General features: G+C 61.0%; 55 protein-coding genes (1 of these 55 running past the window's edge). 36 read left to right on the plus strand and 19 right to left on the minus strand.

The features are described 5' to 3' along the window. Positions 1 to 86: 86 nt before the first annotated feature. From B9Z47_RS16610 to B9Z47_RS16625, 4 genes are all read right to left on the minus strand, one after another. The gene (locus B9Z47_RS16610) at positions 87 to 857 is read right to left on the minus strand and encodes a restriction endonuclease subunit S (protein ID WP_108332339.1); all 771 of its coding nucleotides are present in this window, start codon (positions 855 to 857) and stop codon (positions 87 to 89) included. Further along, a complete protein-coding gene (locus B9Z47_RS16615) occupies positions 854 to 2,284 on the minus strand; it encodes an N-6 DNA methylase (RefSeq protein WP_369912540.1) in 1,431 nt (476 codons plus the stop codon). The genes B9Z47_RS16610 and B9Z47_RS16615 overlap by 4 nt, the downstream gene beginning before the upstream one ends. A gap of 101 nt (positions 2,285 to 2,385) precedes the next feature. After that, on the minus strand, positions 2,386 to 3,714 hold the full coding sequence (locus B9Z47_RS16620; protein ID WP_108332340.1) for a type II toxin-antitoxin system HipA family toxin: 1,329 nt from the start codon (positions 3,712 to 3,714) through the stop codon (positions 2,386 to 2,388). A 1-nt stretch (position 3,715) separates the two neighbouring features. After that, complete coding sequence (locus B9Z47_RS16625) at positions 3,716 to 3,985, minus strand: helix-turn-helix domain-containing protein (protein ID WP_108332341.1); 270 nt, start codon at positions 3,983 to 3,985, stop codon at positions 3,716 to 3,718. 415 nt (positions 3,986 to 4,400) lie between these two features. Between B9Z47_RS16625 and B9Z47_RS16635 the strand changes: the two genes are divergently transcribed. The 17 genes from B9Z47_RS16635 to B9Z47_RS16715 all read left to right on the plus strand — a co-directional run bounded on the left by B9Z47_RS16635 (position 4,401) and on the right by B9Z47_RS16715 (position 22,408). Next, positions 4,401 to 6,050 (plus strand): NAD(P)/FAD-dependent oxidoreductase, encoded by a 1,650-nt coding sequence (locus B9Z47_RS16635; RefSeq protein WP_108332342.1) that lies wholly within the window; start codon positions 4,401 to 4,403, stop codon positions 6,048 to 6,050. A 137-nt stretch (positions 6,051 to 6,187) separates the two neighbouring features. Then, positions 6,188 to 6,964, plus strand: a complete 777-nt coding sequence (locus B9Z47_RS16640; protein ID WP_108332343.1) for an IclR family transcriptional regulator — start codon at positions 6,188 to 6,190, stop codon at positions 6,962 to 6,964. 120 nt (positions 6,965 to 7,084) lie between these two features. Further along, the gene (locus B9Z47_RS16645) at positions 7,085 to 7,858 is read left to right on the plus strand and encodes an enoyl-CoA hydratase/isomerase family protein (protein ID WP_108332344.1); all 774 of its coding nucleotides are present in this window, start codon (positions 7,085 to 7,087) and stop codon (positions 7,856 to 7,858) included. A 75-nt stretch (positions 7,859 to 7,933) separates the two neighbouring features. Beyond that, positions 7,934 to 8,575: a TetR/AcrR family transcriptional regulator gene (locus B9Z47_RS16650; protein ID WP_158271705.1), complete on the plus strand. Its 642-nt coding sequence runs from the start codon at positions 7,934 to 7,936 to the stop codon at positions 8,573 to 8,575. Positions 8,576 to 8,857: 282 nt separating this feature from the next. After that, positions 8,858 to 9,835 (plus strand): tripartite tricarboxylate transporter substrate binding protein, encoded by a 978-nt coding sequence (locus tag B9Z47_RS16655; RefSeq protein WP_108332346.1) that lies wholly within the window; start codon positions 8,858 to 8,860, stop codon positions 9,833 to 9,835. Positions 9,836 to 9,863: 28 nt separating this feature from the next. Then, positions 9,864 to 11,075 carry an acyl-CoA dehydrogenase family protein gene (locus B9Z47_RS16660; RefSeq protein WP_108332347.1) on the plus strand — a complete coding sequence of 404 codons (1,212 nt, stop codon included), beginning with the start codon at positions 9,864 to 9,866 and terminating at the stop codon, positions 11,073 to 11,075. A 2-nt stretch (positions 11,076 to 11,077) separates the two neighbouring features. After that, on the plus strand, positions 11,078 to 12,193 hold the full coding sequence (locus B9Z47_RS16665; protein WP_108332348.1) for an acyl-CoA dehydrogenase family protein: 1,116 nt from the start codon (positions 11,078 to 11,080) through the stop codon (positions 12,191 to 12,193). 19 nt (positions 12,194 to 12,212) lie between these two features. Then, positions 12,213 to 14,297 (plus strand): acetate--CoA ligase family protein, encoded by a 2,085-nt coding sequence (locus B9Z47_RS16670; RefSeq protein WP_108332349.1) that lies wholly within the window; start codon positions 12,213 to 12,215, stop codon positions 14,295 to 14,297. Positions 14,298 to 14,322: 25 nt separating this feature from the next. After that, the gene (locus B9Z47_RS16675; protein WP_108332398.1) at positions 14,323 to 14,865 is read left to right on the plus strand and encodes a nuclear transport factor 2 family protein; all 543 of its coding nucleotides are present in this window, start codon (positions 14,323 to 14,325) and stop codon (positions 14,863 to 14,865) included. Continuing rightward, positions 14,862 to 16,514, plus strand: coding sequence for a long-chain-fatty-acid--CoA ligase (locus B9Z47_RS16680; RefSeq protein WP_108332350.1), 1,653 nt, complete (start codon positions 14,862 to 14,864; stop codon positions 16,512 to 16,514). Before B9Z47_RS16675 ends, B9Z47_RS16680 begins: the two co-directional genes overlap by 4 nt. A 17-nt stretch (positions 16,515 to 16,531) precedes the next feature. Then, positions 16,532 to 17,416 carry an SMP-30/gluconolactonase/LRE family protein gene (locus B9Z47_RS16685; protein WP_108332351.1) on the plus strand — a complete coding sequence of 295 codons (885 nt, stop codon included), beginning with the start codon at positions 16,532 to 16,534 and terminating at the stop codon, positions 17,414 to 17,416. A 51-nt stretch (positions 17,417 to 17,467) separates the two neighbouring features. Continuing rightward, positions 17,468 to 18,220, plus strand: coding sequence for an SDR family NAD(P)-dependent oxidoreductase (locus tag B9Z47_RS16690; RefSeq protein WP_108332399.1), 753 nt, complete (start codon positions 17,468 to 17,470; stop codon positions 18,218 to 18,220). A 27-nt stretch (positions 18,221 to 18,247) separates the two neighbouring features. Continuing rightward, complete coding sequence (locus tag B9Z47_RS16695; protein ID WP_108332352.1) at positions 18,248 to 19,003, plus strand: ABC transporter ATP-binding protein; 756 nt, start codon at positions 18,248 to 18,250, stop codon at positions 19,001 to 19,003. Then, a complete protein-coding gene (locus B9Z47_RS16700) occupies positions 18,996 to 19,712 on the plus strand; it encodes an ABC transporter ATP-binding protein (protein WP_108332353.1) in 717 nt (238 codons plus the stop codon). Before B9Z47_RS16695 ends, B9Z47_RS16700 begins: the two co-directional genes overlap by 8 nt. A gap of 36 nt (positions 19,713 to 19,748) precedes the next feature. Next, positions 19,749 to 20,630 (plus strand): branched-chain amino acid ABC transporter permease, encoded by an 882-nt coding sequence (locus B9Z47_RS16705; protein WP_108332354.1) that lies wholly within the window; start codon positions 19,749 to 19,751, stop codon positions 20,628 to 20,630. Between the two features lie 11 nt (positions 20,631 to 20,641). Then, positions 20,642 to 21,607, plus strand: coding sequence for a branched-chain amino acid ABC transporter permease (locus B9Z47_RS16710; RefSeq protein ID WP_233253854.1), 966 nt, complete (start codon positions 20,642 to 20,644; stop codon positions 21,605 to 21,607). A gap of 45 nt (positions 21,608 to 21,652) precedes the next feature. Then, complete coding sequence (locus tag B9Z47_RS16715; protein WP_108332356.1) at positions 21,653 to 22,408, plus strand: SDR family NAD(P)-dependent oxidoreductase; 756 nt, start codon at positions 21,653 to 21,655, stop codon at positions 22,406 to 22,408. Positions 22,409 to 22,504: 96 nt separating this feature from the next. Here B9Z47_RS16715 and B9Z47_RS16720 read toward each other — a convergent pair whose 3' ends face one another. The 6 genes from B9Z47_RS16720 to B9Z47_RS16745 all read right to left on the minus strand — a co-directional run bounded on the left by B9Z47_RS16720 (position 22,505) and on the right by B9Z47_RS16745 (position 29,449). Then, complete coding sequence (locus B9Z47_RS16720) at positions 22,505 to 23,713, minus strand: ABC transporter substrate-binding protein (protein ID WP_108332357.1); 1,209 nt, start codon at positions 23,711 to 23,713, stop codon at positions 22,505 to 22,507. A gap of 292 nt (positions 23,714 to 24,005) precedes the next feature. Then, positions 24,006 to 25,907 (minus strand): alkyl/aryl-sulfatase, encoded by a 1,902-nt coding sequence (locus B9Z47_RS16725; protein ID WP_108332358.1) that lies wholly within the window; start codon positions 25,905 to 25,907, stop codon positions 24,006 to 24,008. A gap of 59 nt (positions 25,908 to 25,966) precedes the next feature. After that, the gene (locus B9Z47_RS16730) at positions 25,967 to 26,950 is read right to left on the minus strand and encodes a tripartite tricarboxylate transporter substrate binding protein (RefSeq protein ID WP_108332359.1); all 984 of its coding nucleotides are present in this window, start codon (positions 26,948 to 26,950) and stop codon (positions 25,967 to 25,969) included. 331 nt (positions 26,951 to 27,281) lie between these two features. Next, entirely contained in the window at positions 27,282 to 27,719 is a 438-nt protein-coding gene (locus tag B9Z47_RS16735; RefSeq protein ID WP_108332360.1) for a hemerythrin domain-containing protein, read from the minus strand. Positions 27,720 to 27,725: 6 nt separating this feature from the next. Next, positions 27,726 to 28,478, minus strand: coding sequence for a sulfite exporter TauE/SafE family protein (locus B9Z47_RS16740; protein ID WP_108332361.1), 753 nt, complete (start codon positions 28,476 to 28,478; stop codon positions 27,726 to 27,728). After that, entirely contained in the window at positions 28,478 to 29,449 is a 972-nt protein-coding gene (locus B9Z47_RS16745) for a tripartite tricarboxylate transporter substrate binding protein (RefSeq protein ID WP_108332362.1), read from the minus strand. The genes B9Z47_RS16740 and B9Z47_RS16745 overlap by 1 nt, the downstream gene beginning before the upstream one ends. A gap of 148 nt (positions 29,450 to 29,597) precedes the next feature. On the opposite strand from B9Z47_RS16745, the gene B9Z47_RS16750 reads away from it, so the two are divergent. The 3 genes from B9Z47_RS16750 to B9Z47_RS16760 are packed head-to-tail and all read left to right on the plus strand — an operon-like array spanning position 29,598 to position 32,290. Then, positions 29,598 to 30,560, plus strand: a complete 963-nt coding sequence (locus tag B9Z47_RS16750; RefSeq protein ID WP_108332363.1) for a PDR/VanB family oxidoreductase — start codon at positions 29,598 to 29,600, stop codon at positions 30,558 to 30,560. Between the two features lie 5 nt (positions 30,561 to 30,565). After that, the gene (locus B9Z47_RS16755; RefSeq protein ID WP_108332400.1) at positions 30,566 to 31,759 is read left to right on the plus strand and encodes a Gfo/Idh/MocA family protein; all 1,194 of its coding nucleotides are present in this window, start codon (positions 30,566 to 30,568) and stop codon (positions 31,757 to 31,759) included. 3 nt (positions 31,760 to 31,762) lie between these two features. Continuing rightward, the gene (locus B9Z47_RS16760; protein WP_108332364.1) at positions 31,763 to 32,290 is read left to right on the plus strand and encodes a MarR family winged helix-turn-helix transcriptional regulator; all 528 of its coding nucleotides are present in this window, start codon (positions 31,763 to 31,765) and stop codon (positions 32,288 to 32,290) included. On the opposite strand, the gene B9Z47_RS16765 is transcribed toward B9Z47_RS16760, so the two are convergent. From B9Z47_RS16765 to B9Z47_RS16795, 7 genes are all read right to left on the minus strand, one after another. After that, entirely contained in the window at positions 32,276 to 33,265 is a 990-nt protein-coding gene (locus B9Z47_RS16765) for a 4,5-dihydroxyphthalate decarboxylase (protein ID WP_108332365.1), read from the minus strand. The two genes, B9Z47_RS16760 and B9Z47_RS16765, sit on opposite strands and share 15 nt — an antisense overlap. 5 nt (positions 33,266 to 33,270) lie before the next feature. Continuing rightward, complete coding sequence (locus B9Z47_RS16770) at positions 33,271 to 34,590, minus strand: Rieske 2Fe-2S domain-containing protein (RefSeq protein WP_108332366.1); 1,320 nt, start codon at positions 34,588 to 34,590, stop codon at positions 33,271 to 33,273. Between the two features lie 166 nt (positions 34,591 to 34,756). Continuing rightward, positions 34,757 to 35,719: a DMT family transporter gene (locus B9Z47_RS16775; RefSeq protein ID WP_108332367.1), complete on the minus strand. Its 963-nt coding sequence runs from the start codon at positions 35,717 to 35,719 to the stop codon at positions 34,757 to 34,759. A 21-nt stretch (positions 35,720 to 35,740) separates the two neighbouring features. Next, positions 35,741 to 36,379 carry a trimeric intracellular cation channel family protein gene (locus tag B9Z47_RS16780; protein ID WP_108332368.1) on the minus strand — a complete coding sequence of 213 codons (639 nt, stop codon included), beginning with the start codon at positions 36,377 to 36,379 and terminating at the stop codon, positions 35,741 to 35,743. A gap of 8 nt (positions 36,380 to 36,387) precedes the next feature. Next, complete coding sequence (locus tag B9Z47_RS16785) at positions 36,388 to 37,710, minus strand: DASH family cryptochrome (RefSeq protein ID WP_108332369.1); 1,323 nt, start codon at positions 37,708 to 37,710, stop codon at positions 36,388 to 36,390. A gap of 3 nt (positions 37,711 to 37,713) precedes the next feature. After that, positions 37,714 to 39,312 (minus strand): cryptochrome/deoxyribodipyrimidine photo-lyase family protein, encoded by a 1,599-nt coding sequence (locus B9Z47_RS16790; RefSeq protein WP_108332370.1) that lies wholly within the window; start codon positions 39,310 to 39,312, stop codon positions 37,714 to 37,716. Beyond that, positions 39,309 to 39,887, minus strand: a complete 579-nt coding sequence (locus B9Z47_RS16795; RefSeq protein WP_108332371.1) for a hypothetical protein — start codon at positions 39,885 to 39,887, stop codon at positions 39,309 to 39,311. The genes B9Z47_RS16790 and B9Z47_RS16795 overlap by 4 nt, the downstream gene beginning before the upstream one ends. A 258-nt stretch (positions 39,888 to 40,145) precedes the next feature. Between B9Z47_RS16795 and B9Z47_RS16800 the strand changes: the two genes are divergently transcribed. Then, a complete protein-coding gene (locus B9Z47_RS16800; protein ID WP_233253855.1) occupies positions 40,146 to 40,640 on the plus strand; it encodes an Rrf2 family transcriptional regulator in 495 nt (164 codons plus the stop codon). A gap of 29 nt (positions 40,641 to 40,669) precedes the next feature. On the opposite strand, the gene B9Z47_RS16805 is transcribed toward B9Z47_RS16800, so the two are convergent. Then, the gene (locus B9Z47_RS16805; RefSeq protein ID WP_108332373.1) at positions 40,670 to 41,044 is read right to left on the minus strand and encodes a DUF2237 family protein; all 375 of its coding nucleotides are present in this window, start codon (positions 41,042 to 41,044) and stop codon (positions 40,670 to 40,672) included. A 177-nt stretch (positions 41,045 to 41,221) separates the two neighbouring features. On the opposite strand from B9Z47_RS16805, the gene B9Z47_RS16810 reads away from it, so the two are divergent. The 5 genes from B9Z47_RS16810 to B9Z47_RS16830 all read left to right on the plus strand — a co-directional run bounded on the left by B9Z47_RS16810 (position 41,222) and on the right by B9Z47_RS16830 (position 47,075). After that, positions 41,222 to 42,973, plus strand: a complete 1,752-nt coding sequence (locus B9Z47_RS16810) for an alpha/beta hydrolase (protein WP_108332374.1) — start codon at positions 41,222 to 41,224, stop codon at positions 42,971 to 42,973. Positions 42,974 to 42,983: 10 nt separating this feature from the next. Beyond that, a complete protein-coding gene (locus B9Z47_RS16815; protein WP_108332375.1) occupies positions 42,984 to 43,220 on the plus strand; it encodes a DUF2789 family protein in 237 nt (78 codons plus the stop codon). 163 nt (positions 43,221 to 43,383) lie between these two features. Further along, positions 43,384 to 44,139 carry a sulfite exporter TauE/SafE family protein gene (locus B9Z47_RS16820; RefSeq protein ID WP_108332376.1) on the plus strand — a complete coding sequence of 252 codons (756 nt, stop codon included), beginning with the start codon at positions 43,384 to 43,386 and terminating at the stop codon, positions 44,137 to 44,139. Positions 44,140 to 44,179: 40 nt separating this feature from the next. Continuing rightward, on the plus strand, positions 44,180 to 45,166 hold the full coding sequence (locus B9Z47_RS16825) for an NADPH:quinone reductase (RefSeq protein WP_108332377.1): 987 nt from the start codon (positions 44,180 to 44,182) through the stop codon (positions 45,164 to 45,166). Between the two features lie 154 nt (positions 45,167 to 45,320). Then, positions 45,321 to 47,075, plus strand: coding sequence for an ABC transporter transmembrane domain-containing protein (locus B9Z47_RS16830; RefSeq protein WP_108332401.1), 1,755 nt, complete (start codon positions 45,321 to 45,323; stop codon positions 47,073 to 47,075). 101 nt (positions 47,076 to 47,176) lie between these two features. Here B9Z47_RS16830 and B9Z47_RS16835 read toward each other — a convergent pair whose 3' ends face one another. Then, positions 47,177 to 47,365 (minus strand): hypothetical protein, encoded by a 189-nt coding sequence (locus B9Z47_RS16835; RefSeq protein ID WP_108332378.1) that lies wholly within the window; start codon positions 47,363 to 47,365, stop codon positions 47,177 to 47,179. Positions 47,366 to 47,573: 208 nt separating this feature from the next. On the opposite strand from B9Z47_RS16835, the gene B9Z47_RS16840 reads away from it, so the two are divergent. The 10 genes from B9Z47_RS16840 to pufL all read left to right on the plus strand — a co-directional run. Further along, positions 47,574 to 48,488: a polyprenyl synthetase family protein gene (locus B9Z47_RS16840; protein WP_108332379.1), complete on the plus strand. Its 915-nt coding sequence runs from the start codon at positions 47,574 to 47,576 to the stop codon at positions 48,486 to 48,488. A 32-nt stretch (positions 48,489 to 48,520) separates the two neighbouring features. Then, positions 48,521 to 49,732 carry a methyltransferase gene (locus B9Z47_RS16845; protein ID WP_108332380.1) on the plus strand — a complete coding sequence of 404 codons (1,212 nt, stop codon included), beginning with the start codon at positions 48,521 to 48,523 and terminating at the stop codon, positions 49,730 to 49,732. 37 nt (positions 49,733 to 49,769) lie between these two features. Next, positions 49,770 to 50,723 (plus strand): chlorophyll synthesis pathway protein BchC, encoded by a 954-nt coding sequence (bchC, locus tag B9Z47_RS16850; RefSeq protein WP_108332381.1) that lies wholly within the window; start codon positions 49,770 to 49,772, stop codon positions 50,721 to 50,723. Next, the gene (locus B9Z47_RS16855) at positions 50,720 to 51,736 is read left to right on the plus strand and encodes a chlorophyllide a reductase iron protein subunit X (protein ID WP_108332382.1); all 1,017 of its coding nucleotides are present in this window, start codon (positions 50,720 to 50,722) and stop codon (positions 51,734 to 51,736) included. Before bchC ends, B9Z47_RS16855 begins: the two co-directional genes overlap by 4 nt. A gap of 32 nt (positions 51,737 to 51,768) precedes the next feature. Beyond that, on the plus strand, positions 51,769 to 53,322 hold the full coding sequence (bchY, locus tag B9Z47_RS16860; protein WP_108332383.1) for a chlorophyllide a reductase subunit Y: 1,554 nt from the start codon (positions 51,769 to 51,771) through the stop codon (positions 53,320 to 53,322). Beyond that, on the plus strand, positions 53,319 to 54,845 hold the full coding sequence (gene bchZ / locus B9Z47_RS16865) for a chlorophyllide a reductase subunit Z (RefSeq protein ID WP_108332384.1): 1,527 nt from the start codon (positions 53,319 to 53,321) through the stop codon (positions 54,843 to 54,845). The genes bchY and bchZ overlap by 4 nt, the downstream gene beginning before the upstream one ends. A 140-nt stretch (positions 54,846 to 54,985) precedes the next feature. Further along, positions 54,986 to 55,129: a light-harvesting antenna LH1, beta subunit gene (pufB, locus tag B9Z47_RS16870; protein WP_019425952.1), complete on the plus strand. Its 144-nt coding sequence runs from the start codon at positions 54,986 to 54,988 to the stop codon at positions 55,127 to 55,129. A gap of 44 nt (positions 55,130 to 55,173) precedes the next feature. Further along, the gene (locus tag B9Z47_RS16875; RefSeq protein ID WP_100120009.1) at positions 55,174 to 55,398 is read left to right on the plus strand and encodes a hypothetical protein; all 225 of its coding nucleotides are present in this window, start codon (positions 55,174 to 55,176) and stop codon (positions 55,396 to 55,398) included. A gap of 10 nt (positions 55,399 to 55,408) precedes the next feature. Next, the gene (gene pufA, locus B9Z47_RS16880; protein ID WP_108332385.1) at positions 55,409 to 55,618 is read left to right on the plus strand and encodes a light-harvesting antenna LH1, alpha subunit; all 210 of its coding nucleotides are present in this window, start codon (positions 55,409 to 55,411) and stop codon (positions 55,616 to 55,618) included. An 83-nt stretch (positions 55,619 to 55,701) separates the two neighbouring features. Next, on the plus strand, positions 55,702 to 55,874 hold the 5' portion of the coding sequence (gene pufL, locus B9Z47_RS16885; protein WP_108332402.1) for a photosynthetic reaction center subunit L. It continues 664 nt past the right edge of the window; only the first 173 of its 837 coding nucleotides appear in the window; its start codon is at positions 55,702 to 55,704; its stop codon lies off the right edge, out of view.

Raw genomic sequence — 55,874 nt, forward strand, 5'->3', positions numbered from 1 at the left:
CGTGCCAAGTTAGCTATCGGGGTTGTGGTCCCCAAAAAAGTTTCTCGGCATCTACCCTTGGCTCCTCCACCCTCAAGTTTCTTTCATCATTCGGGGCGTCGCTCTGGATTCATGACAGTTAGCTTCACGTCATCAAAGCTCAAACCTTCTCGTTTCAAGTTTTTTGAGGTGATGAGCGGATACCCTTCAGCCTGATACTTTGGCGAGTCATGGGTTCCGTCTCTCACATCGTAGGTCTGACCTAGCGTGCTGCTGCTCCAGCTGTTCGAGCCTGATTCAAATATCGCTTGCAATTGCCCGTAGAAAAAATCGCGGGCGTTTTGGAGGTTCTTTTCGGCGTTGGCTTTGGCGGTGGCGATGTCGGCAAAGGCTTCGTCGAGGAGGGTGACGATGCGGCGTTGCTCTTCCATCGTTGGCACGGGTACAGATAGCCCTTTGATGAACGGCAATTTGACGCCTTGAACAGTGGCCCCAGTGCCTTCGGCAATGATCTGTTCTGAAATGCTTTTGAACCACGCAAAAAGGAAGGCGATGTCAATTTCTTTGTTTGACTTTGGGACGATGCCACGAAGGTCTTGATTGACAGCCGTGTCCTGCGCAAGCAAGCACACCTTGCCAAGCCCAACCCGAGTCGCAATGACGACGTTTCCCGCAGGGATGATGTTAGTCGCGCTGGCTTTGACAGCTTCCGAAGTAATTGAATGCTCCGTGCTGGTGATGATGTCGGCACGCATGTCTCTGACCGTGGCCCAAGGAATATCACCCCCGTAATAGTCGGGGCGATCTTTTGGAGGTGTTCCGCCTCCAATAACGTCGCAGAGTTCGCCTAGCGGCTTGATTTGCCACCCCGCCTTCACGCCAACAACCCCCGAATATTCCCCAACACCTCCGCCGCTTCGGCATCCAGCGCCGCGATCTCGTCGAGGATGTCTACCGGGCTGCGGTGCACCACTGCTTCGCCGCCGTTCGGGTTTTTCACCGACAGGTCAAACGTGTCCAGGTTCACGCTGTCGGCGGCCACGCTCCAGCTTTTTGCTGAGTCGGCAAAGGTTTTTTGCAGCTGCACAAACTCCACCAGGTCCGCGTCGCTCAATGGGTTGGTTTTGCCCATGTTGCGGCCGGGGTCCAATTGGTAGAACCAGGTCTGGCGGGTGGGCTCGCCTTTGGTGAAGAACAGCACCACTGTTTTGACGCCCGCGCCCTGAAAGGTGCCGCCGGGGCAGTCCAGCACTGTGTGCAGGTTGCAATCCGTCAGCAGTTGTTTGCGCAGGGCCACGCTGGCGTTGTCGGTGTTGCTGAGAAACGTGTTTTTGATGACCACCGCCGCACGGCCCCCGGCACGCAGGCTCTTGATGAAGTGCTGCATGAACAAGAAGGCGGTTTCCCCGGTTTTGATGGGGAAGTTTTGCTGCACTTCTTTGCGCTCTTTGCCGCCAAAGGGCGGGTTGGCCAGGATCACGTCGTAGCGGTCGCGTTCCTGGATGTCGTTGATGTTTTCGCCCAGCGTGTTGGTGTGCACGATGTTGGGCGCCTCGATGCCGTGCAGGATCATGTTCATGATGCCAATCACGTACGCAAGGCTTTTTTTCTCTTTGCCGTAGAAGGTGCGCTTTTGCAGCGTCTCCAGGTCGTCGGCCTTGGTGGCTTTGGGGCTCAGATACGCAAATGCTTCGCACAAAAAGCCGGCCGAACCGCATGCCGCGTCGTAGATGCGTTCGCCAATTTGCGGTTGCATCACCTCGATCATGGCGCGGATCAGCGGGCGCGGTGTGTAGTATTCGCCGCCGTTGCGCCCGGCGTTGCCCATGTTTTTGATCTTGGCTTCGTAGAGGTGCGACAGCTCGTGTTTTTGCGCTTGGCTGCCAAAGCGCAACTCATCAATGCGGTCGATCACGTCGCGCAGGTTGTAGCCGCTTTGGATTTTGTTGGTGATCTCGCCAAAGACTTCACCGATTTTGTATTCGATGGTCTGCGGCCCGCTGGCGCGTTGCTTGAAGCCCGCCAGATACGGAAACAGTTTGGCGTTGACAAAGCCTTTGAGGTCGTCGCCTGTCATGGCGGCGTTGTGGTCGATCTTGCCGTCGGCACCTTTGGGGGCGGCCCATGCGGCCCAGCGGTAGGGTTCGCTCAAAATGAACTGGTAGTCACGCCCCTCCAGCACCGCCTCGGTGGCTTTGTCGGCTTCGAGGGCGTCGAGGTACTTCAAAAACAGCAGCCAACTGGATTGCTCGGTGTAGTCCAGCTCGCTGGTGCAACCCGCGTCTTTGTGCAGGATGTCATCGATATTTTAAAGGTTTGTTCGAACATAGGTTTGCATTTTAGGGGGAGGGTCTCAAGCCGGTGCAGGTCATATTTGCTTGCGGCCAGCAGAGCAGATGTGGTCCTTCACCCGAGCCTGGCCAAAGTGGCTTGCAAGCCCGCCAGGGTTTTGTCGAGTACGGCTGCCTTGAACCCGTGTGGCAGTTGGGCTTGGGTGTTGGCGATGGCTTGTGGTGCTTGGGTCACGATGTCTTCGATCATGGATGCCACATCGGCTTTGAGGCCGCAGATTTTGGCGGTGCTGACCAGGTGGCGTTGCAGCACTTCTTTGTGTAGGTAATGCTTGTTCTTGCCCCAAAAAGCCATGGCCAATTTGAGCTTGTGAATCGACCATTGGTTGGGGCCGGGTCCTTCAATGGGCCAGATCGACATGACGTCGTACAGCGGGGCCAGCTTGAATTGGCCTTGCGGCAAGATCTGGATGCTGAAGTTTTTGGCGTGGCCATCGGGTGCGGCCAGCAGCCAGAACAAAATTTGGCTTTTCATGAAGTGGCGCAGATCGGTCTGGGCCTGGGTTGAGCGCATCAACACTTGGGCAATGTCGCGCACGCCGGGGCCACCATCGGCTTCGTATTTGAGGTGCGATGACAGGCCCAAGGCCTGACAAAAATCTTCCTGTGGCAACCGCATCCACCATTGGCCGGATGAATGCAGTTGGCGGTCAAAGCGCTCCACAGCCAACACGCGTTGCGTACCAAAGGTGAGCACAGCGCATCGCGCTACCGGCAGACCGAATTCACGCAGCAGCGTCAGGCACAGCCATTCGTTGTCGACCGAGCTGCTCAGGTCCACTTTCTGGTTGCCCACCAAGCCCAGCGGCATTTTGAGGATGTGTGTGGTGGGCGTGGCACCTTGGGGCCGCATCCATTGGCCTTGATGCCAGAGCAGCGCTGTTTTTTCCTGTGCGCCAGCCAAAGAGATGCGCAGGTCGTCATCGGTGTCCTGGTTGCCTAGTACGCTGGTGGGGTTGACCACGCGCAGCAGGTGTTGTTCGACGTCGGACTCGCTCATGTGGGTGCCTTCGATTTGGGTCACGTTGTGTGGCGCTTCGTCTTCGCCCAGCAATTGCACAGCCCCTACGCAGTCGCGGCCGATGGCGCGCAGCAAATCAAACGCATCGGTCGAACCGGTTTTGAAACGCGTAGCCAGTCGACGGCGGATGGCGTCGTTGTCGGGCAGCAGGTTGTCAAAGAAATGCGCGACTGCTGGTCCTTTGAGCGGGCTGTCGTTCAGGCCAAAGGGGAGCGACAGTGAAAGCGGCCTGCCTGCAGGGGCTCGCATCCAGTCGGGGTCGTATTGCAGCGACATGCCGCTGCGGCCACCCATGCGCCAGGTGCCGACGCGCTCACCGTTCGTCCAGATGGACAGCGCTTGGGTGTGTGCAGGGCGGCCCATGTCACCACTCCGGTGCGTCGCTGTCCCGCGCCTGCAGGGCTTGCGACGCGGTGGTTTGGCGTGCTTGAACGGTCAACTCCAGACCCAGCGCATTGAGCACGGACAGCAGTTGCCCCAGACCGATGTTCTCGGGTTGTTGTTCAAAAGCCGAAATGCGGCTTTGGCTGAGCCCCACCCGCGACGCCAGCTCGGTTTGGCTGAGCTGGCTGGTTTTGCGGGCTGTTTTGAGAATTTGCCCCATTTGTGTGGGGGTGACTAGGTTGTGCAGCATGGTTCTTTTATCCGTAAAACGAATAAATGCACTATACCCGTGAATCGAATAAATGCCAAATATTCGGATAACGAATCAAACCGCCTTGACCCGCACCCCACCGATCACACCCGCCACCAGCAGTGCAATGCCTGCCAGCGTGAGTTGTTCGGGCTACTGGCCACGCAGCCAGAAGGCGTAGGCCAGCGCCGCCTTCATGAGACCCATGAATTCGAGGAGCTATGCCGCCTCGTTTCTTTTTGGAAAATACATATGTGATATTGATTTGTATGGTTGAATAAATATTGATAACTTGCCGAACGGTAAGGCATGATTTGCGCATGGGCTTCACCGTCGTTTGACGGCTATTCCGAATGGCGTGTTTGGCGCTTGAAGCGATCACAGCGGTACTGCCGCGCAATCCAGGAGACTCGGTATGACTTCAATTTCTCAGAACTCCAGTACGGCCACCCGTCGGCTCGATGTGGTCATCGTGGGGGCCGGTTTTGGCGGCATGTATGCCGTGCATAAATTCAATGCCATGGGTCTGAAGATTCAGGGCTATGAGGCGGGCAGCGATGTCGGCGGCGTCTGGTACTGGAACCGTTACCCTGGTGCACGCGTTGATTTGCCCAGCATCGATTACAGCTTTGGGTTCTCGCCTGAGGTCGAGCAGGAATGGACCTGGTCTGAGCAGTTTGCTGCCCAGCCCGAATTGCTGCGGTACATCAATTTTGTGGCCGACAGACTTGATCTGCGTCGGCATATCCAGTTCAACACCCGCGTGACGAGTGCCGAATGGGACGATGCGCGTCAGGTCTGGGTGGTCAAGACCGACCAGGGCGATGTCGTTGAAGCGACCTATTGCATCATGGCCACGGGCCCGCTGTCGATTCCAAAAGATCCTGAGATTCCCGGGATTGGGCGCTTCAAGGGAGAGCTCTTGCGCGCTGGCCGTTGGCCTCATCAGCCTGTCAGTTATGCGGGCAAACGGGTGGGGGTGATCGGCACGGGCTCCACAGGCATTCAGATCGTGCAAGAGGTGGGGCCGCAGGCGGGGGAGCTGTTCGTTTTTCAGCGCACGCCCAGCTTCACCATGCCGATGCGCAACGTCCCTCTGGAGCCCGATTACGTGGCCGAGGTCAAGCGCAATTACGCCGGTTTGCGTGAGTCGGCGCGCAACAGTCCGGCAGGCGGCATCCGTCCGGCCAGCACACGTGCGTTCTTCAGTGTCACGCCGGCACAGCGCTTGTCGCTGATGGAAGATGCCTGGAAGCAGGGCGGCCTGGCCATGCTGGGGACGTTCTCGGACTTGCTGGTGAACGAAGAGGCCAACGAGCATGTGGCTGAATTTGTGCGCGGCAAGATCGGTGAGATGGTCAAAGACCCGGTGACAGCCGAAAAACTCAAACCCCGCGGATACCCTATTTTTGCGCGCCGCCCCTGTCTGGACAGCAGTTACTACGAGACCTTCAATTTGCCCACAGTGCACTTGATGGATTGCAACGAGGACCCTATTTTGGAGATCACCGACAAAGGGGTGCGGACTCAGAGCGGTGAGGTTGAACTGGACATGCTGATTTTTGCGACCGGCTACGACGGTCTCACGGGGGCCATGCTGGCGGTGGATGTGCAGGGTCGTGACGGATTGCGCGTCAGCAGGAAATGGTCAGAGGGTGCGCGTTCGTATTTGGGCATCATGATGGCGGGTTTCCCGAATTTGTTCATGACGACGGGACCGAACGGTCCGGCTGCGCTGGCCAACATCATCCGCATCAGTGAAAACGATGTGGACTGGATTGCGGATGCGATGCGGCACATGTCGGCCACAGGCCAGACGGCGATGGAGCCCACCGCCGAGGCCGAGGACGGCTGGATGAAAACCGTGGCGGCGCTGAGTCAGCGATCCCTTTTGAACAAGGCCAAAACCTGGTACCTGGGGGCCAACGTCAAGGACAAGCCACAGGGCTTGAGCATGTTCACGGGTGGGTTCCCGAAATACCGCGAGTACTGCGCCCTGGCCACCCAGGACGGCTATCGTGCCCATTTCACTTTTGATCCGGTCACGGGCTCTGCATCGTCCTGATGCCTGCGGCGATGCAACGGTGCTTCTGAGCTCGTCAGCCCTGCTGAAATGATCCTGTTTGCCCCGCAACCGTCTGCCGTGGCCCGTCATGCCCGTGACAAAATCACAGCCCTTTGAGAAGTCAACCGGAGACTCGCATGAGTGTGACCCCCGTGAAGTCGGCTGTCCGGGTTCTGGAGGTGCTGGATTTTTTCCGTTGCCATCAGCGCCCTGCGGTTCTGAAAGACATTTGCGAAGCATTGGATTACCCGCAGTCCAGCGGGACGGTGCTGCTCAAAAATCTCACCCAGCTGGGCTATCTCAGCTACGACCGTGCGTCGCGGCTGTACTTCCCGACGTTGCGCGTGTCTGCTCTGGGTGACTGGATCAGCCACGCCCTGTTTGGTCAGGGCAAGGTGTTTGAGGTCATGCAGGATTTGCACAGTGCCACGGGCGAAGCCGTCTCGATTGCATTGCAAAACGATGTTTACATGCAGTACATCCGCGTGATCCAGTCCACGCATCCTTTGCGTTTTGTGACGGAAGAAGGGAGCATGCGGCCATTGACCCAGTCAGCAACAGGCTGGATGCTCATGGCCACGCACCCGGACAAAGAGGTAGAACGTCTGGTGCGTAGGGCCAATATTGCGACGCCAGCCGACCAGGTCCGTCAGCCTCTGGAACTCATGATGCAGCGTGTGCGCGAAGTCCGAACTCAGGGCTGGGCCCTGGCAGAGAACATTCCATTGTTGGGCGGTGCAACGGTCTGCGTGCTGCTGCCGATTGCTGCGCAGGGAAGACCTGTGGTCTTGGGTTTGGGGGGCACGCTGGAGCGCATCATGCCGCAGAGAGAAAAGTTGTTGGCCTTGATGAAAGAACTTGCGGGTCAGCTTCTCGTCACGTCGCAGGGGCACCCAGGCGACAGCGTGGCCTGATTTTTTCTTGACAGGTAACTTGCCGACCGGTAATCTAAATTTATCTTTATGGACATCCTTCGGGGCAGCCCGATGGTGTCGTTGTCAATGAGTTTCGTACACACACATTTTGGAGACACCATGGAATACAACACCCTCAAGGTCGAGATTGCCGACCACATTGCAACCGTGACGCTGAACCGCCCGCCGGTGAACGCTCAGAACGCAGAACTTCGCGCTGAAATCACAGAGGCGTTCGACATCCTGTCTGATCGAGAGGATGTGCGGGTCATTGTTTTAACGGGCTCTGGCAAGGTGTTTTCTGCTGGTGCGGATATTCGCGAAAGGCCCAATCTCGGTGAAAATCCGGGCGCTTATGGTCGCCACAACCGGCTGGTGCGCGAGAGCTATTACGCCGTGGCGGAATGCAGCAAGCCGATCATTGTGGCCATCAACGGGCCTGCGATGGGGGCGGGTTTTGGACTGGTCATGGCTTCGGACATCTGGGTAGCTTCGGAAGATGCTTACGTGTCCATGCCTGAAATCAACGTCGGTCTGGCGGGTGGCATGACCTTTGTCCGCAAGTACTTCAGCCAGTCCACGGCGCGACGCATGTTTTATACGGGCATGAAAGTTTCGGGCCAGGAGTTGTACCGTCTGGGCCTTGTCGAAGCCTGTGTGCCGGCTGATCAGCTCATGCCTTATTGCATGGATCTGGCGCGTGAAATTGCCAGCAAGAGTCCAGTGGCCCTGCGCCTGGCCAAAGAGGCTGCCAAAATGACCGAGGTCATGCCCACGCGCGATGCTTACCGTTACGAGCAGGGCAATACCGTGGCCTTGTCCAAAACCGAAGACACACGCGAAGCCCAGCGGGCGTTCCTGGAAAAGCGTGCGCCACGGTTTGTGGGGCGTTGACCGCTCATGGGTTAACCTACGGCTCACTGCGGGGCCGTTATTTCTGCCCTTACACACTGTCAGACAGGAATGAACATGGCGACCAGGACCGTGCGGAAAACAGAGCTCAAGATCCCTTTGCAAACATCGGCTGCAACGTCCCGAGGGGGGGATCGCCAACTTCAGTTGCTGGAGATTGCCTGCCGACTGTTCTCTGAGCGCGGCTTCAATGGCACTTCGCTGCGGGACATTGCCGAAGAGGCCAAGGTGACCAAGGCGGCGCTGTACTACCACTTTCCCAACAAAGAAGCGCTGTTCGCCAAAATTGTGCTGGAGTCACTGGAGGCCTTGCTGAACCGTGTGCGTGAGTCCTGCGCCCAGGTCGACAGTCCGGAGGACAAAGTGCGTGTGTTCATGCTGACCACCGCTGACAATTACCAGCAAAACCGTGAGGCCTGGATTGCCTCGTCCAATGCTTTTCGAACCCACGAAGAGTCAGAGTCCAAGGCCAAAGCGCTGGAACTGCGAGACCAGTATGAAAAATTGTTGCGCGGCTTCATTCAGGAAGGCATTCGCGCAGGGCATTTCAGAGCCGTTGATCCGTCCATGGCCGGCCGCGTCTTGCTGGCCAGCATCAACAGCATGAGCCGTTGGCACAAGCCACAAGGCAAGCTGTCTGCATCGGGTGTGGTGGAGCAGTTTGTGGACATTGTGCTAGGCGGTTTGCGTCACCACTGATTGGCACAACGGCGTCGGCCGTGCTTGGCCGCAGGCGTTTTAACGTCAACGGCCATGCGCGAAGGGCGGTACGCCGCTTTGGCCGGCAAGGCGGTGTTGCGGCATCGCTTGCATGTCTGAACGCCTTTGGCGTCATGCTTGGCATCGTGCAAGTTTTTTCCTGAAAAAACATTTTGATTCCTGTTTTCAGAGGAAAACAAGGGTTATCCCGGGGTTGGAAACTTACCGGTCGTAAAGTAAATTAACACACCTTCAGCGATCTTGAATTTTCAAACTGAATTTATGAAACGTCGTCTTTTTACCTTGTTGGGATGCTTGTCCATCGCTTGTTCACAAGCCGTGCTGGCGCAACCGCTGACCCCATTTCCGACGAAGCCTGTGACCCTGGTGGTGCCCTATGTGGCTGGCGGTCTGACCGATGTGCTGGCGCGTGTGCTGGCCCCGCGCCTTGCAGAAAAGTGGGGGCAAAGCGTGGTGGTGGACAACCGCGCAGGGGGCGGAACCACCATCGGCACGGCCGCAGTGGCCCGTGCACCGGCTGACGGGCACACCTTGCTCATGACGGCATTTGGTTACATCGGCAATCAGATCATGGTGCCCAACTTGCCCTACGACCCCAAGGCGCTGGCACCGTTGATCATGGTGGCCGACAGCCCAAGTGTTTTGTACGTGTCGGCCAGTTTGCCCGTCAACAATTTGACCGAGCTGATCGCTTACGGCAAAGCCCACCCCGGCAAGCTCACATTCGCGTCTTCAGGCAACGCCTCCAGTCCGCACATTGCAGCAGAGCAGTTCGCGGACATGGCCGGTCTGAAAATTCTGCATGTGCCTTACCGTGGCAATGGTCCGGCCATCAACGATTTGCTGGGCGGGCAGGTGGATGCCTTGTTCGATTCCCCCGCCACGATGGCGCATGTGGCAACGGGCAAACTCAAAGTGTTGGGTCATGGTTATGACCGGCCCAACCCGCGTCTTCCCAAAGTGCCGGCCATCAGTCAGGCCGGTCTGCCTGCACTTCAGAATTTCATGGCCGGTGGCTGGTTTGGCCTGTTCATTCCCAGTGCGACGCCAGAGCCGTTGCAGCAGCGGATTTACAGCGACATCCGAAGTGTTCTTGAAACCCGTGATGTGCGTGAAGCGCTCGCACGTACGGGTGTGGATGTGCGCCCCATGACACGCACAGAATTTTCGACTTACCTGCAAGGCGAACTGGATCGCTGGGGGCCCGTGATCCGTGCCCGCAACATCCGTCCGGACTGAGCCCACTCTTTGAATTGACTGCCTACCCATGAATGCAATTGAATCTGTCTCACAAGACCGTGCCGACATCGACTACGAGGCATTTCGCCAGGAATTGGTGGAATTCATGCAAACCCATTGCCCCGGGGCTTTGCGCGAGAAGGTGCGAAGCAACCAGAAGCTTGGGCGAGCCGAGTTCTCGCAATGGCAGCAAATTCTTCACCGTCGGGGCTGGTCGGCACCGGGCTGGCCCGTTGAGCGTGGCGGAACGGGCTGGGATTTGCAGCAGCGGTATTTGTTTGAGCAAGTGAGTGCAGAACTGGACTGCCCGCCGCTGTACCACCATGGGTTGGGACACATCGGGCCCGTGATCATGCATTTTGGAACCCCCGAACAGCAAGCGCGGTTTTTGCCCCGCATTGTGGATGGATCGGAATGGTGGTGTCAGGGCTATTCGGAGCCAGGGGCAGGTTCCGATCTGGCATCGCTGAGGACTTCGGCTGTGCTCCAAGGTGACGAATACGTGATCAATGGCCAAAAGACTTGGACGTCGCACGCCCACGAAGCGGACATCATGTACACCCTGGTGCGCACCTCCAATGAAGGGCGCAAGCAAGCCGGCATCACGCTGCTGCTGGTTCCTCTGAATACGCCTGGCATTGAGATCCGGCCGATTCACACCATTGACCAGTGGCACCATGTGAACGAGGTTTTTCTCAACGATGTACGTGTGCCGGTCTCGCATCGCATCGGTGAAGACGGCGGGGGGTGGGCGTGCGCCAAATTTTTGCTGGACCGTGAGCGTTTGTCCCCTGCCACGGTGCCGCGCCTGTTGCGTCAGTTAGAGCAGGTTGAAGATCTGATCCGCGAACGCATCCGACAGCAAGGTGCCACGCCCAGCCTGCATGCCGCGATGGGGCGCTTGTTTTTGGCTCAGGCGTCTGCGCAGGGTGCCAAGGAAATGCTGCTCAGTGCCATCCATGAAGAAATGAATGGAACGCTGCGCTCATCCAAATCATCGGCCCTCAAGCTCCATTGCAGTGAATTGTCCCAACAGATTTCCAGTCTGGCGTATGACCTGGCCGCGCCGCACTATGCCCCACGTTTGTTGCCGCAGCCGCCGACAGCGGATGGCTCGGATGAGCTGGACATAGAGCGCCAGTTGGTGCACACCTATTTGTTCTACCGTTCGCGCACCATTGCTGGCGGCACCAGCGAAGTGCAGAAGAACGTGATTGCCCGTGATCTTTTTGGAGCCTGAAGATGTCGTTTCGCTCAAGTCCGCTTTTTTCAGGTGATCTTTATGACTCGGCACTCCGGCTGGCCGCCAGCCCGGATGTCCCCCGTCAGCAGGGTCAGGGTCATGCTCAGGCCGGCGATAAATGGCAACACATGCTGGCTTTGGGCTGGCAAGGTGTGCTGGTTGCTGAGGAGGACGGTGGCGTTGGTGCCCGTTTGCAGGAGGTGGCGGCCATCGTCGAAGCGGCAGCCCGTCAGGGCCAGGCGGTGCCGTTGGCGGACCGCTGCGCCGTGTCACCGATTTTGTTGACCGCTGCGCGCGCGCACCCAGAGGCCGCCGATTTGTTGTCTGCCATCACGATGGGCGAAGCATCGGTCTGCCCGGCATGGGGGAGCAGTGAGGTGGGTTCGGGCCACGAGCACGGACCGGTCCTGGGTGCAGATGGTGTCCTGATGGGGACTTTGTCCGCACTGGACATGTCGGAGCCTGCCACGCACATCTTGCTGCACGCACATGATGTGACCACGCAGGAGTCCGTGCTGGTGTTGCTGCAGTGGGCGCAAGTGGCTGCGGCAGCACGCCACCATGTGGGTGTGGACGAGCGCCAGTACACCGACCTGGCTTTGGATGGCTTGCAGGTGACCGATCAGCAGGTTTTGCTGCGGGGCGCAGCGGCGGCAGATGCGGTCACGCGTGCACGCCATGCCGGCAGCTTGCTGACCTGCGTTGAGGCGGTCGGTGCTGCGGCTGCCATGATTGAACTCACCATTGACTACCTCAACACCCGGGTGCAGTTTGGCGTGGCCTTGTCCACTTTCCAGGCCTTGCGGCACCGCACCGTTGAGATGTATGTGGCTTATGAAAACATCAGCGGTCTGGTGAGCCGGCTCATCCGGCAGGCTCATGACAACATGCATGCATTGACTGCCCGCGATGTGGTCCTGGCGAAGTTTTATGCGGCCGATGTGGCGCGCATGGTGTCGGAGTCGTCCATCCAGCTGCATGGCGGCATGGGCATGACCTGGGAGATGCTGGCAGCCCGTCTGGCCGTGCAGACCATGACGGGCAGTTTGCGTTATGGTGACCGGGCCGAGTGTCTGGACTGGCTCACCGCACAAACATTGGCTGAGGCCGCCTGAGATTTACTTTGAGTTGAATATGCACAGTCTTGAATCTGTTTTTGTTCCGCAGTCGGTGGCCGTGATCGGCGCTTCTTCTGATCCCGACCGCATTGGCGGACGGCTCTTGCGCTTTTTGCTGGAGGCCAAATTCGAAGGCCGAATCTATCCCGTCAACAAAAGCGGGGTAGCTGAGATTCAGGGCCTGCCCGCCTGGGCCAGCGTGCTGGATGTGCCGGACAGCATTGATCAGGCGGTCATTGTGGTGCCTGTTGCCGGTGTGGAAACGGCAGTGCGTGAAAGTATCGCCAAAGGCGTTCAATGCGTGGTGGTGCTGACCTCCGGATTTGCCGAGCTGGGGCCAGAAGGCCGGGCTCAGCAGGACCGACTGACGGCGATGTGCCGTGAAGCGGGCGTGCGCATGCTGGGCCCCAATTCCCTGGGGTTGCTGAATGTCGATACCCGTTATTTCGCCACCTTCTCCACCGTGCTGTATGGCTTGCAGCCGCGCAGCGGGACGATCTCGCTGGCCACGCAAAGTGGTGCGTTTGGATCTTGTGCCTACGGCATGGCGACTTTGCGTGGGTTGGGCCTGAGCAAAATCATCGCCACCGGCAACGAAGCCGACATCGACGTTGCCGAGTGCATCGACTACCTGGCGGAAGATCCTCAAACCCACGTCATTTGTGCCGCCCTGGAGTCGTGCCGCGACGGGCAACGCCTGCGTGCCGCACTGCTCAAGGCCGCTGCGGCCGGCAAACCGGTTCTGGTGATGAAGGTGGGGCGCACCGAGTTGGGTGCGGCAGCGGCCAGCACACACACAGGCTCACTGGCGGGCAATGATGCGGTTTTTGATGCCGTGTTCTCAGAGTGTGGCGCGTACCGTCCGCAGTCGATTGAAGAGATGCTGGACATCGCTTATTACTGCACGGTCACGGGTCGTTTGCCGCCCAATGATGCGTTGGGCATCATCACCGGCTCGGGCGGTATCGGCGTGCTGATGGCCGACCATGCGGGTGACCTGGGGCTGCACATGCCGGCATTGCCTGCCGCTGGGGTGGCTGCTGCCCAGGCCTTGTTACCGTTTGCTGTTGCGGCCAATCCACTGGACATGACGGCGCAAGTCACATCGGTGCCCGATGGTGTGCCGAGCACCATTGAAGTCATGCTCGCCCACGGGGATTACGGCACGGTCTTCGCGTATCTGGCGCACTCGGGCCTGGCCCCTGCACGTTTTGCAGCCACGGCAGACCGTCTGGGGCAACTGCGCCTAAAGTACCCGCACAAAGATTTGGTGCTGGTCATGCTGTCAGCCCCTGAATCAACTGAAAAGCTCGAAGCCCTGGGCATCCCGGTGTTTGCAGACCCCAGCCGTGCCATGCTGGCCATGGGAGCCGCTGCCCGCATGGCGCGACAGCGCCGCACCTTGTATGCCTTGCCGCAGCAGCGCCCGGCAGTGCCGCCTTTGGGCGATGTTTCCACCGAACAATCGGCCAAACAGGTGTTGTCAGCGGCCGGTCTGCCCGTGCTGCCCGAGCAGGTCTGCCAAACGGCCCATGACGCAGCGCAAGCGGCTTGCCGCATGGGCTTTCCGGTGGTGGCCAAGATTGCATCGCCGGATATTTTGCACAAGACCGAGATCGGCGGTGTCTTGCTGCGTTTGCAGGATGAGGCGGCGGTGCGCGCGGCGTTTGACACCTTGATGGATCGGGCCAGAACGCATGCGCCCCAGGCCCGCCTGGACGGGGTGTTGATCACGCCGATGGCGCAAAGTGGCGTTGAGACCATTTTGGGCGTGCAGAACGACCCGACCTTTGGGCCGATGATTTTGTACGGGGCTGGCGGTACGGCGGTCGAACTTTACCGGGATGTGGCGCTGGCCTCGGCACCGCTCACCCTGGCACGTGCCCAGGCCCTGGTGGACCGCGTGCGCTCGACCGCGCTGTTGCGCGGCTGGCGCGGCACGCCGGTGTGCGATGAGGCGGCTGTGGTGGATGCCCTGTGCCGTTTGTCCGACTTCGCCATGGACCATGCGAACCAAGTGCAGAGTGTGGACATCAACCCGCTGCTGGTGCGCACGCAAGGGGCGGTTTGCCTGGATGCTGTGATCACTTTACAGGCTTGAATTGCCGCTGCAAGAGGAGTCTTGGATGAACGCATACACGCTACAGAGCTTGCTGGATCGGGAAGCGATCCGCGATGCGCTTTACCGTTACTGCCGCGGCATTGACCGTCTGGATGAGGCGGCCCTGCGATCGGCGTATTGGCCGGATGCGACCGACAACCACGGTGCTTACAAGGGGTCGGCCGCTGGGTTCATCGACATGGCACTCGTGAAGCTGCAAAAAGCCGGTCGGATGATTCATCAGATCAGCAACATTTTGATCGAGTTGCATGGGGACGTGGCCGCCGTAGAAAGCTACTTCATGGCTTACCAGGAAGAGATGGATGCGCAAAGCAAGCCACTGGAGACGCTGTTGTGCGGCCGCTATGTGGACCGTTTTGAGTGTCGGGGTGGTGAGTGGCGCGTTGCCGCCCGCACCGTGGTGTATGACTGGATGCGCCAGACACCGCTGACCCAGGGTTTGCGTGCCGTCGATTTCGGTTTGCGCCAGCCCACTGGAGACCGTTGTCCTGCAGACCCCGTTTATGAATTGCTCGCCAGTGTGCTGGGTGATAAGGAGACTTCATGAGCCTTGCTGGCCTGATGCAGCGCCAATCGTTGCTGATTTCTGATTTGCTGGCCCATGCCGCCACTTACCACGGCGATGTCGAAATTGTTTCGCACCTGCATGCAGGCGAGGTGCGTCGCAGCAACTGGCGTACCGTGGCACACCGTGCGGCGCAACTGGCCCATGCCTTGCCGACACTGGGGGTCGCTCAGGGCGATCGTGTGGCCACGCTGGCCTGGAACAGCGATCGCCACCTGGAGTTGTACTACGCGGTGGCGGGCACGGGTGCGGTTTTGCACACGGTCAACCCGCGCTTGTTCCCGGAGCAGATCGCTTACATCCTCGGCCATGCCGCAGATGGGGTTGTTTTCTTTGACCTCGATTTCGCCGACTTGCTGGTCAAAATGGCACCGCAGCTCACCGGCGTGAAGCGTTTTGTGGCCTTGTGCCGGGCCGATCAGTTGCCCACCCTTGATTTGCCCCATTTGGTGAGCTATGAATCACTGATCGAGGGCTTGCCGCAACAGTACGACTGGCCGGATCTGGATGAGGCAACGGCTTCTTCGATGTGCTACACCTCGGGCACTACTGGCAATCCCAAGGGCGTGCTTTACAGCCATCGCTCCACCGTGTTGCATTCATTTGCACTGTGCGCCGCCGATGGCATGGCCCTCAGTGCGCGCGACAGTGTGTTGCTGGCGGTGCCGATGTTCCATGTCAATGCATGGGGCGTTCCCTATGCTGCAGCGATGTGCGGTGCCAAGCTGGTGCTGCCGGGTTCGGGTTTGTCGGGTGAACGTTTGTACGCCCACATGGTCAATGAAGCTTGCACATTTTCCCTCGGTGTGCCCACGGTCTGGCTGGGCTTTTTCCAGTACATCGACCAGCAGGGCGTTGCGCTGGATCTTCGCGCCTTGCGCTTGCAGCGGGTGGTGGTTGGCGGCTCGGCTGCACCGCGTGCCTTGATTGAAAAGTTTGAAGAAAAACTGGGTGTGTTCGTGATCCAGTCCTGGGGCATGACCGAAACCAGCCCCGTGTCCACGGTGGTCAGCCTGCTGCCCAAGCACGCCGGTCAAGCCTTGTCGGACCGCTTTGCGGTGCAGTCGCGTCAGGGCCGGGCGATCTTTGGGGTCGAAGTGGCGGTTTTTGGGGCCGATGGCCAGCGTTTGCCGCACGACGGCAAGTCTGTCGGAGAAATCCGTGTGCGCGGCCCCTGGGTGCTGTGTGCTTATTACGGCAACGCGCCCGATTCGGCGCTCGATGCGCAGGGCTGGTTCAGCACGGGTGATGTGGCCTACATCGATCCCGATGGTTTTGTGCAGATCACGGACCGCTCCAAGGACGTGATCAAGTCGGGTGGGGAATGGATTTCTTCCATCGACCTGGAAAACGCGGCCGTGGGTCACCCCAGCGTGCGCGAGGCGGCGGTGATTGGCGTGCCGCACAGCAAATGGCAGGAGCGTCCGCTGCTGATTGTGGTGCTCAAGCCCGGTGAAACGCTGACGGGGCCTCAGATGATGGAATTTCTGACAGACCGCGTGGTGCGCTGGTGGTTGCCTGACGATGTGGTGTTTGTCGACGAATTGCCCCACACCGCGACCGGCAAATTGCTCAAGACCCGGCTGCGTGAGCAGTTCAGGGACCATCGCTTGCCCACCGATGTGGCCTGAGATCAACCGGTGCAGCCATGAAGATTGACATCGTTTCTTCGCAGCGCGACGAGCTGGGTGAATCCCCAGTCTGGGACGGGCGCACGCAAACCCTGTACTGGATCGATTCCCGACGCCATCGGGTGCAAAGTCTGCAGCCCTCGACCGGAGTGGCCCGCGATTGGACGATGCCGCATGAAATCGGCTCGATCGCCTTGTGTGAAAGCGGCCGTCTGCTGGTGGCGTTGCAGACCGATGTGCATTTTCTGGACCTGAGCAGCGGCCAACTCACGCCGCTGGTGCACATTACACACCCGGCCGATCGCATGCGGCTCAACGATGGCCGAACGGACCGTGCCGGGCGATTCTGTCTGGGTTCTCTGGTTCTGGGCCGTCATGAACCCCATGGCGTGCTGTATCAACTGGATGCCGCAGGCCGGGTGAAGGAACTTGACCGTGGCATCTGTGTGTCCAATGCCACGTGTTTCAGCCCGGACGGCCGCTGGATGTATTTTGCCGACAGCCTGGCGCGTCAAATCTGGCGTTACCGGTATGACCCGGTCACCGGTGAGGCCGGGCCACGCGAAGCTTTCATTGACACCTCGGGGTTGGGTTCCGGTCCCGATGGTGCCACGGTGGACGAGCAGGGGCGGCTTTGGGTGGCGTTGGTGCTGACCGGGCAGCTGGGCTGTTTCAGACCGGATGGCCAACTCGAGCGCACTGTCCAGTTGCCGGTGCCTTACCCGACGTGCCCGTGTTTTGGCGGGCCGGATTTGCAGACGCTTTATGTGACCAGCATCCGTGACAGCGGCAACTTGCTGCGCAGCGATCATCCCGACAGTGGCGCGTTGCTGGCCATTTCGGGACTCGATGCGGCAGGCTTGCCCGAAGTGTTGTTCGCAGATTCGAACGGGCTGGTCTGATGCCTGCGGACCCAAATTTTGAATGCATTGACTGACATGAAAGACAACACGATGAACAAACGTTTTGAGGGCCGCGTGGCCTTGGTGACGGGGGGGGCTCGCGGTATTGGGCGAGGCGTGGTCAACCAGCTGGCGCGCGAAGGTGCTGTGGTTGGCATTCTGGATCTCAAGCTTGACCTGGCCGAGGCGGCTGCCCGCGAGGTCATTGCGGCGGGTGGTCAGGCCATGGCCTTTGGCGGGGACGTGGCTCAGCGTGCCACGCTGGCCGATGCGGCGGCGGCCCTCAAGGCGCGTCATGGCCGACTGGACGTGCTGGTCAACAATGCCATGTGGGTGCGCTATGGGGCCATCTCGGACATCAGCGCCGAGGCCTTGCAGCGCATGGTGGGCACGGGGTTTTTCTCGGTGGTTTGGGGCATACAGGTGGCGGCCGAACACATGACCGAGGGCGGCAGCGTGGTCAACGTCGCTTCAGCGGCGGCGTTTCTGGGCATTCCGCAGGCCATGATTTATTGCGGCGTCAAGTCCGGTGTTCTGGGTCTGACGCGTTCTGCGGCGGTGGATCTCGGACCCAAGGGCATCCGTGTCAATGCCGTGGCACCGGGCTCAGTGCCCACGGAAGGCGTCAGCATCAATGTGGATGCCAGCATGGTGGAAAAGCGCATCGCCAAAACGCCGATGCGACGCCTGGGCACCGTGCAAGACATCGCCTCTGCCGTATGCTACTTGGCGTCGTCTGAAAGTGACTGGGTCACGGGCGAATGCATCAAAGTCGACGGGGGCGTGACGCATGCCTTTCTATGATGACATTTTTTCCTGAAGGAGCGCCTGATGAGTGATGACTTCATCCTGGAAGCACGGGGCCTGAGCAAGCAGTTCAGTGGGTTTTATGCGGTCCGTGATGTGGATTTGCGCGTGCGCAGGCACAGCATCCATGCCTTGATTGGCCCCAACGGTGCGGGCAAGACCACTTGCTTCAATTTGCTGACCACGTTTCTCAAGCCCACCGCGGGCAGCATCCGCTTCAATGGCCATCAGATCGAGGGCAGTGACCCTGCGACGGTGGCGCACATGGGGCTGGTGCGTTCGTTTCAGATTTCGGCCGTGTTTGGTCAGATGAGCGTGCTGGAGAATGTGCGGGTGGCCCTGCAGCGCAAAACGCGCTGGCACTACACCTTCTGGCGCAGCCGCAAGGTGCTGGACGATCTGAATGCCCGTGCGCATGAACTCATCCAGATGGTGGGCCTGGAGCGGTGGACGGATGTGCCCGCTGCAGACCTTTCTTATGGCCGCAAGCGCGTGCTGGAACTCATCACCACCATCGCCCTGGAGCCAGAACTCATCTTGTTGGATGAACCCATGGCGGGGCTGGGCCATGAGGACATCGGGCCGGTCATGCAACTGATCCGCCAGGTGGCAAAGGGGCGCACCGTGCTGATGGTCGAGCACAACATGAAGGTGATCTCGGAGCTTTGCGATCAGGTCACCGTGCTGCAGTCCGGTCAGGTGCTGGCCGAAGGCGACTACGGACAAGTCTCGCGCGATCCGCGGGTGATGGATGCTTACATGGGAGGTGCGCATGACTGAATCGGCATCCGCGATGGTGTTGCAGTTGCAACATCTGTCGGGTCATTACGGCGAGACCCAGGCGCTCCATGACATCAGCATTGAAGTGCGTGAGGGCGAAATCGTCTGCTTGCTCGGGCGCAACGGTGCGGGTAAAACCACGACGCTGCGCGCGATTGTGGGCTTGCTGGCGCGTTGCCAGGGCAAGATTGAAATCCACGGCCAATCCACGATCGGCTTGCCGCCGGAGGCGATTGCGCACCTCGGTGTGGCCTATTGCCCCGAAGAGCGCGGGATTTTCGCCAGTCTGAGCACCGAAGAAAACCTGCTGCTGCCACCGGTGCTCAAGCCTGGCGGCATGACGGTCGAAGAAATTTACGAACTCTTTCCTAACCTGCTGGCCCGCCGCAGCAGTCAAGGCACCAAGCTGTCGGGGGGGGAGCAGCAGATGCTGGCCATCGCACGCATCTTGCGCACAGGCGCCAAGCTGCTGCTGCTCGATGAGTGCACCGAGGGGCTGGCGCCGGTGATCGTGGAAAAGATCGGACAGGTCATCCGCTTGTTGCGTGAGCGCGGTTTTACCGTGCTGATGGTCGAGCAGAACTTCCGCTTCGCCTCACGCCTGGCTGACCGGTTCTATGTCATTGAAGAAGGCACCGTGGTGGACAGCTTCCGTCAGGATGAAATCACCCCGAACCTTGAGCGCATTGAGCGCCTGCTGGGCCTTTGAGGCCCCGACCCTCTGCGAGCACACTGGAGCATACCCATGGATACCCTTTTTGGCGTTCCCGTCGCGGCCTTGATCGGGCAGGTCCTGATCGGCCTGATCAACGGGTCCTTTTATTCCCTGATGAGTCTGGGTCTGGCGATCATCTTCGGCCTGTTGCATGTGGTCAATTTTGCCCACGGCGTGCAGTACATGCTGGGTGCGCTGGTGGCCTGGGTGTTGCTGGACACCTGGGGCATCAATTATTGGTGGGCACTGTTGATTGCCCCTGTGGTGGTGGGGCTGTCGGGTCTGGCCATCGAGCGGTTTTTCCTGCGCCATCTGTACCACCTTGACCATGTCTATGCCTTGTTGCTCACCGTGGGCATGGGCATCCTCATTGAGGGTCTGGTCAAGTTCAAATTCGGCATCGGCGGACAGCCTTATCCGAACCCCATGAGCGGCGGTGTGGACCTGTCGGTGACCTTTGTGCCGTGGTACCGGCTGTGGGTCATCGGGGTGGCGCTGGTCGTCTCGCTGGGCACCTGGTATTTCATTGACCGCACCAAGTTGGGCGCTTACCTGCGCGCAGCCAACGAAAACCCGAATCTGGTGCGCACTTTTGGCGTCAACGTACCGCGCATGCTCATGCTCACCTATGCCTTTGCCGTGGCGCTGGCGGGTTTCAGTGGTGTGATGGCGGCCCCGATTTACCAGGTCAGTCCCTACATGGGCAGCAACCTGATCATCGTGGTGTTCGCCGTGGTGGTGATCGGTGGCATGGGCTCGATCCTGGGCTCCATCCTCACGGGCTTTGGTCTGGGGGTCATTGAAGGCCTGACCAAAGTGTTTTATCCGGAAGGTGCCAGTGTCGTGATCTTTGTGGTCATGATCCTGATGCTCGCTGTGCGTCCGAGTGGCCTGTTCGGCCGTCAACCTTGAAGGGGTTCCCCATGTCGTCCATGTCGTACAAGTACCTGTGGTGGCTCCTGGTCGGGCTGGCCCTGTTGGTGGCCCCGTTGGTGGTTTATCCCCTGTTCATGATCAAAATCTTGTGTGCCGCCTTGTTGGCTGCATCGGTCAATTTTCTGGTGGGCTATGCCGGTCTGCTGTCGTTTGGTCATGCCATGTTCTTTGGGTCGGCCGGTTACATCACCGGCTATGTGTTGAAAACCTGGACAGGCGACGGTCTGATCGGCATTCTGGCCGGGGTGCTGGTGTCCGCCGCCATCGGCTGGGTCACGGGTTTGCTGGCGATCCGTCGCCAGGGCGTGTATTTCTCGATGATCACCCTGGCCTTTGCGCAAGTGATTTACTTTCTGGCGCTGCGGCTGCCTTTCACCGGCGGGGAGGATGGTTTGCAGAATGTGCCCCGTCCCAGCTTTTTGGGTCTGGTCGAAACCACTGACCATCAATCGCTTTATTTTGTCGTACTGGCCATCGTGGGTCTGGGCTTCTGGTTCATCTGGCGCATTGTCAATTCACCTTTCGGACAGGTGTTGACCGCGATACGTGACAACGAACCCCGTGCCATGTCGCTGGGCTACCGTGTCAACCGCTACAAACTCATTGCGTTCACCTTGTCGGCGGCGATTGCGGGCCTAGCCGGCAGTGTCAAGGTCATTGCCTTTGGATTGGCCACGCTGACCGATGTGGGTTGGGGCACCTCGGGTGATGCCTTGCTGATTTGCATTGTGGGTGGCATGCAGACCCTGTGGGGTCCGCTGATCGGTGCCGTCCTGGTGATTGCCCTGGAGCACATGCTGGTGTCGGTCCCTGAGCTGGTGCAAATTGTGCAGGGCTTGGTCTTTGTGCTGGTGGTGATGTTGTTTCGCAAGGGCATTGTGGGGCAGTGGCTGGCCTGGTGGAAGTCCCGTCAGCCGCCGGCTCACTTGCCGTCTGCCACCTCTGAACATTGACCCTCCGCATGGGAGGGGTCTGAGTCCATCTTCAAGGAAGCTTCCATGAGCCATTTACTCAAGGACAAACTCGCACTGGTCACCGGTGCGGGCAGCGGTATCGGTCAGGCCATCGCCTGTGCTTATGCCCGAGAGGGGGCGCGTGTGATCGTCACGGACGTGGATGCCGAAGGCTGTGCCGAGACGATGCGCCAGATCACTGCCCTGCAAGGGCAGGCCTGGGTTTTTCCGCTCGATGTGACCGATGTGGCGGCGGTGCAGGCGCTGGCACAGCAGGTGCAGGCAGAGATCGGCCCGATCGACATCCTGGTCAACAATGCGGGTGTGATTTTGCGTGAGGGCATGGACAGCCCCAACGCCCATGCGGTGGTTCGCAAAGTCATGGATGTCAATCTGTTCGGTGTCTTCAACACCATCCACGCTTGGTTGCCTGCATTGCGTGCCACACGGGGTTGCATCATCAATATTTCGTCGGGTGCGGCTTTTCTCGGGCAGCCCCGAGCTTTGGGCTACTCGGCTTCCAAGGGGGCCGTCAAGATGCTCACCCAATCCATGGCCGCCGATTTGGGGTCCGATGGCATCCGCGTCAATGCCATCGCTCCAGGGGTCATCGTGACCCCCATGACGGATGCCACCCGGGCCGACCCGCAGCGGCTGGAGCGGTTCATGGTGCGCATTCCTTCAGGCCGGCTTGGCGAGCCCCGTGAAATCGCCGGGGCCGCTGTTTTCTTGGCGTCCGATCTGGCCAGTTATGTCAATGGCGTCACCTTGCCGGTAGATGGCGGGACGCTCGCCGTCTGAACGGCGCGATCCTCGTCCATGAAAAAAGCGCCAGCATGCTGGCGCTTTTTTCATGCAGCACGATCAGGAACCGTGCTGCGCGGGTCTTTACCAGACTCACTTCTTGACGAAGTCGCAGCCGCCTTCGGCCAGGGGGCGGAAGACTTGTTCGCCGGGGATTTCAGCCTTGATGGTGTAGTAGTCGTACTTGCCTTTGGACTCGCCGGGGGTTTTGACCGTGGCGGCGTACACCGGACGCATGGTCTGACCATCTTCGCGGATGCGCACGTTCTTCATGGAGAAGTCGTTGATCGGCGTGGCTTTCATCTTGCCCATGACGGCCGTGCCTTCGTCGGTGCCAGCGGCCTGCACGGCTTTCAGGTAGTGCAGCGTGGCGCTGTAGGCGCTGGCCATGATGTAAGTGGGGGCCACGCCGTTGTTGCGATCCATGAAGCGCTTGGACCACGCACGGGTCTCGTTGGTGTGGTCCCAGTACATGGGATCAGTGAACTGCAGGCCCTGGGCCACTTCCAGGCCCATGGCGTTCACGGCATTGATGGTCATGCCAAAAACCGAAACGGCCTGACCGTTGCGGGCGATGCGGAACTCGGCCGCCTGCTTGAGGGCGTTGGTCTGGTCCTGACCCGCGTTCAGCATCACGATGGCCTGGGCTTTGCTGGCCTGGGCTTGCATCAGATAGGACGAAAAGTCGGTGGTGCCCAGGGGGTGTTTGACCGAACCCACCACTTTGCCGCCAGCGGCTTCGATGAATTTGGTGGCTTCAGCCTGGAAGGCTGCCCCGAAAGCGTAGTCCACCGAGACGAAGAAAAACGACTTGATGCCCTGACCCATCAGGCTTTGCACGCCGGCTTTGGGCATGGAATAGGTGTCGACTGCGAACTGGATGTTCATCGGCGAGCAGGCCTTGCCGGTGAGGTCGGAGGCCACAGTGCCGGCAATCAGGTAAGGCTTCTTGGCCGCCTTCATCATGTTGCTCACGGACAAGGCAATGGACGACGCGGAACCCCCGACGATGGCGTCGGTCTTTTGCTCCAGCCACTGGCGGGCGATGTTGGTGCCGACGTCTGGTTTGTTCATGTCGTCAGCGACCAGCAATTCGACGGGCTTGCCCAGCACCTTGCCGCCAAAGTCTTCGATGGCCATGCGCACGGCCAGTGTGGAGCCAGGGCCACCGTTGCTGGCGTAAGGACCGTTCATGTCGGCCATCACGCCCAGACGAACGACATCGTCAGAAATTTGGGCCTGAGCCGCGGTGGTCAGCAACACGGCGAGGGCCGTAGAGGTCATGAGGGGAAAGCGTTTCATGGTGTCTCCAATCAAAAGAATCGTGGGGTGGAAATGAATTCAAACCTGAGGCAAGCGGGGCAGCAAATTCAGCATGGTTTTGGGGTTCCATCTGGATCTTGTGACGTGTTCTACATGCCGGCCGGTAGGTTTTTAAATGCTAGCACCGACATCCCCGCTTCACAAGTCAGTCTTTGAACATTAGGCTCAGGGTTTACCTTGATCCTTGCGGGATGTCAGGCCGATTCGCGTTCGTGGACATGCCTGGGTGTGTCCTGAGGGGTGGTCGGATGCCGTCCTCCTGCCGTGGTGTTCAGGGTTCCACCACGTTGAACATCGGGTCAAACTGCTCGAGTGTTTGCAGAAATTGCCGGAACAAGTCGCGATTGCCCTGCAGCTCCAGCGTGCCCGCATCCAGGGCGGTCACCAAGGCTGCAGGATCACCGAGCCATAGCGGCAGTTGTGCGCGCTGAATCCGGACAACAGCATCGGCACTGCTGCCGTGGCTGCCGGGCAAATGGTGCAGTGCGCCATGGGAGAGTGTGACTTTTTGCGCTTCAGTGGTGCTGTGCCCATCGGTCAACTGCCAGTCAAAACGGGCCTGCAAGGACTGGGCTTGCAGCCCGTTGATGCGGATGGCCAGGAATTCCAGGAAGCGGTTCAGTGGCAACAGCCCCACCATGTCGGACCCGATGGGAAGACTCGCCGGTGTCGAGGCCGCGCGCCCGTTGCGCAGTTCACGTGCCGCCAGCAAATAGGCGTTGCGCCAGGTGGCCGACTCCGACTGGTAGCCCAGTTGCTCCATGGCGTCAGCCGCCAGTTCTCGCGCCGGGCGGTGCGTCGGATCGGCAAAGATCACATGCTGTAAGACTTCAACCACCCAGCGAAACTCGCCCGCCTCGAAGTCGTGTTGCGCACGCTGAACCACCGCGTCGGCGCCACCCATGTACTGCAGGTAGCGCACAGCCGCCGCATCGGGCGGCAGGGGGTGCAGATGCGCCGGGTTGCCGTCATAAGGACCCATGTAATGCGCGTAAATGGCGGCCACATTGTGGGCCACCGCGCCGTAATAACCCCGGGCAAACCATTGACGCGACAAGTCATTGGGCATCAACAATGTTTCACCGATTTCGGCAGGCGTCAGACCATGGCTCATGAGCCTGAGTGTCTGGTCGTGCAGGTAGCGGTACAGATCGCGTTGCCCGGCGACAAACTCGCGCATCCGCGGCTGTCCCCAGACCGGCCAGTGGTGCTGGGCGTAGACCACATCCACTTGAGGCACGTAAGAGTCCAAGGCCTCATCGAGGTAACGCGACCAGACCAGCGCATCGCGTGTCTTGGCACCGCGCAGCGGACACAGGTTGTGCATGGTGTGGCAGGCGTTCTCGGCCAGATTGAGTGCGCGCAGACCCGGCAGAAAGAGGTTCATTTCAGCCGGCGCTTCGGTGCCCGGGGTGAGCTGAAACACCACGTCGATGCCGTCGATCACATGCCGCTCTTCGGGCTGGCTGATCAGCCAGTTGGGCGGGATGAAGCCGTCGCTGCCGCGTCCCACCGCCTTGCCCAGCCCGCTGTCCACATGGCCCATCGGGCCAGCAGCCAGTGTGGTGCCGAACTGGAAAAGCGAGCGGCGGCGCATGGGCACGCCGGCCAGGATGGTTTCAGAGAAGGCCTCTTCGGTGAAGCCCGCAGGTGCGATCACCGGAATCTTTTCGTTGTGCACTTGGGCCAGCGTGGCCACGCCGCGTGCACCCCCGTAATGGTCGCGGTGGCTGTGCGTGTAGACGATGGCGCGCACGGGGCGATCACCGCGGTGCGCCTTGTAAAGCGCCAGGGCTGCTTGTGCGTGCTCTACGAAAGTCAGCGGATCGATCACGATCAGGCCGGTGTCGCCTTCGATGAAGGTGATGTTGGCCAGGCAGAAGCCGCGGACCTGATAAATGCGATCGGTGACCCTGAACAGACCATGGATGGCATTGAGCCGTGACATGCGCCACAGGCTGGGGTGTACCGTCGCAGGTGGGGCATCCTGCTGCAAAAAAGCATGCTCGCGCAGGGTCCAGGCCACCTGGCCGCTGGCGGTCTCAAAGTGTGCGTCGGGCAGTGTGCCGATGAAGCCGCGTTGCGCGTCATCGAAGTCACGCGTGTCGGCCATGTTCAACTCATCAAGCGCGCGCAGTTGCGCTGCCTGGGTCTGGGCGTGGGCAGGTTTCATGGTGTTCGGAAATGAGCCTGCAGTCTGTGACTGCAGGCGGTGTCAGCGTTGTGACGGGTTCAATCGATCTTCAGGTTGGCTTTGCGCGCCAGGCCTTGCCACAACTCGATGTCGGAGCGGACAGTGCCCGTGAATTGTTGGACATTTTTGTGCGGGGGGATGCCCATGTTGGCTTGGGAAAATCGCTGCCGGGTGTCTTCGGCAGCGAGAATTTTTCCGATTTCCTGATTCAGCCGTGTCACGATGGCAGGCGGTGTGCCTGCCGGGGCAAAAATGCCGTACCAGCCATCCGCGTCGAATTTATAGCCTTGCTCGGTGAGTGTGGGCAACTCGGGCAGGGCCGGGCCCCGGGCTGAGCCGGTCGCGCCCAGCGCCACCAGTTTGCCCGATCGGATGTGTGGAACGGGGGAGGCAATGTCGGTGAAAGAAACGCTGATGTTGTTGGCTAACAGGTCCACCACGGCTTGCGCGGTGCCCTTGTAGGGCACATGCGGCATGTCCAGGCCGTAATGCGCTTTGATGCCTTCCATCACCAGATGCCCCGTGGAGCCATTGCCCCAGGACCCGTAAGGCAGCTTGCCGGGATTGGCTTTGGCGTAGTTCACCATGTCCTGCAGGTTTTTGAAGCCGCTTTGTGGCGATGCCATCAGCAAAATGCCCGCTGCACCGACCTGCGCGACCGGGATCAGGTCTTTTTGTACGTTGAAAGGCAGTTTGGGCTGGATCACCGGGTTGATGGCAATCGCGGAAGACGGGGCAATCAGGATGGTGTAACCGTCGGGTGCCGACTTGGCCGTGGTGTCGATGCCAATGATGCTGTTGGCCCCCGGCTTGTACTCCATGATGATCGACTGGTTCAGCGCCTGTTGCAGCGGCACCTGGATCATGCGGGCGAAAAGGTCCATGCCAGCCCCGGCAGGGCCAGGCACGATGAAACGGATGGGTTGTTTGGCAGGCCAGTCAGTGCTTTGAGCGAAGCTGCTCAGACTGGCCAACAGGCCCAGGCAGGCCAAAGCTGTGCGGCGTCGGATGGGGTGGTTCATGCTTGTCTCTCTGTAAAAATTAGGGGCACATGTAAATTTAAACGGCCGGCAGGGAAGTTGTCAAGTCGAGCCGCATGACTCTGGATCAAGGTGTGAAGATGATTTGGGGAAAAAGCGGGCTGTGAAGTGAACCGCCAGGCACGCCGCGTGGTGTGCGCTTGAGGCCGCAGCGGCGTTGGGAATTGGCTGCACCCTGCCCCGTGTCGTGGGTGGCCAACTTGGGATGCATTGGGGCCTTAGCGCCGCAATGCCTGGCATCGAATGGGCGCGGGTTTCAACCGGCCTGGATCAGCGGGTTGTGTCCCACACCTTGGCTGGCTGTAGCCGCTTTTTACCGGATGCTGCGTTTGAAGACCAGGGGCTTGGCGTTGTATTTGATTTTGCACATCCAGTGGGACAAGGCCGAGTCCAGGTGGTCGGCGTGGGATGGGAACCAGCGCGCCAGCTCGTTGGCCAGGTGCAGGCATTTCTCGGGGGCACCTTGCAGGGCCAGCTCCCGCACGCCCGTGATGGAGGCCAGCACGGCCGCGTGCTCGTCCATGTGGCAGCCACGGGGCGGAAAATCGGTGGCCACCATCCAATCGTCTTCCTGTTTGAAATGCGCGGTGGCGTGTTCAAGCAGTTGGTCCATCAAGCCGGGGCAGTCTTCGGGCGATGCGTCCTGCAATGCGCCGATGCAGTTGACAAATTCCTGATGCGTTTCGTCCATGGGCCCATAGCCCAGGAGAAAGTCATCGGTCCATTGGATGCTGGTGCTTGTTTTTTCCATGGTGGTTCATTTCAAAGCCAGCACGAGGGCCAGCACAAAAAGGTAAGCGAGCAGTATTTTCCGGAAGGTTTCCTCAGACAGGCGGTGGCGCACGGTTTTGCCCATTTGAAGGCCCACGAACATCGGAAGCAGGCCCAATGCCGACAAACCAACTTCGGTCCAGCCAAAGCGCTCGTACCAGAGCATGGCGCCGTACATGGGCAGACTGCCGGCCAGATAAATGATGCTGATGCTGCCAATGAATTGTTCGCGCGTGAGTTTGAGCGCCATCAGCAAGGTGATGATGAAGGGGCCGGTGAGCGAAGACACGCCGCCCATGAAGCCAGCCAGCGCACCGACCAGAATGCACGCCGCGAGTTCGTATTGCGGCGGAACACGCAAGTTGGGCTTGAAGCCCATCCAGAGCACCGCGACCAGCAAACTGAACGCGATCAGCAGGTTCAGACTGGCCACCGACAAACCACTGCTGTATTTGACCGTGAGCAAGGTGACCACCAGTTGGACGCCGGCCAAGCTGCCAAAGCGTTTGAGGCTGTAACGGATGTTGCCGCCTTCCATGGCTTGCCAGAGGTTGGAGATCAGCACGGGCATGACCAGCAAGCCCATGGCCTGCGGTGCGGGTATCAAAAGACTGAGCGTGGGCACGACTACCAGGGGCAGGCCGACGCCCATGGTGCCTTTGACGAACCCGCCCATGACGAAAAAAAATGCGCAGGCGGCCCACAAAGCCACCTGCGCAGCACCGATGTCCAAGCCCATCAGTCGGCTTTGAGGTCGGCCGCTTTACCGGCTTTGGCCATGGCGGTGTTTTCTTGTTCAATCACTTTGGCGTAAGCCTCGGGCGAGGAGCCCACGGCGTCAATGCCTGCGGTGGTGAATTTCTCGATCACCTCGGGTGCCTTGACGGCTTGTGCGATTTCATCGCTGAGTTTTTTGACAATGTCAGCAGGCGTGCCCGCACGGGCCAGGACACCGACCGCCACCGAGAAGTCAAATTTGGGCACCACCTCGGCAATGGCCGGCACGTCCGGGGCTTGGCTTGAGCGTTTGGCGTCGTTGCTGGCAATCAGGGTGACCTGGTTGCTTTTCACGAAACCGAGCATGGAGGGGAGTGCGGAAAACAGAAAATCCACCTGTCCCCCGACCAAAGCCGGCACGGATTGGCCCGAACCGCGGAAGGGGATATGGCGGACATCGAGTTTCAATTCGGCTTTCAGCGCTTCCATGGTCAGGTGGTGTGAGCTGCCAATCCCGGATGAGCCATAGGTGTACAGGCCCGGCTTGTCCTTGACCTTGGCGATGAAGTCCTGCAAATTTTTTACGCCGCTTTTGGGGTGGGCCACCAGAAACAGCGGTGAGCGTGCAATCAGGGAAACCGCTGTCAGCTCCTTGCCAACGGCGTACTGCGCGCTTTTGTTGATCTGCGGTGTGATGGACAGCATGGAGCCGTCTGAAACAATGAAGGTGTAGCCGTCGTTGGGGGCGCTCATCAGGGTCTGGTAGGACACCATGCCATTGCCGCCTGGCTTGTTGTCGATGACAAATGATTGGCCCAGGCGCTCGGTGAGTCTTTGCGCGACGATGCGGGCCACGGAATCTGGCAGGCCACCGGCCGCGTAGGGCACGATGAATTTCACGGGCTTGTTTGGAAAAGTGTGGCTTTGCGCTGTAGCGGCCAGGGGCGCGCATGCGATGCTCATTGCCAAAACGACCAGGTGGCGACGGTTCATGGAAATCTCCTCAAATGTCTCTTGAAAATGGACGGCTGAATGAATGTGGGCCTTGATTTTTCTTAGTGATCTAAGATAAACTGATTTTCAACAAATCATTGGATCTTTGTCAATGGTGTTTACCCCTTTTACAGGTAAGGAGTCAAAGATGAGCGAATCGCCAGCTTTCATGCAGCTGCAGATCATGTCCAAGCGCGTGATCGCCAAGGACACGCACGGGTTGGCGCTGCAGCGCCCCGATGGGGCTGATCTGCCTGCCTTCGAGGCGGGTGCGCATTTGACGGTGAAGGTGCCCAGTGGGATCACGCGGCAATATTCATTGTGTGGTGATCCGGACAATCGGGGGACTTACGAGATCGCCATCAAGCGCGAGGCGAATGGTCGGGGCGGCTCCGTGAGTCTGGTCGATGACACCGAGGTGGGGCAGTTCATCGAAGTCGGTGCACCGGTCAATGCTTTTGGCCTGGATGAGAAGGCCAAAAGTTTTTTGCTGGTGGCCGGTGGCATTGGCATCACGCCGATGCGCGCCATGATGTGGCGATTGCACAACGAGGGTTTGCGTCCGTTCAAGCTGGTGTACCTGACACGCGATGCCCAGAGCACTGCATTTCTCGATGAAATGAAATCCGAGCCTTGGGCCGGGAATGCGCGGGTCCACCATGACCACGGTGATGCCGGACAGGCGTTTGATTTGTGGAAACTGTTTGAAAAGCCGGCGCCCGGCTGTCATGTGTATTGCTGTGGCCCCAAGCGTTTGATGGACGAGGTCAAGGACATGACCGGGCATTGGGCCAGCTCTGCCATCCACTTCGAAAGTTTTGGTGCCGACACACAGGCCCGTGCCGATGACCGTGCGTTCACCGTGGCGCTGGCGCGCACCGGCAAGACCGTGCAGGTGGGGGCGCAACAAAGTTTGTTGCACGCCTTGAAAGCCGAGGGGGTGGCGGTGCCCAGTTCATGTGAGAGTGGCACTTGCGGTTCTTGCAAAGTCAGGCTGCTGGCAGGCGAGGCCGATCACCGCGATTTGGTGCTGATGGACGAGGAAAAACGCGACCACATCATGGTTTGCGTTTCGCGTGCGTGCAGCGATGACATGGTGCTGGATTTATGAACGGCATGGCGCAGCCGATTCGCTTCGGGGTGTTGGGTTTGGGCCGGGCCTTCACCCTGATGGTGCCCACATTGGCGGGTGACCCCCGCATTCGCCTGGTTGCCTGCTGTGATCCCCATGAAGAAGCTACGGTGCTTTTTCAGCAGCAGTTTGGCGCGCGGGTGCATGCCAGTGCCGAGGCCTTGTGTGCCGATCCGCAAGTGGAGTGGGTTTACGTGGCCACCCCGCACCCTTTGCATGAGGCGCATGTGGCCCTGGCCGCAGCACACGGCAAGCATGTTCTGGTGGAAAAGCCCATGGCTTTGAGTTTGGCCGCATGCGACCGCATGCTGGCGGCCACCCGACAGGCGGGTACCCATTTGGTGGTGGGGCACAGCCACAGTTTTGACAGCCCGGTGGCCTTGGCACGGGACCTGATCCGCAGCGGTCGGTATGGTCAGGTGCAATCGATCCTGGCCTTGAACTTCACCGATTTTCTGTACCGCCCGCGTCGCCCGGAGGAGCTCGACACCGCGCAGGGCGGTGGGGTGGTGTTCAGCCAGGCTGCGCACCAGGTGGATGTGGTGCGTTTGTTGGCGGGGGGCTTGGTCGAGTCGGTGTATGCCCGCACCGGGGTGTGGGATCGCGGGCGTGCGACGGAAGGTGCTTACAGCGCCATCTTGAATTTTGCATCCGGGGCGTTTGCGCAGGTGAATTACAACGGCTACGGCTTGTTTGATTCGGATGTCTGGATGGACGGCGTGGGTGAGTTGGGTCAACCCAAGACAGCGCTGACGCACCAGGTCACGCGGCAAAAGCGCTTGACATCGACCGATGAAATGGCCGAGGTCGCACAAAAGGCGGCGCGCAATTACGGGGGCGCGGCTTACAAGCCGCAAGCTTCGCACGAGCGCGCTGGTTTTCAGCACTTTGGTCCGGTCATCGTGTCGTGCCAAGGTGCGGATTTGCGACTCACGCCGCAGGGCGTAGAGGTGCACGATGTGCAGGGCGTGCAGTTGATGCGTTGTGCGCTGCAGGATGTGCCGCGTCAGGAGGTGCTGGATGAACTCTGGTCGGTGGCGCGCTCAGGTGCGCAGCCCGTGCACAGCGGGGCCTGGTCCAAAGCCACCATGGAGGTGTGCCTGGGCATTTTGGCCTCTGCGCGTGAACGCAAAGTTATGATGATGCATCACCAGATTGCCCCCGATGGGCCCACCTGAGCCATGCCTTCACGACCCAACGACACCCGAAAATTGCTGGAGCATTGGCGCGAGTCGGTGCCCAATGACCGACTGGCGCATTTGATCCGGGATGTCGGGCGGGCGCAGATGAAGGCTTTGCAATCGCGTTTGTCTTTGCATGGCGTGTCCTTTGGACACTGGACGTTTTTGCGCATCCTCTGGATCAAGGATGGACTGACCCAAAAAGAACTCAGCGACCTGGCGGGCGTGATGGAGCCCACCACGTTCAGTGCGGTCAAGGCCATGGAAAGCATGGGCCTGATCGAGCGCAGGCATTTGTCGGGTAACCGCAAGAACATGCACGTTTTCCTGACGCCCGCAGGCCGGGTGCTGGAGAAAAAGCTGGTGCCCCTGGCCGAAGAGGTCAATCACATCAGCGTGGAGGGCATCAGCGACAAGTCGATTGCGGCGCTGCGTGTCACTTTGCTGGCCATGATCGAAAATCTGGCCAGGGCAGAGGGCTTGTCGGACGCCGCCACCGCGGACGCCCGTGCCTCAGATGCTGTATGACTCGTAGGTTGACGGGTCAAACAACTCTTCGATGGCCATGCGTTTGCTGGACAGGCCTTGGGCGTGATGGTGGTGCAGGAAAGCGTCCAGCGTCTTGCGGTTGGCGTCCACACCGTAAGACCAGAAATCATGGCCCAGCGTGTCGCGTGCCGCTTTGAGCTGTTCTTCGACAAATGGCAGGGTCACTTTGGTGGCGGAGGTGTCCTCCAGCAATTCCAGCGCCTTTTGTTTGGATTGGCTGAAGGCCTTGAACACCGCGCCGGGCAGCCATCTGTGCTGCTGCGCCAATTCCTTGCGGATGCCCACCACATGCATGATCGGGAAAATGCCGGTGCGGCGGTAGTAGTCTTTGGCCACTGCGGTCGGGTCGTCAAACAACCAGCCCACGTTGGGGTTGTGCATGGCCGCGCCACTGGGCGGACGCGGCGCGATGAAACCATCGATGTCACCTTCGTTGAGCAAATCGGAAATCGTTTTGCCCTCGGGCGCGCTTTCGATCTTCACGCCGGGGGGCAGATCGAGTTTGATTTTCTCGGGGCGACCGGGCGTGTCAATGCCACCACGCACCCAGGTCACATCTTCCGGACTGATGCCGTAGTCGTCTTGCAAGATGGAGCGTGCCCAGACGATCGCCGTGAGCTGGTATTCGGGAATGCCGATGCGCTTGCCCTTGAGGTCCGAGGCCTGGCGGATGCGGTCCTTGCGCACGTAAATCGACGTGTGCCGAAAGGCCCGGGACAGAAAAACAGGCACCGCAATGTAAGGGCTCTCACCTCGGGAATGTTTGACCAGATAGCTGGAAAAGGACAGTTCGGTGATGTCAAAGTCACGGCTGCGCATGGCCCGGAAAAACATCTCCTCCGGGCTGAGCAGCATGTAAACCGGATCACAGCCGTCGATTTGCACGCGGCCGTCGTAGAGGGCGCGGTTGCGGTCGTAATCGCCCATGGCGACAGAAATTTGCAATTGGGTCATGGTCTTCAGTTCCTCACGGTGTAAGCGGTGTCGAGTTCGGGATGGGCGACGCTGGCTTGCGATATGGCGTGCGCTTCGTAGTCTCGCCAGTCGGTGGTTTTAGAAATCACGTTCTGGAAGGCGCACACCGAGGCCGGTATGTGTTGCTCTGCGGTGCCGATGGCCGTACCGCCTTGCTGGAAATCTTTCACCGCTTGCACCATCAATTTGCGGAATTCCACGATGGCCAGATCGCTGGCTCCCAAGCGGTCCTGGGTCCGGTCGGCGATGGAGCCCATCGTCAGCCACATGGCCATGTCCTGGTTGGGAATGCCCCGTATGCCGGTGAAGTTGCCCGCCTTCATGGCCTGGCGGTCTTGCCAGAAGCGGTTGTCGTAGTTGCGCAGCGGCCGGTATTGCGAGTCGAGGTCAATGCTCAGCGACAGGCCCAGAAATTTGCGCCAGGTTTCCGTTTCGGGTGTCTGCGCTGCATCACCCCAGGCGATGAAATAAAAGCAAGTGTGGGTGTCATCCACTGGCACGTTGACGTTGGCCACGTTGTACAGGTTGTTGGGTGGAATCAGCACGGTCCACGGTGCCACAAACACCGTGGCGCGCACATAGTCGTGCGTCTGGGCGTTGAAGATAGGGCGGCGGATCGCGGCATAGCGGAAACCGTAGGAGGTTTTTTGCACCTGCATGCGGGGCGCCTTGTCGGTGGACGGGCGCAACCAGCTTTTGTCGGTGGCCTCGGCACCGTGCACACGGGCAGGCACCATGTCGGAGCTGTGCAGGCTGGAGCTGTGGGCTGAATCAATGGCCCCTTCCAGAATTTGGGCCCAGTTGACGGGCAACACCGCTTTGCCCACGCTGACCCGCGTTTGCGCGGTCGGGGCCCAGCGCGGCGGTACAAACTCGGGTTGGGTTTCCTTGGGGCCCAGATAGGCCCAGACAAACCCCCCCCATTCCTGCACGGGATAGGCCTTGTGCTTGACTTTGTCAGCCATGGCGCTGCTTTGCGGCTCGGAGACCATTTCCAGGACGTTGCCGTTCACATCCATCTTCCAGCCATGGTAGAGGCAGCGCAGGCCGCCTTCTTCGTTGCGCCCAAACAGCAAGGAGGCACCGCGGTGCGGACACTTTTCATCGATCACGCCCACTTGCCCATCCGAGTCACGGAACACCACCAGGTCCTCCCCCAGAATGCGGGCTTTCACGGGCGTGCCGTCAGCCTCGCTGACTTCCTCCAGCAGGCAAATGGGAACCCAGTGGCGTCGCATCATCTGGCCAGCAGGGGCCTGTTTTTCGACCTGGCAAAGCAGCATGTTTTCTTCATGGGTGATCACTGTTCTCGTCCTCCAAGGCGTCAAGCAATGGTCGAAATATAATTCGATATCTAAGAATATGGGATCAGGGAATACCCGGGTGTGCTGATGGGCAGCCTGCCTCAGTGCCGCGCCAGTACCCGCGTGCTGTGCTCACCGGCCATCGGCGACCGGTGCACAAATCGGGTCAGATCGCCTTGACCCTGACGCCCGCGATGACCCCTGTCACCAGCAAAGCGATGCCGGTCAAGGTGAGGGGCTCGGGCCATTGGCCGCGCAGCCAAAAGGCGTAGGCCAGGGCGGCCAGGGTTTCGAACACGATGAGCTGCCCGGCCAAGGCCGTGGGCAGACGCTGGCTCGCGGCATTCCAGCACAGCGTGCCCAGCCAAGAGGCGAACAGCCCAATGGCCATCATGAGGCCGATGAATTCAAGCGGGCGTGGCCCCAGCGGCATGGGCATGGGGTCGTGGGTGGCGCTTGTCCACAGCCAAAACGCGGCATAGCCCAGCAGCGCGAGCGGCAAGGTGGCGATGCCTTGCGCCGTGGCCCACACGCGGGGGTTGCGCTCGGGGTGGCCGCGCAGCCAGTCGGCGTTTTTCAGCGGGTACCAGGTCCAGCAGACCACCGCACCCACGGCCAGCGCGGCACCGGTGATGTAGCGCGTGGTGTCGGCGTCCGGGTTTTGCACCAGCGCGGTCCACTCCACATGGTTCACGCAGGCAATGCCCAGCAGGATGAGCGCCAGGGGCGGCGCGAGTTTGAGCCACGGAAAACGCCCGTCGCGCTGATGGTTGAGCAAGTTGGCCGAGATGGCGATCACCACCGGCAAGGTGCCGATGATCATGGTGGGCAGCGCCCCGCCTGCGCGCTGGATGGCGCTGGCCAGAAACAGGTAATACAGCACATTGCCGATGGCGGCCAGCTTGAGCGCGGCCAGCCAGTCGCTTCGGGTGAGGCGCTTGATGTCGGTGCGGTCCACGAAGGCCAGTGGCAGGGCAATGAGGCCAAAGGCCAGATACCGGCCAAAGGTGTGCAGCGCAGCAGGGTAGTCGGGCAGCATCAGCGGGCCGACGAACACCAGGCCCCACATCATGCCGGCGGCCAGGGAAAAGAAGATGCCGCCCCAGAAGGCGCCTGTGTTGTTGGACATGTCTTGGGATTGAAAAAAGGTTCAGGCGCGCCAGGCGGGCAGCTGCCAGTTGCGCCACAGGGCCAAGGCACGCAGACCCACTGTGACGACCAGGCAACCCAGCAGCGCCAACCAACCGGGGGCGTCGGTGGACCACAGGCCCACATAGGTCCAGCCGCCCGCAAAGGCGCAGACCGCGTAAGGCCGGTGGTCCTTGAAGGCGGTGGGGATTTCGTTGCACACCATGTCGCGCAGCACGCCGCCAAACACGCCCGTGATTAGGCCCATGAGCACTGCAACCACCGGGGGCATGAGCGCCAGCAATGCGTGGTGCACCCCCGTGGCGGTGAACAGGCCCAAGCCCAGCGCGTCGGGCCAGAGGATGGCTTTTTCAGTGACCTCAAAATGGCGCTGGCGCATGAACAGCATGGCCGCCACGCAAAGGGCCAGCACGGCCCAGAGCATTTCGGTGTGTTGCACCCAAAAGAAGGGCCTTTGGTCGAGCAGCAAGTCGCGCAGCGTGCCGCCACCGAACGCGGCCAAGAACGCCACCACGCAAACGCCCACGGCGTCGAGCCGCTTGCGAGCAGCCTCCATCAGGCCGGACAGCGCAAAGGCCGCGGTGGCCGACAACTCGACCAGCAGGCGCAGGGTCTCACCCCAGGATTGGATTCCATACATGCCTGGGATTATCGTGCCAGCCAGACTTGCCGGTAGCGGCCCTGCGGGTCGTGGTCTTGCGTTTGTTTGGCGGGGTTGAAGCGTCGGCCCACACGCGGGTCTGTGCCGCGGCCGCTCGCGTACAGCCAGTTGCCCTGGTTGCTTTGCACATCAAAGTCCACCAGTTGCGATTCGAACCAGGCCGCGCCCGCACGCCAGTCGCAAGACAGGTCGTGCACCAGAAAGCTGGCCACGATTTGCCGCATGCGGTTGGAGGTGAAGCCCGTGGCGGCCAGCTCGCGCATGCCGGCGTCCACGATGGGCTCGCCCGTTTGGCCACTGCACCAGCGTGCAAAGTCTTTGGGAAAGTGCGAGGGTTGGGGCAGGTTCGACAAGCCCCGAGCCGCATAGAGTTGCGGGCCGTGCTGCAGGTGCAGCATGCGGAAGTTGTCGCGCCACAGCAATTCAAACCACAGCCAATAGGTGCCGTCGTTGCTGCCGTGCGCTTGTTCGTAGGCCTGCAGGTCTGCCCAAATGCGGCGGGCCGACACCGCGCCCGTGGCCAGCCAGGGTGACCAGTGGCTGCTGGTGTGTTGGCCTTGCAAGGCGTTGCGGGTTTGCTTGTAGCGGTCGGGCCAGGGCGGCGTGAGGTAGTTCTGCAGGTGGGCCAAAGCGCTGGTTTCGCCGCCCCGGCAGGTGGCCTGTGTGTACGGAAAGTTGGAGCGTGGGTGCGCGTCGCCCTCTGTATGGGCTTGCAGCAGGGCGAAGGGGTTGTTCGTCCAGCCGGGCAGGGTATTCAAGTGGTCATCCGGCGGCGCTGGCAGTTGGGTGGGCGCGGGCAGCGGTGCCAGGGGTTGGAGCCGCGCCGATTCGATGCGCTGGCGAAACACTGTGAACACTTGCGGCATGTCTTCGGCCGCAAAGGGCAGGGCGTCGGGTTCGATCAGGCTGGACTGCCACAGGGTTTTAACCGTGAGGCCCGCGTTGATCAGGGTTTGCACCTGGGCTTCTTCTTCGGGCGCGGCGATGTCTTCGCAAAACACGGTGTCTGCGCCAACATGGCTGGCGCAAGCGGGCAGCACATCGGCCACAGGCCCGTGCAGCAACACCAGGCGCTGGCCAAAAGCCTCAAGCGACTTTTGAAGGTCTTGCAGCGTGTCGGCCAGAAAGCGCCTGCGGTGCTCGCCCATGCGGCGAAAACCCCAGGCCGTGGGCGCGTCTTGCACCGGTTCGTGCACATAGACCAGCAGCAGCGCTTGCTGGTGCGCTTGGGCGTGGGCTATGGCTTGCTGGAGTGCGCGTTGGTCGTGCAAGCGCAAGTCGTTTCGGAACCAGAAGAGGGTGGTGCGCATGGTTTAAAAGTCAAAGCCCAGCTGTGTGCTGGGTGATGTGTTGGCAGAAGATGACTTGCCCGACTTTCGGCGGCTGGTTTGGGGGGTGTCGCCGTCACGGGTAAACACGTCGCGTTGGTGGCCACTGCCGTGTTTGCGCGAAGCGTGTTTCTCAACGATGGCTTTTTTGCCCGCTTTCACACCGGGTTTGGCCCGTCGGGCGTGTAGTGCGGCTTTGGCGGTGCGCGTGGCTTCGGCCAAATCCACCACGGGCAAGGGAATGTCGGCGTCGGGTCCGCTGCCCACCGTCAGGCCACAGTGGCGCTGCACCTCGGGCGGCATGAGCCAGGGCTCAAACAACCAGGTGTCGGGCACGCGGCGCATGTGCGGCAGCCAGCGTCGCACAAAAATGCCTTTGGGGTCGTGGTCTTGCGCTTGCTTGATCGGGTTGTAGACCCGCGTGGTGTTGATGCCTGTGGTGCCCGATTGCATTTGCAGCTGGCTCCAGTGGATGCCGGGTTCGTAGTCCAGAAACTGCGTGGCCAGCCAATGGCCTACGGGCCGCCAGTCCAGCCAAAGCGGGTAAGCCGCCACGGACACCAGCATGGCCCGCATGCGAAAGTTGAGCCAGCCGGTTTCATAGAGCATGACCACACAAGCGTCCACCATGGGCCAGCCGGTGCGGGCCGAAGTGAGGGCCGCAAAGTGCGCATCGTTCCAGCCGTCTTCGCGCAGGCCGTCGTAGCCCCGGTGCATGTTGCGCCACTCGATCTCGGGCTCGCTTTCGAGCTTTTGGATGAAGTGGCAATGCCAATACAAGCGGCTCATGAAGCCGGTGAGCCCCGCACGGTGGCGGCTCGCTTGCGGTGGCAGGGCTTCCAGCGTGGCGCGGGTGCTTTGCACCACTTCGCGCAGGCTGAGGCAACCATAGGCCACGTAAGCCGACAGGCGCGAACATGCGGTGGGCGAGGACAGGGGCGACGAGATGCCGCCCCGGTAGCCCAGCGCCCGCGCATCCAGAAAGCTGTGCAGGGTCTCCAGCGCGAGGCGGCGTCCGCCCCGCTGGCGCTGGCTGGGGTTGTGCTGCAGGCCGGGCGGTGGCGTCATGATTTCCGGGCCACTGTGTTCAGGCGGGTGGAAAAAGCGCAAAGGGGGCTCAACCGCTTGGGGTGCGGCCATGTGCGCTTCCCAGCGGGCTTGCCAGGTGTTGCGGCTTTTGAGGCGGCGCACCACACCAAACTGGGGCAGCTCGGTCCAGGTCAGGCCCATGCTGCGGCACCACGCGCCGACCTGCAAGTCACGTTCGTAAGTGAAGGCGTTGCCGGTTTCTTGGTGCGAGACCAGTTCGGCAAAAGGCGCTTGCGCGTGCAGCGCGGCCAGCACCTGCACCGCAGGCCCCACACGCACTTGCAGGCTGCCGCCCAGCGCGTGCAGCTCGTGGTGCAACTCGGTCAGCGATTCGCGCACGAATTCAAAGTGTTGCAGCCCCACATCGGGCTGTTGCCACAGCCCGGGCTCGACGATGTACAGGCACAGCACCGGCCCTTGTGCGGCGGCATGCACCAGTGCGGCGTGGTCCTGCAAGCGCAGGTCACGTTTGAACCAGACGAGGCGGTAAGTCATGGCGCGCCACCCTCATGCGAGGTGACATGCAAGGTGACAGGCCCCAGCCCGCCAGGGCCTGTGCCGTAACGCGCAGGCTCGACCGCCACGCAGTCCAGCAGCGCTTGCGGCAGCGCAGGTGCTTGCTGGCGCAGGTAGCGGCGCACGAAATCGGCACTGTGCCAGGGGGCGGTCGAGCCACTCCACACCGCCCGGTCCTGTACGCGCCACTGGCCAGCTTGCCGGTGCAAGACCACCAGGCTGGGGTTCAGGGTGTCAAAGTGCACTTCGGTCACGCTCCATTCACCCAGCTCCAGCACTTGCAGTGTGCGTGCGCTGCGCGAATCGGGCAGGCTGTGTTGTTGGATCACCGCCAGCACCGCGTTCGCGGTGGGGCTGTCCAGCGTTTGCGGCGTCACCGCGCTGCAATCGCGGCGCAGCTGCAGCACCTGTTCGCTGGCCCAGCCGTGCAGATCAAAGCGCTGGCCGCTGACTTCCAGCAGAAGTCTGCCATCTTGATGCACCCAGTCCAGATGGTTGTCGATCACCACCAGGCTGGTGATCAGCGCCACCACGACGGCCACATGGCGTTTCATGCGGCAGTGCCTCTCGTCATTTGCCTGGGCTGCGCCCGCGCATCAGACCCCCGGGTCGTCCATGGGCATGGCACACGCACACCAAAGCACCGCGCATGAGGCATGGGTGTGACACGCATGGGAGCCAAGGGCGGGAAATTTTGACGCGTTTGTAGTGCTATTTCAGGCATATTGGGCGAATTCCCGAATGTTTTAAAAATTATCGGTTGTTTTGTGACTGTGTGGTCATAGAATATCTCATCGTTAATGGAGAACGCCATGATCCTGAAGAAAACAGTCAAAGCACTCGACATTGCTGTGTTCATCACATCGCGTGCAGTGGTCAAGCCCGTGACCACCGAAGAGATCGCCAGTGGCCTGTCGTTGTCGTCTTCGTACACCGAATCGATCTTGAAAGAGCTGCGCGAGGCGGGCTTGATTCGGGCGCACCGTGGCCCAGGGGGTGGCTACCAGATTCGGGGCAATCCGGAAGACATCACCTTGTGGGACGTGGTGAAGCACTTTGAAGAGGTTCACAGCTTTGATGCCCTCTACCCCGACAGCGACCACCCGATGAAGGCGCTGGAATGCGATATCCAGCACAACATGCAAACCTTGCTGCAATCGCAAAGTCTGTCCGATGTGGCGGTGCCTTTCATGCCCCGTGACGCCCGCGTTAGCTCCATGCTGGGCCAGTTCCGGCTTAAGCCCCTGCCCGCGCCGGTCATGCCGCGGGCACCCAACTCGGTGTTCCAGCTCAGCATGATGATGTGAGCCTGCGCCGCAAGAGCCCCAGCAGGGGTTCAGTGCGGTGCCCAGGCGAATTCGCGCAGCTGTTCAAGCGTGACGTATTGCAGCGCTTTCTGGTGGGTGCTCTCCAACACCACATGGGGTGCCACACCGGCCTGAAAGGCTTCGAGCCAGCGCAGTGCGCACAGGCACCACCGGTCACCCGCCTTCAGGCCCGCAAAGCGGTGTTCCGGGCGTGGCGTCATCAGATCGTTGCCACGCGAAAGTGAAAAATCCAGAAAGGCTTGGGTGACTTTGGCGCAAATCACATGCGTGCCAGCGTCTTCTTCGCTGGTGTTGCAGCAACCGTCCCTGAAATAGCCCGTGAGCGGGTCGTAAGAGCAGGGGATCAATTCGCCACCGAGAACGTTCAAGTCGGAGCGATTCATGGATGTGTAGGGGTCATGTTGAAGGAGGGCGTATTGTCAGAGCCTCTGCCCGGTCGTGTGCCTGGTCTGGGCAATGGGATTGAAGTGTGCAGGGTTTTTGGCCATAGACCTTTCGATAGAGGGCAACAGACCGAATGGCCAGTAGGCAAAGGCAGCGCCGACTTCTAGCATGGGGCCGTGAACAACCCACGCCCAGACCTTCACCCTTCGGCACCCCGGCCGGGCCCCAGGCTCGACCGCTGGACCCACACCCAGTTGTCGCCTTACACGCAAGGTGTGTCCACAGCATCCCTGCGCATGGCTTTTGACGATTGGCTGACGCATCTGTCGTTCAACCCGGCGCAGCAGCTCAAGCTCTGGCAAGGCGCCATTCAAAGCGCACAGCAGTGGGCCCACTTTGCGGCGCAAGCCCACCAGCCGCACTGCAAGCCCTGCATCGAGCCCATGGTGCAGGACACCCGCTTTGCACATGCCGGCTGGGCCACCTGGCCCTTCAATGCGATCAGCCAGGCTTTTTTGCTCAGTCAGCAGTGGTGGCACGACGCGACCGTGGGCGTGCGGGGTGTGTCACCCCACCATGAGGCGGTGGTCAATTTCACGGTGCGCCAGATCCTGGACATGGTCTCGCCCGCCAATTTCTGGATGAGCAACCCCGAGGTGCTGGAGCATCTCCAGAAAACCGGCGGTGCGAATGTGCGCCAGGGCTTTCAAAACTGGCTGGAAGATGTGCAGCGCTGGCAAGCCGGTTTGCCGCCCCAAGGGGCCGAGGCCTACCAGGTGGGGCGCGATGTGGCCATGACCCCGGGCCAGGTGATTTATCGCAACCACCTGATCGAGCTGATCCAGTACAGCCCCACGACCGACCAGGTCAGGCCCGAACCGGTGCTGATCGTGCCTTCGTGGATCATGAAGTACTACATCCTGGATCTGTCTCCGCACAACTCACTCATCAAATACCTGGTTGACCAGGGGCACACCGTGTTTGCCATGTCCTGGGCCAACCCGGGGGCCGCCGACCGTGACTTGTCGATGGACGACTATTTGCACCTGGGCGTGATGGATGCGATCGATGTGGTGAGCGCGGTGCTGCCCCAGCGCCAGGTGCATGCGCTGGGCTATTGCCTGGGCGGCACGCTGCTGAGCATTGCGGCTGCGGCCATGGCGCGCGATGGCGACATGCGGCTGGCCAGCCTGACGCTGCTGGCCGCGCAAACCGATTTCAGCGAACCCGGTGAGCTGGCGCTGTTCATCGACGACAGCCAGGTGGCGCACCTGGAGGACATCATGTGGGACCGGGGTTATCTGGACAGCTCCCAGATGGCGGGGGCCTTCCAGTGGATGAACTCGAACGACCTGATCTGGTCGCGTCTGCTCAGGGATTATTGGCTGGGCGAGCGCAGTCCGGTGAGCGACCTGATGGCTTGGAATGCCGACGGCACACGGCTGCCTTACCGCATGCACACCGAGTATTTGCGACGCATGTTCCTGAACAATGACTTGGCCAGCGGCCGTTACCCGGTGCATGACAAACCGGTGGCGCTGACCGCGATCCAGTGCCCCATCTACGCGATCGGTACGGTGCGTGACCATGTGGCCCCGTGGCGCTCGGTGCACAAGCTGCATCTGCTGACGAACGTGGACACCACTTTCGTCCTGACGTCCGGGGGCCACAATGTGGGCATCGTCAACCCGCCCGGTGTCGAGGGCCGCAGTTTTCAGGTGCTGACCCGTTTGCACGATGGCCCGTACCTGGACCCCGATGCCTGGCTGCAGGCGGCCGTGCACCATGAAGGCTCGTGGTGGCCCCATTGGGTCAGCTGGTTGCGGGCCCATTCGGGCGAGCCTGGGCCTGTGCCCCGCATGGGGGCGCACGATGCGGGATGGGGGCCGATCGGCGATGCCCCAGGTCAATATGTGTTGCAAAAATGAGGAGGTTCTGATGGAACAACCCAGCCATGCCTTTCACGACTTGTTTGCCCAATTGGGGCTGCCCAACGACGCGGCCAGCATCGCGCAATTTTTGAAAAACCACGGCCCCTTGCCGGGCGACATGGCCTTGCCCGACGCCCCTTTCTGGAGTCCGGCGCAGGCGGCATTTTTGAGTGAAACGCTGCAGATCGACAACGACTGGTCCCAGCAGGTGGACCAGCTGAGCAAGGCCCTGCGGCAACGCTGAAGTGGGCGGGACGCCCTCGCGCAACATGGCCCTGCAGGCGCGCACGCCGAAGGCCATGCTGCAGATGCGCAGATGACAGGGTGACCGGTGGCTGGTCGTTAAGATGGCCTCGCATCGCGCCGTGTCCACGGTTGGCGGGCTTTTTTTCGGATCTGCTGGCCTCATGGATTTCCCCCTCATCACCGACCCCTATTTCTACGCCATTGCCTCGCCTGCTGTGGTGTTGCTGGGGCTGAGCAAAAGTGGTTTCGGTTCGGGTTTTGGTTCCCTGGCCGTGCCCATGATGGCCTTGGTGGTCACCGTGCCGCAGGCAGCGGCCATCCTGATGCCGGTGCTGTTCGTCATGGACATCCTGGGCATGGCCGCGTTTCGCAAGGATGTGGACAAGGCCTTGCTCAAATTCATGCTGCCCTTTGCCATGGTGGGCATCGTGATCGGTGCCTTGCTGTTCAAGTTGCTCGATGCCCAGGTGGTGGCAGCCATTGTGGGCGGTTTCACCTTGTTGTTTCTGGCGCAGCAATGGTTGTTCAAGCCCCGGCCCGACAGCCCGCCGCCCCCGCGCTGGTGGGGTGCTTTTTTGTTGGCCACGGCGGGCTTCACCAGTTTCATCTCGCATGCGGGCAGTCCGCCCGTCACTGCTTATGTGGTGCCCCTCAAGCTCAAACCCCTGGTGTTCACCGGCACGCTGGCGTACTTGTTTTTCTTCATCAACATGGCCAAGTGGGTGCCCTATGCCTGGCTGGGTTTGCTGGATCTGCGCAACTTCGCCACATCTGTGGTGCTGTTGCCGCTGGCCCCCATTGGCGTGTGGTTGGGCGTGCGTCTGGCGCGCCGCGTCAGCCCTGTTTTGTTTTACCGCCTGATTCACTTGGGCATGTTCCTCACTGGCTGCAAGCTTTTGTGGGACGGCCTGCGCTGAGCAGTATTCTCCATCGATTTTTACCCCAAGGAGCCCCCTCATGAAAGCAGCCTGGTACACCCAGAACGGCGAAGCCCAAGACGTGATGGTGGTGGGCGAATTGCCCACGCCCAGCCCACAGGCCGGTGAGGTGCTGGTGCGCTTGACCACATCGGGCGTGAACCCGTCTGACGTCAAGTCGCGCCGTGCCAGGCCGGTGACTGACCCGCTGATCGTGCCGCACAGCGATGGCGCGGGCGTGATCGAAGCCGTGGGCGCGGGCGTGCCGGCCACGCGGCTGGGCGAGCGGGTGTGGGTCTGGAACGGCCAGTGGCAGCGCCCTTGGGGCACTTGCGCCGAATACATCGCCTTGCCCGCAGTGCAGGCCGTGGCCTTGCCCGAGGGCACCGACTTCGCAGCCGGTGCCTGCATGGGCATTCCCGGCCTGACGGCGGTGCAGGCGGTGATCCTGGCCGAGCGGCTGAGTGGTGATTTGCGCGGGCAGACCGTGCTGGTCACCGGGGCCTCGTCGGCGGTGGGCCACTACATCACGCAAATGGTGACGATGGCCGGTGGCCGGGTCATCGGCACCGTGGGCTCCGAGCTCAAGGCCGCGCACGCTCGCGCGGCGGGCATGCAAGAGGCGATTTTTTACAAGACCGAGTCGGTGCCCGAGCGCGTCAAGTCCCTGACGAATGGCCGTGGCGCCGACGTCATCATCGACATGGATTTCTCCACCACTGCCCGCTGGGCTTGCGAGGGCGCTTTGGTGCCGCATGGCCAGGTGGTCTGCTACGGCTCGAACGCGCTGGAAGTGCCCTTGCCGTTCCGGCCGTGGCTGTACCAGTCGATGGGTGTGAAGTTTTTTCTGGTCTATGACCTGACGCCGGTCGACCGTCAGACGGCAGTGGGCCGCTTGTCGGGCATGCTGGCAAAAAACCAGTTGCAGCACAGCGTGGGCGCACGCTTGGCGCTGGACCAGGTGGCCCAGGCGCACCGCACCGTGGAGGCGGGGCAGACGGTGGGCAATGTGGTGATCGATTTGTAAGCTGATCCTGACGTGGCGTGAAGGAGAGGGCGCACATCAGGGGTCTTGGGGTCCCTGGATTGCGGATCGGGGCACAACCCCAGACCCGTGCCCGTTTGCCGTTATGCTTGATGGGCTTGTTGTGTCCTACTTTTTGCAGGGTTTCCGATCGTTCATGGCTGCATCTCCCAAATCACTCACGGGCCTGGTCCCTTTTCTGAAACCCTACCGCGTGGCCCTGGGCTTTGCGGCCTTGTTTTTGTTGCTGGCGGCGGGCACCACGTTGGCCTTTCCCTGGGTCTTGCGCCAGTTGATCGACCAGGGCTTGTCGCCCGGGGCCTCGGCTGAACAGCTGTCGGGCAACTTCCTCCAACTGTTTGGCGTGGCGGCGGCATTGGCGGTGTTTTCTTCTGGCCGTTACTACACCGTGAGTTGGTTGGGCGAGCGCATCACCGGCGACCTGCGCAATGCGGTGTACGGCCATGTGCTGAAACAAAGCCCGGCATTCTTTGAAACCACGCAATCGGGCGAAGTGCTCTCGCGCCTGACCAATGACACCACCCTGGTGCAAACCGTGGTGGGCTCGTCGTTTTCGATGGGCTTGCGCAACCTGGTCATGGGTGCGGGTGCGTTGGTGATGCTGGTGTGGACCAATCCGGTGCTCATGTTGCAGGTGGTGGTGGTGCTGGCTGCGGTGATTTTCCCCAGTGTCTACTTGGGCCGCCGTGTGCGCCGTTTGTCACGCGCCAATCAGGACCGTGTGGCCGATTCGAGCGCCATTGCCTCCGAGGTGCTGAATGCCATCAGCGTGGTGCAAAGCTACACGGCCGAGGGCCGTGAAACCCGCCGCTTCATCGACTCGACCGCCCGCGCTTTGGGCACGGCGCTGGGCCGCATCCGCGCACGGGCCGTGCTGGTGGGCTTCATCATCATGGCGTCCAGCGCAGTGTTGCTCTGGGGTCTGTACATGGGCACGCTGGCGGTGCGTGCAGGCACCAGCACGGCGGGCCAGCTGGGCGAGACGGTGTTTTATGTGATCTTGCTGGCCAGCGCCTTTGCCGTGCTGGGCGAGGTGTATGGCGATTTGCTGCGCGCAGCGGGCGCGACCGAGCGACTGATGGAGTTGCTGCACACCGAATCGAATTTGAAGATCGCGGCCCAGCCGCAACAAGCGCCTTGGCCGCAAGGCGGCTCGTCCTTGCAACTCGAAGCTGTGCGCTTTCATTACCCCTCGCGCCCCGACACCTGGGCGCTGGACCATCTGAGCGGGCACATCCATTCGGGCCAGACGGTGGCCGTGGTGGGGCCGAGCGGCGCAGGCAAAACCACGCTGTTCGATTTGCTGATGCGCTTTCACGACCCGCAGTCGGGCCGCATCGTGCTCGATGGGGTGCCGATCGATCAGATGACCCTGCATGACCTGCGCAACCGCATGGCCATCGTGCCGCAAGAGCCGGTGATTTTTTCTGGCACGGTGATCGAGAACATCCGCTACGGTCGCCCCGAAGCCAGCCTGCAAGAAGTGCATGCCGCAGCCGAAGCAGCCTATGCGCAAGAGTTCATTCGCGACTTGCCCGAGGGCTTTGACACCTATCTGGGCGATCGGGGCGTGCGCTTGTCAGGTGGGCAGCGCCAACGCATTGCGATTGCGAGGGCGATCTTGAAGAACCCGCCGCTCTTGCTGCTGGACGAAGCCACGAGCGCGCTCGATGCACAGAGCGAAAAGATGGTGCAGGCCGCGCTGGACAAAGCCATGGTGGGCCGCACCACGCTGGTCATTGCCCACCGCCTGGCCACGGTGCAACGCGCCGATGTGATCTGGGTGCTGGAGCGCGGTCGCCTGATGGAGCAGGGCAGCCACGCCGAACTGCAAGCCAAAGGCGGGCTCTATGCCAGTCTGGCAGCGCTGCAGTTCAACGCCGCCAGCTGACTGAGCCACCCAAGGTCTCAGGCGCTTCGCCGCGATTCTGTGCGGTGAGGGTGTTCGTCGACCGGGGGGGGGTCGATGGTCATCGCCGATGGCCCCGGTGGTCACGGTTTGGCAGCGTCAGGGCCTGGCGGGGTCTCTTGTTTTGATGCCATTTCATGCGCCGCTTGCGCCGCTTTTTCGCGCGCCCGTTGCTGACGTGTTTGTTCCTGTGCCTTGCGCACATCGTGCATTTGCCAAAAGGAAAACACGAACACCAGCCCGAATATTCCCAGCTCCAGCCAGATGCCCATGGCCTGTCTCCTTGAGTTTGTGCCTTGCATCCTAGCCCGTGTGGGCTGATCGCCGGGCTGTGAGGGTCAATGCGCCATGACCCCTGCGCCTTTGGAGGCGAAGTGGGAGATCTATGGTGTCAATCAGGGTTGACAGCTTCGGAAATCAATATATATTGACACTCATGTCTGTCAGCCGGGGTTGACAGGTCTTCCTTCCGGAGGTCCCATGAGTCTGTTGACACGCGCCGAGCAAGCCTTGAGCACCCATTTCGATCTGGCCGCCGGTGTGGGCGCGCCGCCCCGGCTGGTCGCCGCCATGCGGCACGCGGTGTTTTCGGGCGGTGCCCGCATCCGCCCGCAGCTGTGCATGGCCGTGGCCACCGCCTGTGGCGACGATGCCCCCCAACTGACCAATGCCGCCGCCGTGGCCCTCGAATTGATGCATTGCGCCTCTTTGGTGCACGACGACATGCCCGCATTTGACAACGCCGACACCCGGCGCGGCCTGCCCACGGTGCACAAGGCTTTCAGCGAACCGTTGGCGTTGCTGGCCGGTGACGGACTGATCGTCATGGCTTACCGCGTGCTGTTGCAAGCCGGTGCGCAGCGGCCCGAGCGCCTCATCCAATTGATGGACAACATGACCCAAGGCGTGGGTCTGCCGCACGGCATCGTGGCCGGGCAAGCCTGGGAGTGCGAGACCAGCGCCGACCTGGGCCAATACCAGCGCGCCAAAACCGGGGCCTTGTTCGTCTCGGCCACTTGTGCCGGTGCGCTCAGCTGTGGCTACGAGCCCGAACCCTGGGCACCTCTGGGCGACTATCTGGGCGAGGCCTACCAAGTGGCCGACGACATCCGCGACGTGATCGCCGATGCGGCGAGCCTGGGCAAACCGGTGGGTCAGGATGCCTTGCACGCCCGCCCGAGCTCAGCCCAGGCGCTGGGTCTGGACGGGGCCATTGCCCACTTTGACCGCCTGATCGAGCAGGCCGCCTCGTCCATCCCGGCCTGTTCGTGCCGTGACATGTTGCGCCAGCTGGTCCAGTTAGAAGCCGAGCGCCTGGTGCCCAAGGCCTTGTGCGAAGGCTACTTCAAGACCCACCCTGCGGTAGCCCCGGCCCGCATCCGTGCGCCGCATTGAGCGCACCGCCCGCAAGACACCAAGGAAGCCGCATGTCCCAACCACTGGATCTGGCCGCCATGCAGGCCCACACCTCCACTTCTTTCAAGGACGCCTGGCAGACCCGCCTGGAGCGCTGGTACGCGCACCCCGGCTTGTACCGCTGGTCGCTGCGCAACCCGCTCACACGCTGGCTCACGCGCCGCCGCACCCGCAAGTTGTTTGATTTGATGGCCGGTTTTGTGCACAGCCAGGTGCTGCTGGGCTGCGTGCGACTGGACCTGTTTCGCGCCCTGCACCAAGCACCCGCCAACCTGACCGATCTGGCACGCCGCACAGGGCTGGCCCCAGCGGTGTTGCAGCGTTTGCTGCTGTCGGCCGTGGCGCTGGGCCTGCTGGAGCACCGCAGCCAGGGCCGTTTTGGCCTCGGGCCGTTGGGCGTGCCGCTGGCGCAGCACGAGGGCATCTCGCAGATGATCGAGCACAACCACCTGCTCTACCAGGACATGCAGGACCCGCTGCAGTTTTTGCACAACGCCTGGAGCGGCGGCATGGCCGAGTACTGGCCCTATGCCCACGAAAAACCCGCTGTCCATATGCCGGCAGAGCAGGTGGACAAGTTCACCCGCTACTCGCAGCTCATGGCCGCTTCGCAAGGCTTTGTGGTGCAGGAGATCTTGTCGTCCTACTTTTTTGACGAGCACCGCTGCGTGCTCGATGTCGGGGCGGGCAAGGGCCGCTTTGTGAGCGAGTTGGCCGCGCACGCACCGCACCTGCAGTTCAAGATGTTCGATCTGCCTCCCGTGCTGGCGCTGGCCCGAGAAGGCCTGCAGGCCAAGGGTTTGACCGAGCGCGTGAGCCTGCACCCCGGTAGTTTTTTGGACGACCCGCTGCCTGAAGGGGCTGATCTGATCACCTTGGTGCGCGTGGCGCATGACCACCCCGATGCGGTGGTGCGGCAGATTTTGCAAAAAGCCCATGCCGCTTTGCCGGTGGGCGGTGTTTTGCTGTTGGCCGAGCCCATGGCCCAGCCGGACGAAGAAGCCGGCCAGCCCGATGCATCGGCGGATGCGTACTTCCACTTTTACCTGCTGGCCATGGGGGCTGGGCGGCTGCGCACGCCGCAAGAGTTGCAAAACATGATGCAGGAGGCCGGTTTCACCCATGTGGAGCAGGTGCCCAACGCCATGCCCATCCATGCGCGCATTCTTTTGGGCCGTAAATCACAGTGTTTACCCTCGGTTCCTGAGAATAGTGTCAATTAACTTTGACATATTGTGATGTAAAGCAAAGAATACAACCATGAAATCCCAAGCCGTCGTCTTCAACAGCCCCAAGCAACTGAGCTTGCAGGCGCTGGACTTGCCCGAATTGCAGGCTGGTCAGTTGGACGTGGCGGTCGAATACAGCGGCATCAGCACCGGCACCGAACGCATGCTCTGGGACGGCAGCATGCCGCCCTTCCCGGGTATGGGCTACCCGCTGGTGCCCGGTTACGAGACGGTGGGCCGTGTGGTTCGCGCCGCCTCGGACACCGGCTTGCAAGCCGGGCAACGTGTGTTTGTGCCGGGTGCCAATTGCTTCACCGGGGTCAAAAGCTTGTTTGGTGGCGCGGCTTCGCGACTGGTGGTCACTGCGCAAAAAGTCGTGCCCGTAGCCGAACACCTGGGCGCGCAATCGGTGCTGCTGGCGCTGGCCGCCACGGCCTACCACGCGGTCTCGGGCGGTGGTCAGCAAGACCCGTTTGAAGCCCCTGAGCTCATCGTGGGTCACGGCGTCATGGGTCGCTTGTTGGCGCGCCTCACAGTGGCGGCTGGCCTGCCCGCGCCCACCGTGTGGGAAACCCAGGCCGAACGCTCTGCCGGTGCCGAAGGCTACACCGTGGTGCAACCGCAAGACGACCCGCGCCGCGACTACCGCACCATTTACGACGTGAGCGGCGACGGCAGCCTGCTCAATGGCCTGATCCAGCGCCTGCGCCCCGGTGGCGAGCTGGTGCTGGCCGGTTTCTACAAACAAGACCTTTCCTTTGCCTACGCCCCGGCCTTCATGCGCGAAGCGCGCATGCGCATTGCCGCCGAGTGGAAGCGCCCCGATCTGTTGGCCGTCAACGAGCTGGTGAACACCGGCCGCTTGTCGCTCGACGGTTTGATCACCCACACCCAGCCATCGACGCATGCTGGTTCTGCCTACGAGACCGCCTTCGGAGATGCGAGCTGTCTCAAGATGATCCTTGATTGGAGTGCCTCCGCATGAACACCCCCACTGACACCGCTGCCACCACCCAGCCCATTAAATTTGTCGAAGTGCTGCGCCGCGAGGCCGACGTGGAGCCCGACGCCGTCAGCACCAGCGAAGTGACCAAAGAGACGCAAATCATTGCCATCTACGGCAAAGGTGGCATTGGCAAAAGCTTCACGCTGGCCAACCTGTCTTACATGATGGCGCAGCAGGGCAAAAAAGTGCTCCTGATCGGCTGCGACCCCAAGAGCGACACCACCAGCTTGCTGTTCGGCGGCAAAGCCTGCCCCACCATCATCGAGACCTCATCGCGCCTCAAACTCTCCGGTCAGGCCGTGAGCATTGGCGATGTCTGCTTCAAGCGCGATGGCGTGTTTGCCATGGAATTGGGTGGTCCCGAAGTCGGTCGCGGCTGCGGCGGTCGCGGCATCATCCACGGTTTTGAAACGCTCGAAAAACTCGGTTTCCACGACTGGGGTTTTGACTACGTGCTGCTCGACTTTTTGGGCGACGTGGTCTGCGGTGGCTTTGGCCTGCCCATTGCCCGCGACATGTGCCAAAAAGTGATCGTGGTCGCCAGCAACGACCTGCAGTCGCTGTATGTCGCCAACAACGTGTGCAGTGCGGTGGAGTATTTCCGCAAGCTCGGCGGCAACGTGGGCGTGGCCGGTATGGTCATCAACAAAGACGACGGCACGGGCGAAGCCCAAGCCTTTGCCGACAACGCCGGCATCCCGGTGCTGGCCGCCATTCCGGCCAACGAAGACATCCGCCGCAAGAGCGCCAGCTACGAAATCATTGGCCGCCCCGACGGCGAGTGGGGTCCGCTGTTTGCTGAGCTGGCCAAGAACGTGGCCGAAGCCCCTCCGATGCGCCCGAAACCCCAGACCCAGGACCAGTTGCTGGGCTTGTTCAGCGCCGACGTGGTCGGCCGCAATGTGGTGCTCGAGCCCGCGACCGTGTTCGACATGGTCGGCAAGCACGAAGACATCAAGCCCTCGCTGGAAGTCGTCTACGACGCGGCCTGAACCGCTGCAGACCACACCCACAGGAACAGGCCATGACACGCACCATCCCGATTCACCCCAGCACCGACGCCCCCAACCCCGCAGGCCTGCAGGGCGACGGCATGGGCTGCCACGCGGGCACCGAAGCCATGGTGGCCGCAGCCAAAGAGGCGGGCAAGTCCGAGGTGCTCGACCAATACGCCCGCGACTACCCACGCCAGCCCGATGCCGGTCCGCACGACCAGCCGCAAAGCATGTGCCCGGCCTTTGGCTCGCTGCGTGTGGGCCTGCGCATGAAGCGCACCGCCACCATCCTCTCGGGCTCGGCCTGTTGTGTGTACGGCCTCACTTTTACATCGCATTTTTACGGTGCGCGCCGCAGCGTGGGCTATGTGCCCTTCAACTCCGAGTCGCTGGTCACGGGCAAGTTGTTTGAAGACATCCGCGAAGCGGTGCATGCCGAAGCTGATCCCGACAAAGTCGACACCGTCATCATCATCAACCTGTGTGTGCCCACCGCCAGTGGTGTGCCGCTGCAGCTGCTGCCCAAAGAGATCAACGGCGTTCGCATCATCGGCATCGACGTGCCCGGTTTTGGGGTGCCCACGCATGCCGAAGCCAAAGACGTGCTGGCCGGTGCGATGCTGAAATACGCCCGCGAAGAAATCATGAGTGGCCCAGTGGCCGCGCCCCGCGCCGGTCGTGGCGACAAGCCCACGGTGGCGCTGCTCGGCGAGATGTTCCCGGCCGACCCGGTCATCATCGGCCAGATGCTCGCCCCCATGGGCCTGGCTGCAGGCCCAGTGGTGCCCACCCGCGAATGGCGCGAGCTGTATGCCGCGCTCGACTGCTCGGTGGCCGCCGCCATCCACCCGTTTTACACCGCGAGCGTGCGCGAATTCAAAGCCGCAGGTCGCCCTGTTGTGGGCTCTGCCCCTGTGGGTCTGGAAGGCACTCAAGACTGGTTGCAAAACATCGGTCAGTCTGCAGGCATTGCGCAGGCACAAATCGATGTGGCACGCAACCAGTCGCTTACTCAAATGCGTGGGCTCTTGATGCAAAAACCCATCAAGGGGCGCATCACCCTGAGCGGCTACGAAGGGTCCGAATTGCTGGTGGGTCGCTTGCTGGTCGAGTGCGGTGCCGATCTGCGCTACGTGGGCTCGGCCTGTCCTGCCACCGAATGGAACGCCCAAGACATCGCCTGGCTGCAAGCCAAAGGCGTGCAGGTGCAAATGCGCGCCTCGTTGGAGCAAGACCTCAACGCCATGTACGAATACCGGCCACAGCTGGCCATTGGCACCACCCCGGTGGTGCAGATCGCCAAGCAAAACAGCGTGCCCTCGCTGTATTTCACCAACTTGATTTCGGCACGTCCCTTGATGGGGGTGGCCGGTGCGGGTTCGCTGGTGCAGGTGGTGCAGGCGGCCATGGGCAACCAGGCGCGCTTTGACGCCATGAAGTCTTTCTTTGGCGATGTGGGTGCAGGCCACGCCGCAGGCGTGTGGGAATCGGTGCCCAAAGACCGGCCCGAGTTCAAGGCCGAAACCCGCCGTCAGATTGAAAAGCTCTTGAAAAAGCGCAAAGCCGAGGAGATGGGTTCATGAACCAGATCAATCCTCCACACAGCACCGTGGCCAAGCCCAAGTCGCCACTGATCCTCGACCACGACCGCGCAGGCGGCTACTGGGGCGCGGTGTATGTGTTCACCGCGATCAAGGGCTTGCAAGTGGTGATCGACGGCCCGGTGGGCTGCGAAAACCTGCCTGTGACTTCGGTGCTGCACTACACCGACGCACTGCCACCGCACGAATTGCCGATTGTGGTGACGGGCCTCGCCGAAGAACAACTGGGCCGCGAAGGCACCGAAGGCGCCATGAAACGCGCCCACGCCACGCTCGACCCCGAGTTGCCCGCGGTGGTGGTGACCGGCTCGATTGCCGAGATGATCGGCGGTGGCGTCACGCCCGAAGGCACCAACATCGCCCGCTTTTTGCCGCGCACGATCGACGAAGACCAGTGGCAATGCGCCAACCGCGCCATGTACTGGCTGTGGAGCGAGTACGGCCTGCGCAAAGTGCCCGCCCGCAAACCCTTTGAAGACCGCCCTGCGGGCGAAAAGCCCCGCGTCAACATCATTGGCCCTTGCTACGGCACCTTCAACAGCGCGAGTGACCTGGCCGAAATTCGCCGCCTGGTGCAAGGCATCGGCGCTGAAGTCAACATGGTCTTTCCGTTGGGCAGCCACTTGGCCGATGTCTCGCGCCTGGTCGAAGCCGATGTGAACATCTGCATGTACCGCGAGTTCGGCCGCATGCTGTGCGAGGCGCTGGAGCGCCCTTATTTGCAAGCGCCCATTGGTCTGCACAGCACCACCAATTTCTTGCGCAAATTGGGTGAGCTGCTGCACCTGGACCCGGAGCCGTTCATCGAGCGTGAAAAGCACACGACACTCAAGCCCATGTGGGACCTGTGGCGCTCGGTCACGCAAGACTTTTTTGCCACCGCCAGTTTTGCCGTGGTGGCGGGCGAGACCTATTCGCGGGGCCTGAAAAAATTCCTCGAAAACGAAATGGGTTTGCCCTGTCGCTTCAGCGTGTCACGCACGGCGGGCAACAAGACGGACAACGCCACCGTGCGCGAACTGGTCAAAACGCAAACGCCTTTGATCATGTTCGGCAGCTACAACGAGCGCATGTACCTGAGCGAGATCTCGGGCGGCAGCCCCATGCGTGCCGCTTTCATTCCCGCATCTTTTCCGGGCGCCATCATCCGCCGCCACACCGGCACCCCCTTCATGGGTTACAGCGGTGCGACCTACGTGATCCAGGAGGTGTGCAACGCGCTGTTCGATGCGCTGTTCCACATCTTGCCGCTGGGCACCGAGATGGACAAGGTGGAAGCCACCCAGGCGCGTGGCGTGGTCGCCCCCAACGCCAGCTGGCAAGACCAGGCCCAGCAGCGCCTGCGCGATGTGGTGCAAAGCCAACCGGTGCTGGTGCAGATTTCAGCGGCCAAGCGCTTGCGCGACCAGGCCGAGCAACTCTCGCAGGCCCAGGGCCAAAACGAAGTGACCGAAGCCCATGTGAACGCGGCCAGCCGCGAACTGGGTCTGGGGGTGACGGCATGAGCGCACCAGCCTTTCAAACAAACACGGGTGCTGCCCCTGGCAGTGCCTTTCACCCCATGTCGTGGCCTTTGGCTGCGGATGCCCATCTGCGCGGGCTGTGCGCAACCCGGGTCGCAAGGCCTCTTTAAAAGGAGCAAAACATGTCCACCAAGACATCAATTTCCGGACTCACCGATGAGGAAGCCCAGGAGTTCCACCATTACTGGATGCAGGGCACCGTGGGCTTTACAGCAGTTGCTGTGCTGGCCCACATCCTGGTCTGGGCGTGGCGTCCCTGGTTCTGATTCAGAGCCTGTTTTTTCATCCATAGATTGACGGAGTCACTGTCATGCAAAACACCACCCACCTCAACGAGGACCATTCGCGTGCGGATGAGTCCCCTGCGTTCTGGTCCATTTTCCTCATCGGATTCGGATGTCTGTTTGTGGTCGTCGTACTGGCCAAACTGGTCGGCGTTCACTGGCGAGATCTGCTGCCCGGTGCAGAAGATGCCAAGAGCATGAGTCAGGGTGTGAAAGCTGCGGTGTACACCTTCATGTCCCACATCATTTAGGAGATTCACCATGTGGAGAATTTGGCGACTTTACGACCCATTGCGTGCCATGGTACTGCAGGGCATTTTCTTGTTTGGCCTGGCCGCGATGATTCACCTCATCTTGCTCAGCACCAACAAATTCAACTGGCTCGACGGTGCGAAAAAACCCGTAGCAGCATCGGCGCAAAACTCGCCGCTGCCGACTTCGGTGGCATCGCTTGCCGCGCCCAAGTCCTGATCCAGGACTTGCCGTTCAGAAGCCGTCATTGACTTCGTGTCAATGCGGCATCTGTTGATCCACTGATGCAGGAGGACCCAACCATGGCCATGCTGAATTTTGAGAAAAAGTACCGTGTTCGCGGTGGTACCCTGCTGGGTGGTGATTTGTTCGACTTTTGGGTCGGACCGTTTTACGTCGGTTTTTTCGGCGTCACAACCTTGTTCTTTTCGTTCCTGGGTACAGCCCTCATCTTGTGGGGCGCCTCACAAGGGCC

Source organism: Limnohabitans sp. 2KL-1, assembly GCF_003063435.1.
Lineage (GTDB): Bacteria > Pseudomonadota > Gammaproteobacteria > Burkholderiales > Burkholderiaceae_C > Limnohabitans_A.

Coding starts and splice junctions, on each gene's coding strand:
- B9Z47_RS16790 (WP_108332370.1), bottom strand. CDS start 39,312: ATGACTTACCGCCTCGTCTGGTTCAAACGTGACCTGCGCTTGCAGGAC.
- B9Z47_RS16785 (WP_108332369.1), bottom strand. CDS start 37,710: ATGCGCACCACCCTCTTCTGGTTCCGAAACGACTTGCGCTTGCACGAC.
- B9Z47_RS16720 (WP_108332357.1), bottom strand. CDS start 23,713: ATGAAACGCTTTCCCCTCATGACCTCTACGGCCCTCGCCGTGTTGCTG.
- pufA (WP_108332385.1), top strand. CDS start 55,409: ATGTGGAGAATTTGGCGACTTTACGACCCATTGCGTGCCATGGTACTG.
- B9Z47_RS16650 (WP_158271705.1), top strand. CDS start 7,934: ATGGCGACCAGGACCGTGCGGAAAACAGAGCTCAAGATCCCTTTGCAA.
- pufB (WP_019425952.1), top strand. CDS start 54,986: ATGTCCACCAAGACATCAATTTCCGGACTCACCGATGAGGAAGCCCAG.
- B9Z47_RS16695 (WP_108332352.1), top strand. CDS start 18,248: ATGAGTGATGACTTCATCCTGGAAGCACGGGGCCTGAGCAAGCAGTTC.
- B9Z47_RS16665 (WP_108332348.1), top strand. CDS start 11,078: ATGTCGTTTCGCTCAAGTCCGCTTTTTTCAGGTGATCTTTATGACTCG.
- B9Z47_RS16765 (WP_108332365.1), bottom strand. CDS start 33,265: ATGACCCAATTGCAAATTTCTGTCGCCATGGGCGATTACGACCGCAAC.
- B9Z47_RS16705 (WP_108332354.1), top strand. CDS start 19,749: ATGGATACCCTTTTTGGCGTTCCCGTCGCGGCCTTGATCGGGCAGGTC.
- B9Z47_RS16750 (WP_108332363.1), top strand. CDS start 29,598: ATGAGCGAATCGCCAGCTTTCATGCAGCTGCAGATCATGTCCAAGCGC.
- B9Z47_RS16640 (WP_108332343.1), top strand. CDS start 6,188: ATGAGTGTGACCCCCGTGAAGTCGGCTGTCCGGGTTCTGGAGGTGCTG.
- B9Z47_RS16745 (WP_108332362.1), bottom strand. CDS start 29,449: ATGAACCGTCGCCACCTGGTCGTTTTGGCAATGAGCATCGCATGCGCG.
- B9Z47_RS16670 (WP_108332349.1), top strand. CDS start 12,213: ATGCACAGTCTTGAATCTGTTTTTGTTCCGCAGTCGGTGGCCGTGATC.
- B9Z47_RS16725 (WP_108332358.1), bottom strand. CDS start 25,907: ATGAAACCTGCCCACGCCCAGACCCAGGCAGCGCAACTGCGCGCGCTT.
- B9Z47_RS16840 (WP_108332379.1), top strand. CDS start 47,574: ATGAGTCTGTTGACACGCGCCGAGCAAGCCTTGAGCACCCATTTCGAT.
- B9Z47_RS16800 (WP_233253855.1), top strand. CDS start 40,146: ATGATCCTGAAGAAAACAGTCAAAGCACTCGACATTGCTGTGTTCATC.
- B9Z47_RS16845 (WP_108332380.1), top strand. CDS start 48,521: ATGTCCCAACCACTGGATCTGGCCGCCATGCAGGCCCACACCTCCACT.
- B9Z47_RS16775 (WP_108332367.1), bottom strand. CDS start 35,719: ATGTCCAACAACACAGGCGCCTTCTGGGGCGGCATCTTCTTTTCCCTG.
- B9Z47_RS16875 (WP_100120009.1), top strand. CDS start 55,174: ATGCAAAACACCACCCACCTCAACGAGGACCATTCGCGTGCGGATGAG.
- B9Z47_RS16730 (WP_108332359.1), bottom strand. CDS start 26,950: ATGAACCACCCCATCCGACGCCGCACAGCTTTGGCCTGCCTGGGCCTG.
- B9Z47_RS16685 (WP_108332351.1), top strand. CDS start 16,532: ATGAAGATTGACATCGTTTCTTCGCAGCGCGACGAGCTGGGTGAATCC.
- B9Z47_RS16805 (WP_108332373.1), bottom strand. CDS start 41,044: ATGAATCGCTCCGACTTGAACGTTCTCGGTGGCGAATTGATCCCCTGC.
- B9Z47_RS16690 (WP_108332399.1), top strand. CDS start 17,468: ATGAACAAACGTTTTGAGGGCCGCGTGGCCTTGGTGACGGGGGGGGCT.
- B9Z47_RS16680 (WP_108332350.1), top strand. CDS start 14,862: ATGAGCCTTGCTGGCCTGATGCAGCGCCAATCGTTGCTGATTTCTGAT.
- B9Z47_RS16735 (WP_108332360.1), bottom strand. CDS start 27,719: ATGGAAAAAACAAGCACCAGCATCCAATGGACCGATGACTTTCTCCTG.
- B9Z47_RS16620 (WP_108332340.1), bottom strand. CDS start 3,714: ATGGGCCGCCCTGCACACACCCAAGCGCTGTCCATCTGGACGAACGGT.
- B9Z47_RS16815 (WP_108332375.1), top strand. CDS start 42,984: ATGGAACAACCCAGCCATGCCTTTCACGACTTGTTTGCCCAATTGGGG.
- B9Z47_RS16820 (WP_108332376.1), top strand. CDS start 43,384: ATGGATTTCCCCCTCATCACCGACCCCTATTTCTACGCCATTGCCTCG.
- B9Z47_RS16795 (WP_108332371.1), bottom strand. CDS start 39,887: ATGAAACGCCATGTGGCCGTCGTGGTGGCGCTGATCACCAGCCTGGTG.
- B9Z47_RS16700 (WP_108332353.1), top strand. CDS start 18,996: ATGACTGAATCGGCATCCGCGATGGTGTTGCAGTTGCAACATCTGTCG.
- B9Z47_RS16780 (WP_108332368.1), bottom strand. CDS start 36,379: ATGTATGGAATCCAATCCTGGGGTGAGACCCTGCGCCTGCTGGTCGAG.
- B9Z47_RS16710 (WP_233253854.1), top strand. CDS start 20,642: ATGTCGTCCATGTCGTACAAGTACCTGTGGTGGCTCCTGGTCGGGCTG.
- B9Z47_RS16625 (WP_108332341.1), bottom strand. CDS start 3,985: ATGCTGCACAACCTAGTCACCCCCACACAAATGGGGCAAATTCTCAAA.
- B9Z47_RS16675 (WP_108332398.1), top strand. CDS start 14,323: ATGAACGCATACACGCTACAGAGCTTGCTGGATCGGGAAGCGATCCGC.
- bchC (WP_108332381.1), top strand. CDS start 49,770: ATGAAATCCCAAGCCGTCGTCTTCAACAGCCCCAAGCAACTGAGCTTG.
- B9Z47_RS16755 (WP_108332400.1), top strand. CDS start 30,566: ATGGCGCAGCCGATTCGCTTCGGGGTGTTGGGTTTGGGCCGGGCCTTC.
- B9Z47_RS16740 (WP_108332361.1), bottom strand. CDS start 28,478: ATGGGCTTGGACATCGGTGCTGCGCAGGTGGCTTTGTGGGCCGCCTGC.
- B9Z47_RS16655 (WP_108332346.1), top strand. CDS start 8,858: ATGAAACGTCGTCTTTTTACCTTGTTGGGATGCTTGTCCATCGCTTGT.
- bchY (WP_108332383.1), top strand. CDS start 51,769: ATGACACGCACCATCCCGATTCACCCCAGCACCGACGCCCCCAACCCC.
- B9Z47_RS16825 (WP_108332377.1), top strand. CDS start 44,180: ATGAAAGCAGCCTGGTACACCCAGAACGGCGAAGCCCAAGACGTGATG.
- B9Z47_RS16830 (WP_108332401.1), top strand. CDS start 45,321: ATGGCTGCATCTCCCAAATCACTCACGGGCCTGGTCCCTTTTCTGAAA.
- B9Z47_RS16760 (WP_108332364.1), top strand. CDS start 31,763: ATGCCTTCACGACCCAACGACACCCGAAAATTGCTGGAGCATTGGCGC.
- B9Z47_RS16855 (WP_108332382.1), top strand. CDS start 50,720: ATGAACACCCCCACTGACACCGCTGCCACCACCCAGCCCATTAAATTT.
- B9Z47_RS16715 (WP_108332356.1), top strand. CDS start 21,653: ATGAGCCATTTACTCAAGGACAAACTCGCACTGGTCACCGGTGCGGGC.
- bchZ (WP_108332384.1), top strand. CDS start 53,319: ATGAACCAGATCAATCCTCCACACAGCACCGTGGCCAAGCCCAAGTCG.
- B9Z47_RS16660 (WP_108332347.1), top strand. CDS start 9,864: ATGAATGCAATTGAATCTGTCTCACAAGACCGTGCCGACATCGACTAC.
- B9Z47_RS16645 (WP_108332344.1), top strand. CDS start 7,085: ATGGAATACAACACCCTCAAGGTCGAGATTGCCGACCACATTGCAACC.
- B9Z47_RS16835 (WP_108332378.1), bottom strand. CDS start 47,365: ATGGGCATCTGGCTGGAGCTGGGAATATTCGGGCTGGTGTTCGTGTTT.
- B9Z47_RS16635 (WP_108332342.1), top strand. CDS start 4,401: ATGACTTCAATTTCTCAGAACTCCAGTACGGCCACCCGTCGGCTCGAT.